The sequence below is a fragment of the Psychrobacter nivimaris genome (assembly GCF_043419765.1).
Lineage (GTDB): Bacteria > Pseudomonadota > Gammaproteobacteria > Pseudomonadales > Moraxellaceae > Psychrobacter.
In genome coordinates this window covers 57,672-115,342 of record NZ_JBHOFX010000005.1, presented here as the reverse complement: position 1 = coordinate 115,342, position 57,671 = coordinate 57,672, and the positions used below count along the sequence as shown (strand labels likewise).

Genomic DNA, 57,671 nt, shown 5'->3' with positions numbered 1-57,671 from the left:
GCTTTAAATTTACCACTTATAAAGTAGAAATTGATAAGTAGTAAAAGCCTATTAAAAAAAGGGCAGTCTTGGATAATTAAAATTATCCAAGACTGCCCTTTTTTTAATCTTCACACAGTCGTATTTATAGACAATGAAAAAGATAAAAACTGCTGCTTGATAATATCTAATTCTTTACTCATGCAATACTTTATAAACCGTTTTTGCGAGTACTGGTCCGATACCTTGTACGCCTGCCAACTCCTGCTGCGAAGCACCAAGCAGCTGCTGCATACCACCAAAATGATTGAGCAAATCACGACGACGTTTCTCACCCAGTCCCGGTATTACCTCTAGTACTGATGACGAGCGACGCTTATCGCGTTTTTTACGGTGAGCAGTAATCGCAAAACGATGCGCCTCATCACGAATATGCATCAGCAAGTGCAATGCTTTGCTATCCATCGGTAGATCTAACGGTTCGTGATCGATAAAGTGCAATACCTCAAGGCCAGCCTTGCGCCCTTCCCCTTTTGCCACACTGATGAGCAAGGTGTCGCCAAGAATACCCAACTCAGTTAATACTTCTTTGGCAATACCAAGCTGACCTTTACCACCATCAACCAATAGCAAATCTGGTAACGGCTGCTTCTTATAACGTCGAGTCAGTACTTGTTTCATCGCTGCATAGTCATCGCCACCTTGGATATCATGGATAGCATACTGACGGTAATCGCGACGGCGCGAGCCACCTTGATCAAATACCACGCAGCTACCAATGGTCGCCTCACCCATCGTATGTGAGATATCGAAGCACTCAATGCGATCAATCGTCCGATCTGTGACAGTCGCCAATACGTCTTTTAGTGCACCAAATCGTGCATGCAGCTCTAGATAATCGCCAAGCTTAGTTTTTAGTGCATTACTGGTATTCAATGTAGCTAAGTCCAGCCACTCTGAACGGTGTTCGCGTACATTGGTCTTGATGACTACTTTATTACCAAAGTGCGTTGCCAATGCTTCACTCACTGCCACCTGATCTGGTATCTGATGGCTTAATATGATTTCGGCAGGCAAATCATCGGTCACTTGGAAATAGAATGACGTAATAAAAGCCGATAAATTGTCTGCTAGCGACTCACTACTATCCACATCTGGGAAATAGTTTTTCCCGCCCAATACACGGCCACCACGTACCGTCAGTACGTTCACACAGGTCATGCCAGCCTGACTGGCAATCGCAATCACATCTGCCTCACCTTGTACGGTATAGACTGCTTGCCTTGCTTGTACTTCACGCAACATGGACAACTGATCACGATAAAATACTGCTTTCTCAAAATCTAACGCTTCAGCTGACGCTTCCATCTTTTCAATCAGCGTACTATGAATATCACTAGAGTCGCCCTTTAAAAAACGGATGGTGTTATTCACATCTTCTGCGTACTCTTCTGGCGAAACCAAACCGACACAAGGCGCACGGCAACGTTTGATCTGATACTCAAGGCAAGGGCGCTGACGCTGCTTAAAAAAGGTATTGGTACATTGACGCATTTGAAACATCTTCTGCATCAATACCAGCGTTTCTTTTGCCGCATGTGCAGAGGGAAACGGGCCAAAGAATCGACCCTTTTGGTGATTGCCTTTGCCGCGGCCGTAAGCCAAACGTGGATAAGGCTTATCGGCTGAGATAAACACATAAAGATAGGATTTATCATCACGCAGCAGCACGTTATAGGGCGGTCGATGTTCTTTGATTAGATTCTGTTCAAGCAACAGCGCTTCGGTTTCACTACGCGTGATAATAGTCTCAATATTATGAATCCGCGCCACTAGCGCCCGCGTCTTTGGATGATCTATCGTCTTGGCAAAATAGCTATTTACTCGGCTTTTTAGCGACTTAGCTTTACCAACGTATAAGATGTCGCCGTTCTTACCCAGCATCTTATACACCCCTGGCAAGTTAGGTAGGCGTTTAATCAAATGCTTAAGACGGGCTTTTTTATCATCGACAGGACTCGATTCTGAGACATTAACCATAGAATTTATTGCTCTTAAAAATCTTAGTAATACTGCTAGTTATGGGGCGGGAGTCATTGTTTTACAAGCCAATTATTATCGCAGCGCTACCCATAAAAAAGCCAGCTTTCGCCGGCTTAGTTTGTTCTATTATCGTGTATGTAACAACATACTACTAATGACGGAAGTTTGCCATCAATGCTGGGATACCCGGCAGCATACCGACGATAGCCATGACGCCTGTCAGTACCACAAACATAATACCTGGTATGATCCAGCGGCTCATCTTAGTCAAATTGGCACTACGCTCTTTAGAGCCAATCAAGCCTAAGTTATCAAGCAACAACGTGAGCGACCAACCAAAGGCTGGGTTAACCAATGCCGACGCGAATACCACGATAGCAGCAGATTGCGTGGTTTTACCTTCACGCGTCATCTCCATACCAGCTTCTAGTAATGGAATAAATACCCCAACGATCAAGGCCACACACATCACTGGCTGCCAAATGGCCAAATCCATCGGATAGCCCCAAACTCCTGCGATAATACAGAATAGAGCCGTCAATAAAGCGCCGGCAGGAATCGGACGTTTAGCAATCGCTGCAGGAACAATATACGTTCCCCACGATGACGCAAAGTTAGCACCGCCCAATACAGAGCCGACTACCTGACGAAATGAAGCGCTAGTCATGGTGTCATCGATATCCATAAGCACTTTTTCAGTACGCTTAGGATAGCTGATTTTTTGGAATACTTGATGGCCCAAGAAATCTGGCGACCACATCGCTACGGCCAAAATAGCAAACGGCAGTACTACAATGAAGCTTTCAATCGTCGGCAGACCTAACATCCAACCTGTGTTTTCGCCCCACCAATACATTGGATTCATGTTTGGTAGACCTGGCGCTGTTTTGAACTCAAAAGGTGCACCCAATGCAAATGCAAGACCACCACCTAACACACAGCTTAGCGGAACCGCGAGCCAGCGTTTTTGCCAATGTTCAAGCAGTGCATATAGCAGGATAGTCGCCAGAATAATAAAGAAAGCGATATGTGACATGCCAATCCCTTCTGCCCAAGCAAAGAGATTTTTGACCTGTGAGGTAGTTCCGATAAAGCCCAAGTAAATCAAGAGGCCACCACACACACCTTTACTGGTTAAGTTGGCTAGTAGACTTCCTCCTTTACTAATTGCGAGGAGCAGACCAAAAGCACCGATAAGCAAACCAAAAGCCATCGGGTGCCCACCAGCTGCTACCACAATAGGAATCAGAGGGATTAATGGGCCGTGAGTACCAGCGAGGTTGGCTGTCGGCAGTAGAAAGCCCGAAAATAAGATAATAAAGAAGGAGACGATTAATAGCTCATAGCGCACGTTTTCTAAGACAAACGCATCACCTAAGCCGAGTGGACCTGCAAAGGTTGCTGCAATGGCACCCACCATAACAACTTTACCGATGGTCGCGGCCATTGCTGGAATAGTATCTTCGTATTCAAAACGGTAATCACGGAATGGTAAATTAGGACGCCAGCGTTTTGGCTGCATGATTTGTAATTCATGGTTTAAATAAGCATCACGACTGTCGAAACTAGAACTGGGCTTATGCAAATCTACATAACTGCCTTGTACTTGACTGTCGTGGTTTATGTTCGAGGTCGGCGTATTAGACCCTGAAGAGGGGGTCTGAGGGTTACTCATCACATTTCCTTGTGTCGATTACGTCTTTGATTGACTACACACGCTCTGCTCTAATGTTATAGACCAAAGCGCCTATTACAAACTGCGAACTATTGTATGCCAAGACTTAATGAAATGCGAACCTAAAACCATTTAAAGATACTATGTATCTCATTATAATATATAAACTAAAGTTTCTATTTAAGACAAAATTAACCTTAATAGAAAACCATAAGGAAAAAATCTCTCTTTTATAGACTTTAACTTAGAATAAGCGACCGTTTTATTGATAATGATTTACATCTATATGATTTTTTATCACATAGATGAATAGCAAAGATAGTTATAATAAATAACGATCGTTACCTGTAAGTGGGCATAAATATGTCATTTTGGTTACGCTTTAGAGCTAGCGAGCTGAGTACTTTTTAATTATGATAAATACTTTTTATCGATTTATTTCTCAGTGACACTGTATAAAATCGCATTATTGATACAATCAAAAAATTGAGAAAAGGCAACAGGACAAGTTTATGAGCGTATTACCTACCAACCTTGAGACTTTGAAACGTCGGGCCAAGCAAAGCATCATGCCATTGCTGACACCGCATTTATTAAAGCTGCGCCTTAATACTTATGCACCATACATTGGCGCAGGTATCAAAATCGATCATATCAGTCTCGATCAGGGTTTGTGCGTGGTAAGCATGGGACTAAACACTCTGAACAAAAACATCGTCGGTACTCAGTTCGGTGGTAGCTTATATTCGATGGTTGATCCTTTTTATATGCTCATGCTGATGCATCAACTGGGTAGCAATTATGTGGTATGGGACAAAAGCTCGCACATTGATTTTGTTGCGCCTGGCAATAGCAAAGTTACTGCGCGCATGAAGATACCTAGCTCTGAAGTCATTACCATTCAAGAGCTGGCAAAAGAAGGCGAAGCGGTATTCCGTGAGTATAAAGTCGACATCGTTGATGAGCAGCAAAAGCTAATCGCAACCGTCACCAAAACTTTATACATTAGACTGCGCAAATACAGTAAGTCCAAAGAGCAAGTCAACCGTATCGATACGTTTGATGCTCAATAAGCTTTAGCTTATAACTGGCACTATTAGAGCTGATAATATCAGAGCTGATAAAACTCAAATTATTAATGCTATACATACAAAAACCCCAATCTAGCTTTCGCATAGATTGGGGTTTCGTCTTTTTTGGTATGGCCCGCTTATTTATAAATAAACCTATGAATAAGGGCTTGTATCTACTATTACCTTGTCCTGAGCCAATCCTAAAATTATAGGATTAACTCAAAACGGCAAACTTGTACTTAGATACCAGGTGCAGTATCAACTGCATCAGGTACGCCAGCGTCAGTTTTTTTCTTAGCAACTGGACGAGCACCAAGTTTTTCGCGGATACGTGCTGATTTACCAGAGCGCTCACGTAAGTAGTATAGTTTCGCACGGCGAACAGCACCGCGACGTTTCACTTCGATGCTCTCGATGATTGGTGAATGCAATTGGAATGCACGCTCAACGCCAACGCCGCTTGAGATTTTACGTACGGTAAACGCTGAGTTTAGACCGCGGTTACGCTTAGCAATTACAACGCCTTCAAAAGCCTGTAAACGCTCACGCTCACCTTCACGTACTTTTACTTGTACCACAACGGTATCGCCGGGTGCAAAGCTTGGGCGCTCAAGCAATTGAGCGTTTTCGATGACCTGAACCAATGGATGCTTGTTGCTCATGAGAGTTATCTCCTCACATTAGATAATAGAGGCTTGACGCATATCACCTGTTTGTAATAATTAATCGCATCTCTTTATAGTGAGACACAACGTAAATGGGTTATAACCAACGGCCACTATGCTATGACTCGTTTTATTATTGCTCAAAATTCTGTTTCTTAACTGTTTATCAAACTTAGTAACGATAAAATTAGATTTTAAAAACCTACTATTTATCTGCTTTGGCCAATGCTTTCAACCACTTCGCTTGCTCTACCGTTGGGGTAAACGCTTGCCATAAGTCTGGACGACGCGTTTGCGTACGACTGACTTGCTGACTAAAACGCCACTTGGCGATATTGGCATGGTGACCTGAAAGTAATACCTCAGGAACCGCCATACCCGCAAACTCATGCGGCTTAGTATAGTGTGGACAGTCAAGCAAGCCATCGACAAAAGAGTCTTGCTCCGCTGACTTGTCATCACCCATGATATCGGGTAGACGACGTATCACACTATCCATCAGCACCATTGCTGGCAACTCGCCACCAGTCAACACGTAATCACCTAACGATACTTCCATATCGACATATTGTGACAATAAACGCTCATCAATACCTTCATAACGACCGCATAATAAAATCATGCCATCGTAATCAGTCATATTGACTACGCTACTCTCACTAAGCGTCTGTCCTTGCGGTGACATATAAATCACCGGACAGTGCTCACTATCGACACGGCAACCATGTTGACTGGCACGCAATCGTGCATCCTCAATGGCTTTCGATAATGGCTCAGCCATCATCACCATTCCAGGACCACCCCCATAAGGGCGCTCATCAATACGGCGATAGTTATCGGTGGTATAATCACGTGGATTAATGCATTCAATCGTAACTTGCTCTTGAGTCACTGCTCGGCCCGTGATTCCAAACTCACGAATCGTGGCAAACATCTCAGGAAAAATACTAATTACGGCAAAATACATCTGATGTCTACTTGCGTTAAGGCTAAAACAATCGGTGTAAGTACTAACAACGTCTGACTAAAAAGCCAGAAACGCTATCAATAATCACTCGGCCATGCCACAAGCACTGTTTTTTCAGTCATATTGACTTTTATTACAGTTTGCTTATGCCATGGAATCAGGCGTTCTTCATTGTCCAAACTGTCTGAATTTGCCGTTACACGCATGATGTCATGGGCACCGGTTTCAAACATTTCAGTGATATTACCTAGATACTCATCCTGCTCGTTTATCACGCGCAGACTGACCAAATCCGACCAATAATATTCGTCTTCAGCTGTTTCAGGTAGGACGTTTTGTTCGACCCAAACGGTAACACCGTTCATAGTCTCAGCAACATTACGATCAGGAATCTGCTCAAATTGAGCCACAATTCCTGTTCCTTGCTCACGCCAAGCCTTCACAGTTAAAGGTTTCATACCAGTGGCAGTTTTCATCCACCACGGTTTCATGTCGAATATCGCTGTACGGTCATCCGTATCACTGAATACCCAAAGCCAGCCTTTAATGCCGTAAGGCTTCTTAAGCTGACCAATTTTCATAAGGGCACTAGCGTTTGGAACAGATGACATAGCAGCTAACCTAACAATGATTAAAACAGCAATTGCAAAAACAATTGCGTCAAAAGCGATAAACAGTTAATGGCGCACCCTGGTCAGACCAGTTACGCTATGTATTCTAAAGTCTACTGAGCCATGTCATAGTTTTGCTACGAACGTCTCAGTAACAACCAAAACTTAAGCAGTTGCTTCAGTTTGAGCTGCAGACTTGTTGTAAGCTTTTGCTAATGAAGCAACGCGATCTGAAGGTTGTGCACCTTTTGCGATCCACGCATTGTACGCTTCCATGTTTAGGCGTACTGCTTCTTCAGACTCTTTAGCGAGTGGGTTAAAAAAGCCGATGTTTTCAATATAGCGACCGTCACGCGCGCGGCGTTGATCAGCAACAACTACTTGATAAAATGGGCGTTTCTTGGCACCGCCCCGTGCTAAACGAATAACAACCATGTGAATTCTCTCTTTCGCAGGTATACCAAAAAGGGCATAATTATATCACAGTCTTTATTTGTTGAAAACATAAACTGTGCATATTTAATTATTTATTAACAATAGCTTAAATGACGACCTAAGTAAAATATAACTGATGATAATGGTTTATTTTAAAGTTTTTCTTTAGATTCTATGGATTACTATCGCTCTCTCTGAAAAACAGATGATGGCTAAATACATTTATCCTTAAGCTTAACTTGATATCTATTCCAATAACTATTTGGCTCGCTCGTCGATTGCATACTGTATCAGTACTATTTATTGGTTATGCTATTCTATGATATACCGCCATAAATTAACGCATATACTCGCCTTAAGACGACTATGTTTAGAAAACTACAGGCTATATCACACTAACCTTTCTTTTACTCTGTTGGACACATATGATCTCTCCAAACCCAAAGCCGCGTCGTAAAGGTTGGCTGCCACGCTCTTATTCCAACACTTGGCTAACGACCTTAATGGTTGCCTTTATCGTGCTTATTAGTGTGAGCTTATCAATTTTGTTCTTTTGGCGCAGTCTGTATCTGCCAGAGCTAAAAAACCATGCGCGTTATTTGACGAGTGAGTTGCAGCTGATCAATAGCGTTAATAAAGACTGGCAAGGTCGTCCCGAAGTACGCCAATGGATTTACCAGCACTCTCATGTCGTCGTGGTGAATAACCCCAGCGACTTTCCAGAAGTCGCTGACAAGCCATTCGTAAGCTTTTTTACTGACGTACTACAGCGTGAAATCGGTGCGCAGCTTGGTCGTCCTGTAGAGGTCTATTTTAAATTTAAGCCAACACCGCAGCTATGGGTACAAGATAGCCGTGATGACAGTTTTTGGGTGCGTGAGCCTGTCGTCTACTATTCGCAGTATAGCCCGACATTATTGGTGCTATTTTTGATCGGACTGCCTATCCTATCGCTATTGACTATTATTCTATTAGCCCGTCAGTTAAATCGCCCACTACGCTACTTACAACGGGCAGCTACTAACTATATTCGTCTTGGCCATGCAACCACACTGCCAACTCAGAAAGGCCCCACAGAGATACGTCAGGTTAATATGGCGTTCAACCGACTGTTTACGACATTGAACCAAGCGCAAAAAGAGCGAACAATCATGCTTGCCGGCATCTCACATGATTTGCGAACGCCGTTGACACGTATGCGCTTGACCGCAGAAATGCTACCAGATGACTTCTTTCGTGAAGGGCTGATTTACGATATTGAGGATATGGATGCCATTTTGGAGCAGTTCATCTCATTTATGAAAGACGGTTCTGATGAGCCAGTCAGTTTGACCAACCTAGACACTATATTTAATGAAATCATGGTGCAGTTTGCGCCAATGAAGTTTGTATATGAGTCAGAATGCGACAAGGTCGTTCCCGTACGTCCATTGTCCATCAAGCGCCTGATTATCAACTTGGTCAATAATGCCAATCGTTATGGAAAACCACCTATTTATTTATCGGCTACGGTTGTACCGACATTTATAGAAACTGTCGAAGACGAAGATACGGATGTGGTCAGCGAAAATGTGGTGAACAAAGAAGCTCAAGAACAACTAGTGATTTGTGTACGAGATTGCGGTGATGGCGTCGCTGACGATCAATTAGAGCGGATTATGCAACCGTTTGAACGTGGAGAGACGGCACGGACTACCCAAGGTAGCGGACTAGGTCTTGCGATTGTTGATCGTATTGCACGATTACATCACGGTACCGTTGAAGCCATTAACCACCCTGAAGGTGGACTACAAGTATGCGTACGTATTCCCCTACTCTCTAAAGTCGCTGGAGATACTACGCTAGCGGCTGAAGTAGAAGAGGTATCTGAGGTAGATAATACGGTGCCAAATTCAAAATAGCGATGAGACTTTAATTTGAATAAGCAAAGAGGTAAACGCTAGTCTTTGCTACCAATAGCCGGCGGGATGTACTCAGCACTGTTAGTAAAAGCTAATGGCTGGGTAATTTCAGCCTGAGCTGTTTGTAGTGTTTGGGTCGTTGACGGCTGTTTTAAGAATAGATAATAGCCTAGCGTAATCGCATTCAACACTACCAAGCCACCAAATAAATATGGCATCCTATGCCTCCTATGACATTGTCCAACTGTCTTAAAAATAGCGACGAGCGCGTCATCTAGCTATAAAGCTGTATCCTGTTATACCACTAAGATGACGCTGATTATCTTTAGTATCATGACTAATACTTACGGCCTAGTCTGATAACTTGCGTTTATAATATAGCTCTATAACTTGGTTTAGTCTGACAACTTAGTATCGAAGTCGCGCTCGCTTTTCTCTTGCGTCAATTCATCAGCAGCAAGAATTTGCGTCAATGGTTTAATAGGCCATGTCATCACAAACCTTGCACCGCCTAACTCACGACTCTCATCTACTTTCATACTACCATTAAACCAAAATGCAATACGCGATACAATAGACAAGCCTAGACCATAGCCACCTGACGCGCGTGTACGACTATCATCTAAGCGTGAGAATGGAATGAATACTTTTTCGCGATCTGCTTCAGGAATACCATGACCATCATCTTCGACACTAACGAAGGCATTGCCTTTTTTGACACCAGCACTAATAATAATGGTTGTTTCTGCATAGCGTAACGCATTACCTGCAAGGTTCTGAATCACACGGTGTAAGTAGCGTCTATCTGCCACTGCTGTGACTTTTGCATTTGGCAAACTGGTTACTATTTTGATAGGTTTACCGAGTGCATTGGTTTCTCGCTCGATCTGCTCTAACAGCTCTCTTAAGTTTACTGGTTCTAAATCTAACTTTGGTGACCCTTCCTCAAGCTTAGCATAGGTCAAAATCTCATCAATCAAACCATTAAGCGACTCAATATCTTCATCAATATAGTCACGCTGCATAAAACGTGAGTCTTCGTCATCCGTATCAGCAAGCATATCTACTGCAAATCGAATACGAGCCACTGGCGTACGAAGCTCATGTGAGACCGCTCGGGTAAGCTCTCGCTGTGATTCAATCAAACGCTTAATATGCGAGGTCATGGCATTAAAAGTCGCTGACAAACGCGCTATTTCATCTTGACCAATAACCTGTACTTGAATATCAAGGTTACCTTGACTGACCTCATTCACACCTACCTGAATCAATTGCAGCTTACGTTCAAGCGGGAAGATGAGCGCATATACACCTAAGCTAATTAGGAACATGCTGATAAGAATCATACTGATAATTAAGTTAAGCGGGAACCAATTAAATAAAGGTATAGGCCCAATTAAAATTGCCATATCATTGATTTCAGAGGGTACTATTACCCTAATCGCAGAGTTACTCGTACTACTGTTAGTATCTTGCAACGATATGACGACTTCGTCACGACGCAGACGAGACATCTGATCTGAATCTAACTCAAGTGTATTGACTGCTTTAAACGCTAAAGGAAAAGAAAACTTCTTCTCTAATTCAGCCAAACGTGCGCGCTTGTCCGATAATGTCATGTGATAAGACAAGTCATCTAATAAAAAGACCGCGATTGCCCGTACTTGCTGCTCAGTAACCTGTGAGATTCTCGCTGTTAATACACTCTTATTATCCGGCAAGCGATAATAAACATCTGCATATACAGGCTGGTTGAAATAACGTACAACGGTATTATCATTTTTAAAACGGCGTAGCTCACTGGCGCTAAAATCTACTTCATCAATAGGCAAGACATTAAAAGTAGTACCAAACAAACTACTCGCATCTGATAACCAATATTCACGCTCTTCCTCGCTATTTTGGTGAGCAATTCCTTCACTCACCAAATGGAACGCCCCCATTGCCATATTTTCACGATAGGACTGCACACGCTCCTTATTAATGGTATCCATCAATAACTGCGCAAAGAGTGCCACACATAAGCAGACTATAAGTAGCCCAGCATAGATACGAACAAAAATACTGTGTTTTAAAGAAGAGACTAATGACATACGTGCCGTGACCAACTTAATAAATGGAGATTGCCAATCTCATCAAACATATAGATAGTGCTATGTGTTTGATGGTATCGAGCATGATCGAATAGAGATAGACTTTAACTTTGACTTTTAATTACCGCATTTTAATTCATATGCAGCGATCATCCAAAGACTTATATGTATGACATATATTTAGTCAGCGTCTATAATAATGAGTTAATTAAACCACATAACACTGCATTTAAGTTTAAAAATTAGAATTTAGCCACAAAAAAACCAGCATCGTTGCTGGTTTTTTCGAATAGTGATTAATAATTAATCAACATATAAAAGCAACAATATTAGTTGCCTTCTTTTACGAATAGATAGCCTTTACTACGTACGGTCTTAATACGCTTTGGATTTTCTGGATCATCACCGATTTTTGGACGAATACGTGAGATACGTACGTCAATTGAACGATCTTGACCATCATACTCAATACCGCGTAGACGCTCAAAGATATCTTCACGAGATAGAATACGACCTGCATTAGAAGCAAGTAACCATAGCAAATCATATTCAGCACTGGTGAAATCAACCAACTCATCACCTAGGTTAACTGAACGACCGCCGTTATCAATTACTAACTCGCCAAACTCCAGACGTTGTGGCACATCTTCTGATGGTGCATTTTCTGAGCGGCGCAGTAGCGCACGAATACGGGCAAGCAATACACGTGGCTGAGCAGGCTTGGCAACATAGTCGTCAGCACCCATCTCAAGACCCAATACCTGATCCATGTCTTCAGTACGTGCAGTCAACATCAAAATTGGATTTTGATAATGTGGGCGTACTTCACGGCATACAGTCAAACCATCGCTACCAGGTAGCATGACATCAAGTACAACCATATCTGGTTGCTCATTGACGATACGGCGAATAGCGCGATTACCATCAGTTTCAATTGCCACTTCTAAACCATTTTTGACCAAGTAATCTTGAGTCAACATGGCTAGACGCTCATCATCTTCAACAATCAAGATTCGGGGGGTGTTGTCTTCTTCATTCGTTGTCATTGTTATATCCTCTAATACATCTAATTTAAAAGCAGTAAAAGTAAGAGCGGTAAAATTAATAGCACCATATAGTGGCACAATTGATGTTCGTATAGCTGTTACAAACTTGGTAGCACAGTATACTATTAAATTATCAGCTTCCTATACTATAGCTGATAGTCGGTAACAAAACCTATAAACTACCCCTATCAAAACTTTAGTTTGCGTCCAAAAATTACGCCTATTACTTCGTTAGTACATCGCAATTTGTATTATCTATTGTTTGCTGATTAGCCAAACCATCGAGCCAACATTATCGCGTACAGTTACTGCTCGTTGCTTATAATACGTTATGTCTAATATAACCATATATTAACGTTGTCGCCAGTGTCTTTTTAAGAAAATTCCAATAGGCGATGATTCATTGATAATAAAAGATTTTTCCTAAGAATGAATTGAACTACCGCAAATACTATCCAAGTAATAACCGTGTGTATTTACCGCAGAACCGTTAATTTCATAATGAATAGGCATAAAAAAACAGCCCATATAATGGACTGTCTTTTTATCATTACTTCTAGCGATAACTATAAATGATTAGCTAGAGCTATCAGTAATAAATTACGCGCGGTTTTTGTACTTACGAATAGTCTGTAATTGTCCTACTGACTCTGCAAGTGAGGCCAAAGCCGCATTGGTTTGTAGCGTATCAGACTGGTTAACTAGCATTTGCTCAGCTTTTTTACGTGCTTCGACGATTTTGCTTTCGTCAAGATTGTGTGCACGCATAGCTGTATCAGCCAATACCGTAACCATCTTAGGCTGTACTTCTAGTACACCGCCTGAGACGTAAATTACTTCTTCTTCACCGTTTGGTGTTTGCACTCGCATTGCACCTGGCTTTAGCAAAGTAATAAGCGGTGTGTGACCTGGCAATACACCAATCTCGCCTTCGGTACCAGTAGCTATTAACATGCTAATTTCGCCTGAATACAACTCTTCACGAGCACTTACGACGCGACATTGTAACGTTGCCATACTTAATTCCTTACCATCAAAGCGCGATCAAAAAACAGTAAAACTGCGATGCGTTACTGAAGAGTAGATACAAGGTTTATATTATATCTACTCGTTTGCTTATGCTCATACAACTTACGCTGACTTAGACTTCATTTTTTCAGCTTTAGCGACTACTTCATCGATGCTACCAGCCATGTAGAACGCCTGCTCTGGTAGGTCATCGTATTCACCAGCGATGATTGCTTTAAAGCTAGCAATGGTATCGCGTAATGGTACGTATTTACCAGGTGCACCAGTGAAGACTTCGGCTACGTGGAATGGCTGAGACAAGAAGCGCTGAATCTTACGAGCACGATAAACAACCAGTTTATCTTCTTCTGATAACTCATCCATACCCAAGATAGCGATGATGTCTTTAAGCTCTTTATAACGCTGTAGAACTTCCTGAACACCACGAGCAACATTGTAATGATCTTCACCGATTACTTGTGGATCTAACTGACGTGATGTTGAATCCAATGGATCAACCGCAGGATAGATACCTTGTGATGCGATATCACGGCTTAGTACAACGGTTGCATCCAAGTGAGCAAACGTTGTAGCAGGTGATGGATCGGTCAAATCATCCGCAGGTACGTATACTGCCTGAACTGAAGTAATAGAGCCTGACTGAGTTGACGTAATACGTTCTTGTAGTAAGCCCATCTCTTCAGCTAGTGTTGGCTGATAACCAACCGCTGACGGCATACGACCAAGTAGTGCTGATACTTCTGTACCCGCTAGTGTATAACGGTAGATGTTATCAACAAACAATAGTACGTCACGACCTTTGCCAGTAACAGGATCTTTGGTATCACGGAAGTACTCAGCCATGGTCAAACCAGACAGTGCAACACGCAAACGGTTACCTGGTGGCTCATTCATCTGGCCATATACCATTGCTACTTTAGACTTACTGAAGTCTTCAGTGTTTACAACGCCAGCTTCCTGCATTTCGTGATAGAAATCGTTACCTTCACGAGTACGCTCACCAACACCAGCAAATACTGACAAACCTTCATGTTTTAGAGCGATGTTGTTGATCAGCTCCATCATGTTAACGGTTTTACCAACACCAGCACCGCCAAACAGACCAACTTTACCACCTTTAGCGAACGGGCAAAGTAGATCGATAACTTTAATACCAGTCTCTAGTAGCTCAGTGCTGTTTGACTGATCTGCGTAGCTTGGCGCTTCACGGTGGATAGACCATTTTTCGTCAGCAACAACAGGACCTTCTTCATCGATAGGACGACCAAGAACATCCATAATGCGACCTAGCGTACCAGTACCTACAGGCACAGAGATAGGTGCGCCAGTATTAGTAACAGGTAGGTTACGCTTTAAACCTTCGGTTGAACCCATTGCAATAGTACGTACAATACCGTCACCCAGCTGTTGCTGTACTTCTAGGGTAGTTTCGGTACCGTCTACTTGCAAGGCATCAAAAATTTGAGGAACTTCATTACGGTTGAACTCAACGTCAAGAACCGCGCCAATAATCTGTACAATACGACCGCTACTCATTGCGTTCTCCTTGAACTTCTATATATAGGTGTAGTCAATTATGAAACAGCAGCAGCACCGCCAACGATTTCCGAGATTTCTCGGGTAATCGCCGCTTGACGCAGCTTGTTATAAACCAACTGTAAATCGTTAATAAGGTCACCAGCATTATCTGTTGCCGCTTTCATCGCAACCATACGTGAAGACTGCTCAGAGGCAATGTTTTCCATTACCGCTTGATAAACAATCGACTCAATGTAGCGACCAAGCAATTCATCAATTAACGTCTTGATGTCAGGCTCGTAGATATAATCCCAGCTAAGTTCTGTCTGTAGACCACTATCTTCATCATCAAATGACTGCTCTGGTAGAGGAACCAACTGATTGACTGTTGGTTTCTGAGTCATCGCATTGATGAATCGGTTATAGACCACATAGATACGGTCAATATTGCCGTTGCTATAGTCTTCAAGCATCGCTTGAACCGGTGCATTCAATTGTTCAAACGTTGGTTTATCGCCATAATCGGTCACAGCCGATGTAACTTTACCACCAAAGTTTTTGAAGAAACTCACACCTTTGGCACCGATGACTGCAAACTCAGCTTGTACAGACTGATCTTGATAATCTTGGATACTTTTAGTTAGGGCTTTGAATAAGTTAATATTCAAACCACCCGCTAGGCCACGGTCAGAGGTAATGACAATATAGCCAACCTTATTGACTGGACGCGATACCATATACGGATGTTTGTAGTCTGATGAGGCATGCACCAAATGTGAAATAACCCGGCGCATACTATCAGCATACGGGCGACCCACTTCCATGCGCTCTTGTGCACGGCGCATTTTACTTGCCGCTACCATTTGCATAGCACGAGTAATTTTCTGGGTGCTTTTAATACTGGTGACTTTGGCACGTATCTCTTTTAAGCTTGCCATAATGATTCCAATATAAGAGGGTTAAAAAGCATTGGCGCATGCGACAATCGTTTGATATACAACATCAATCCTACAGAATAACATTTTATATCTTGTGGCATTACGCGATCTAATACCGGTAATGGTTAAAACAGTGGCGCAAATATCTGGTCAGACAACGCGCCACTTTATGAGCTCTAAGCTACAGTTATAACCAATTCGGCTTAACCCGTTAAATTAATAACTGTGATTTTGTTTAAAGGTCTCTAAAGATGACTTTAAACGACCTGCGATATCATCATTGTAGTTCGCAGTGTCATCAATCTCACGCATCAATTCACTTTGCTCATCATGCATATAACGTAGGTACGCTTCTTCGAAAGAACCAATCTTTTCGACAGGTACGTCAGCTAAGAAGCCTTCGTTTGAAGCATAGATAACGGCTGCTTGCTCAGAGATTGACATCGGCTGATACTGCTTCTGCTTCATCAATTCAGTCACACGCTCACCATGATCAAGCTGTTCGCGAGTTGCGTCATCAAGATCTGAGGCGAACTGAGCGAATGCTGCTAGTTCACGATACTGAGCTAGAGCGGTACGAATACCACCAGATAGCTTTTTGATGATCTTAGTCTGAGCGGCACCACCAACACGAGATACCGAGATACCAGCGTTTACTGCTGGACGGATACCTGAGGCGAACAAGCTAGACTCTAGGAAGATCTGACCATCAGTGATCGAAATCACGTTGGTTGGTACGAATGCAGATACGTCACCAGCTTGTGTTTCAATGATTGGTAGAGCGGTTAAAGAACCAGTTTTACCTTTCACTTCACCGTTAGTGAACTTTTCTACATAATCAGCATTTACACGTGATGCACGCTCAAGTAGGCGTGAGTGTAAATAGAATACGTCACCAGGATAAGCTTCACGACCTGGCGGACGACGTAATAGTAGTGAAATCTGACGATAAGCAACTGCTTGCTTTGATAAGTCATCAAATACAATCAGTGCATCTTCGCCGCGGTCACGGAAGTATTCGCCCATCGTACAACCTGAGTACGGTGCGATATACTGAAGTGCTGCAGGCTCTGATGCTGAAGCAACCACAACAGTGGTGTATTCTAGTGCGCCAGTTTGCTCAAGCTTACGTACTACGTTAGCGATAGTCGAACGTTTCTGTCCGATAGCCACGTATACACATTTAATGCCTGACGCTTTCTGTGCGATGATCGCATCGATAGCCATCGCTGTTTTACCAGTCTGACGGTCACCAATGATAAGCTCACGCTGACCGCGACCGATTGGAATCATGGTATCAACGGCTTTATAACCAGTCATTACTGGTTGATCTACTGATTGACGGTCGATAACGCCTGGAGCGATCTTTTCGACTTTATCAGTCATCTTGGCATCGATAGGACCTTTGCCATCAATAGGATTACCCAAAGCATCAACAACACGGCCTAACAGCTCAGGACCTACTGGTACTTCAAGAATACGACCAGTACAATAGGCTTTTTGACCTTCTTGCAGCTTTAGGTAATCACCAAGTACTACCGCGCCAACAGAATCACGCTCTAAGTTTAGAGCCATTCCGTAGATTTCGCCTTCAAACTCAATCATTTCGCCGTACATGGCATCTTCAAGACCATGAATCTGCACGATACCGTCAGATACTTTGACAATCGTGCCTTCATTCTTTGCAGTTGCACCCGCATCAAGGTCTTGAATACGCTGCTTAATCAGGTTACTGATTTCCGCTGGATTCAATTGTTGCATTGCCTTGTTTCCTTTAATTTATGATAACCCGCCCACTGACTTAATTGCTCTTATAATCATACAGTCAATATTTGACTGTATTGATGATTGGCATTAGGCAGTTAGCTGTGTTTTTAACTGTTGTAACTTGCCGCGCATCGAATCATCAATGACTTTGTCACCGACTTTGATTGTAGCGCCTGCCAATAGACTTGGATCAACTGATTCGTGAATCACTACACTAGCATTTAGCGAGGCAGCAAGACGCGTTTGTAGCGTTTGACGCTGTTCATCAGTCAATGGGTAGGCAGAGGTCACATATGCGTCAAGCTGCTTTAAGCTTATTGCCTTGTGACGGCGATAATGCTCATAAACTTCAGGAAGCAGCGCCAGACGCTCTTGTTCTGATAACTGTTTAACGAAGTTACTAAGTGCTACTGATACTTTTGGATAGCTTACGTTACTGTCAAGGCTAGTCCCTTGAGCTTCGCTTAATAACTGCTTAAAAGCAGAATCATTAGCGCTAGCTACTTGCGTATCATAAAGATCGACCAAAGCAGCTGACTTATGCTCAGCAGAAACAGCTGGATTGTCTAGCCAAGTACTGAACGACTTGTCATTGACAACAGTGCTAGCAACAAGTAAGAAGTTTTCCCACTCGTTGACTGCGCCGTTTTCGTTGGCATAGTCAAACGCGGCTTTAGCGTACGGTCGTGCTAAGGTTGATAAGTCAGCCATTATATCCTCACAATTACAGCTTCGCCGCCAGTTGGTCTAACATACTGGCATGTTTTTGCACATCGACTTTGTCTTGCAAAATCTTCTCTGCACCAAGTACAGCCAGTTCAGCAACTTGGGCACGTAATGATTCACGCGCTTGATTGATTTCTTGATCGATAGATGCTTGCGCTTGTTGACGAATGCGCTCGCCTTCCGCTTGGGCTTGCGATTTTGCATCTTCGACGAGCTGATTGGCACTCTTGTTCGCTTGCTCGATTAGAGCGGCAGCCTTGGTCTTTGCAAGATCAAGTTCCTGCTGGACATTTTGCTCCGCGGTCGCCAAATCTGCTTTTGCTTTTTCTGCGGCATTCAGACCTTCAGCAATTTTACGCTGACGCTCATTGATGGCACCGATAAGTGGTGGCCACACGAATTTCATGCAAAAAATCACAAATATTGCAAAAGCAATGGCTTGACCGACGAGGGTAAAATTGATATTCACGTGATCACCTCTTTGTTAATGAAAAATCAGTTTCATTGATCATGTTTGGTAGTCAAATCTTGACTATATTTGATAGAAAGTCTCCGAATACCAAACATTTACAACTGAGCTTTCGGATTAACCTGCTAGAGGGTTAGCGAACAACAATAGCATAGCAATACCAACACCGATCATCGGAATAGCATCAAGAAGACCTGCTACGATGAACATACGAGTTTGCAATTGTGAGCCAAGCTCTGGTTGACGCGCAACGCCTTCTAAGAATTTTCCACCTAGAATAGCAAAACCAATACCTGTGCCAAGTGCGCCAAGACCGATAAGTAGTGCTACTGCGATAACTGTGTAACCACCTAATACTGGATCCATTGATGTATCCTCATTTACCTATTGAATGTCTAATTAATGTTCAGTTGATGATGCAAGCGACATGTAAACTATCGTTAGCATCATGAATACGAACGCTTGAAGTGTAATAACTAAGATGTGGAAGATAGCCCACGGTACCGATAACGCCCATTGAATCCAAAACGGCATTAGAGCAATCAGTATGAAAATCAATTCCCCAGCATACATGTTGCCGAATAGACGCAAACCAAGTGATACAGGTTTGGCTATTAGAGTAACTGCTTCTAGGATGAAGTTGATGGGAATCAAAATCGCTTGTACGATTGGGTTTTTGGCACCAAACGGATGCAGTGTTAGCTCACCGATAAAGCCGCCCAAACCTTTTTCTTTAATGCTATAAAAGATAATCAGTGCAAAGACAGAGAACGACATGCCAAGCGTGATGTTAGGATCAGTCGTTGGAACAATCTTAAAGAAAACATGATGTGGATCATGGCCCATAGCGGCACCGATTTGCCCAGCAATACCTGGAATGAAATCAACAGGTATCAAATCCATCAAGTTCATCAAAAAGATCCAGACAAAAATGGTCAACGCCAATGGCGCAATCAGTTTTGATGTACCACTGTATGAATCACGAACGTTGTTATCAACAAACTCAACGATCATCTCAACTGCTGCCTGAGTTTTTCCTGGCACGCCTGAAGTGACTTTTTTGGCAACCATCCAAAAGACGGCGCAAAATAAGATACCTAGACCAATCGACCATAGCATAGAATCAAGATGGATAGCGTTAAAGCCCATTGCCCCTGCTTCTTCAGCAGTATGAGCAACTTTCCAACCTTCGCCCGGCAGATAGCCATACGTCCAATTCGTTAAGTGGTGAGAGATATATTCTGATGATGTTTGCTCGGATGCCATAATGTAAGCTTCTTATTAATCAACGATTTAATCAACTACCAAAAATATGGTTGTCATCTGATGAGGTGTAGTATTTATATCTATCTTGCTATTAAGCAGACAAATAAACCGTACTAAATCACTCATGTAACCAACAACATCCAACCCATAGTTCTATTACTAATATGCAATATTTGATAGCGTGAGATAAATTTTAGCTATCAAAAAAGGGCTTATGATAACTCAGTAATAGCCCTTGCATTTTTATACGCAAAATTATTATATATGTGCTTGCCCACTGACCGTTTCTCACGATCGGCGCTTAATGTAGCGCTTATAAGCAAAATATTTAGCCGCCTATATTAATGCAGCGTTGTATTCGTGTAAAGTCAATTGTGATTTTTTTATCCACTGTATGAATAAGTTAGCCACCAGTTTTACTTGCTAATATAGCCACTAACCATAATTAGATATCAGTACTCTAATTATCAGCGATACAGATAGTTGAATAACCCCTACCCTCTCACTGCATACTACGTCTAACATTGAGACTCATAGTGCGGTCTTTACAATCACTGGTGCTATCCTAAGACAACGTTGTGCTTCGACTTTTCGAACTAGTCATAGAGAAGCTGGACGGCAGGGTGACTTGCCAGTACTATTAATAAACCATCTGTTTAGCGATCATTTATTAGCGCTAGCGTATATGCCACAACATCCAACTGTGACTAATTTGCATTACCATAAAACCGATAAACAGCGCTGGCGCAGATAGGGGTTGTACGGTAATAAAAATTAGTGCAAAACCAAACACGGTCAATAACCATTTTGACATTTGACCCCGATATAGCTGGCTAACGATGTGTTGGCGCGCGCGATATCCGGTGTACCAAAAAATAAAAAACGCAAATACTGCTTGAGTGATAAAACTTAGTAGCGCACCAATTGCAGCGCTTTTTGCTATCGTAAGCTCACTATGTAGCCAAATAGTATCTACTAACCAAGCAATGATAATAAGGATAAATAGTATCCATGCTTGTCGTTTAATATAGATGCCAATCTTGTCTTTTTGCGTGCGTTTGGCAGGCTTGGTCATCGGTATTCCTATAGCCCTTACAGCATTGGGACAATATATCATACTTATGATAATTTTATCCGTGAATGACTTACTCTACAGGCATTACCTTTCGGCCAAAATAAAACGCTACTTATTATAGGTAGAGCGTAACTATTAAGCAAGTAAAATATGACTTTTATCAGTCACCTAACGCATTTTGCTAAGATTATTATATTATTTAGTCTGTAATAAATGCTTGAAGCAAAGCTATACAACCAACTCAAACAATCCTAGCAAATTGCTGTCTTTGGCTACATTACGAGATACACTGATATATCTGTTTGGCCATATTCTGCCAACCGCTGATAAAGTCATCGCTACTACTCATATCTTCTGGCTGTACCGTACTCTTCACTGGTTGTAGCTTCGCAAGTAAGCCTTTTGCTGGCTCACTTGGACTGACCAAACACATTTGCTTGGCTGGGCGTTGCTCATTCAACCAACGGAGTTGGCTTGCTTTAGGTGATAGATGATGATCCACGCTAAGGCTACCAACGAGCGTTAAGTTTAAGCTGTCTTCGATATATTGATAGGCATCATGATAAGCCCAATAAGGTCGTGTTTTTGAGTCACTCTGAGTAGAGCTTTGCTCAAATGTAGCAACTTCTTCGTCTAGCTGCTGTGCAAATTTTTTCGCGTTGGTTTGGTATAGATCTTTATATTGTGGATTGGCATGACTATGAATCACAGCCAATGCACGGGTAATGGCTTTGGCATTTTCAGGGTCTAGCCAAATATGTGGATCTAGTGTACCCGCGATGGTATCGCCCTTTATATCACGTAATGGATGTCGATTGAATGCATCGAACTCAAATAAAGCAATGGCATTTGGGGCTGCTTTCAGGCTCGCTGCTAGATTATTTTCTAGCGGCTCACCGAACCATACCACAAACTTGCTGTCTTTGATTGCCTTGATATCACCTGGGCTGATACTACCATGATGCCCCACCTCCCCCGCTTGCAATAGTCGATTGGCTGATGGCGCGCCTTCTGTTACTGCTTCACTTAACAAGAATAGCGGATAATTGCTAACACTGACCGTTGCAGCTTGTGCATTCAGTGTGAAAGACCCTATGACTATCAGTCCTGTCATTAGCAAGCGCTGTAATGTGATAAGCGAACGTACGGAGTAAGTAAAAACAGCGTTCATAGTAAGCTCTTTTATTGTTAGATGGCATTGTTGGATAACGAACATATAAGTAATAGTATCCTGCCCCACTCCTGTAAAAAGGGTAGATATACAAGACTACTATAAGACAATTCACTCGGTTCTTGTTTTAGTATGTTATACTATAACAATAAAAAACGCTATCATAAAAAACGTCATGCGATTACCATGCTATTTTTAGGAGCTTGTACCATGTCTATTACTTCATCGATCTGCGAACATTTGCATGATGTGCAAGATCTGACTCCGCATGATGTTCATGAACGCTTAGCAGCAGCTAAAGAGCATTGCCGTCTAAATGGCGCGCGCTTTACGCCTTTGCGTCAGCAGATATACCAATTGGTATTAGAGGCGGATCAGCCCGTTGGCGCTTATGACCTAATCACTCAGTTGCAGCAAATGCGACTATCTATACCTGATGGCAACGATATTCAAAAAGCAACGAGCTCACCAACACTTTCGGTAGACACTAAGACAACTAAAAAACGCGCGCCGAAAAATGTCGCGCCGCCAACGGTTTATCGCAGTTTAGAATTCTTACTAAGTGAAGGGTTGATTCATCAATTAACCTCTATTAATGCTTATGTTCCTTGCTGTCATCCTCGTGCCCAGCATACAGCCGCCTTCTTAATCTGCGATCAGTGTCAACGCGTTCAAGAATGCAGCAGCCTGCCCGTTCAAGAAATGATGAGCTTTGCCGAGCAAGATGTGGGGTTTGTGGTTGAGCGTAGCGTCATTGAGCTTAGCGGTCGTTGCCAAGCTTGCCAGTAATGCTACTATCGTTTGTGTAAACGTTTTAAGCATGATTCGTCGATTGTCTATTTACCTATGCGTTGTCATATTATGAATACCTCTACCCTACCTTCTAATCAGTCAAATACTGCTGTTGCGAATAGCAGTACTATGAGTAATGCTGACAAATTACTGAGCTTAAACAATATCAGTTACCATATTGGGCCTCAACGCCTGCTCTCTCACATCGATATTGACATTGCTGTGAATGAGACGGTCAGCCTTATCGGTCCAAATGGTGCTGGTAAGTCAACGCTAGTCAAACTTATTTTAGGTTTAATTGAGTCAACTGATGGCTCTATGACAGCACATCAGCCGCTACAGCTTGGCTACGTACCGCAGCGATTTGCTGTGCCACCAATATTGCCACTACGTGTCTGCGACTTGTTGGCGCAAGCAGATAAGAAACGTTTAACCCCTGAACAGCGACAGTTTATCTTTGATAACTTATCATTAACTCATCTACTGTCACGGCAAATGCTGCATTTATCAGGTGGTGAGACGCAGCGCGTACTATTGGCCAGAGCGCTATTAGACAAACCCAATTTGCTTATTTTAGACGAGCCGATGCAGGGTCTCGATCCCGATACCGAAATTTGGCTATATCAGTTCATTGATGGGCTACCGGATTTCTTACGTTGCGCCATGCTAGTGGTGTCTCATGATTTACACTGGGTCATGAAAGGCAGCCGCCGCGTCATTTGTTTGAACAAGCATATTTGCTGTGAAGGACAACCAAGCGAGCTGGCCATTAGTACTGAATTTCAAAAGCTATTTGGTCATCATTACGAGCAGCCATACGTGCATCAGCCCCATGCCTGTGAACACCATGCTCCAAGCGAGTTATAGCGTTAGTAATTAAGGCTCGAAATCGCCAAAATCCAGCTCATTAAAGCCAAAAGTATCAAACATATAAATGATACGGCTCTACTCTTTTATAAAAAATTTTACGGACATTCATTATGACTGCTTGGTTAGCCATCATTGCGCCTGCTTGGATCGCTGGCAGTATATTAGCGTTATTATCAGCGCCGTTAGGTTGCTTAGTATTGTGGCGGCGTATGGCGTTTTTCGCTGATGCTTTAGCCCATGGCACGTTGTTAGGTGTGGCTTTGGCTGTATGGTGGCAACTGCCAATGGGTATCGGCATTGCATTGGTCAGTGTCATGGTCGTATTAGGGCTAGTCTTGATTGATGATGAGCGTTTGCCAGTGGATGCTGTATTGGCAGTCGTATCAGTGTCGCTATTATGCTTAGGCCTGCTGGCTTTGACCCAATTGACTGACCAACAAGCCAATGTGCTCGGATTTTTATTCGGCAACTTGCTAGACCTTGATTGGGCTGATTTGCCTTTGCTTGCTGGTAGCGTACTAGCTGGCTTGGGACTACTTATCTACATTTGGCCTGCGCAAATCAAGCTGGCAACACATGAAGCATTGGCACGTATTCAAGGTATCAATCCAACACGGCAACGACTGTTTTTTATGGGTGTACTGGCAGGGTTTTGTGCGATTGCTCTACAGGCGGTTGGCAGTCTATTAATCAGCGGATTATTAGTGCTACCTGCACTGACCGCACGCCTATGGTCAGCATCACCAAAACAAATGGTGATTATAGCGTTGATAATCGCTCAACTGGGTGTGACACTTGGTGTGTGGGGCAGTATTTGGCTAGATATTCAAACAGGTCTTTCTATCGTCTTGATATTAGCTGCTTTATTTTTTGCTGCACTCATTTTTTCGAAGTTAATAAAGATAAAACTTTAGTTAGCGTCGCTGTAAATACGTTATAATAAATAAAGCATGACTGTTTTTCGCTATCTTTTTGTTCGACTTTATTTTATTAATATAATTAATACTTTAGCTCGATAATACTATAAGATGGCTTTAACTTTGATATTACTAGTTGATAGTATAAACATCGTTGATTAGAGTCAAAGTAAGCTCCAGGCAAACGCTCTGCTCTTTTATAGTAGATTAATAATAATTATAAATACCCAGTGAAAAATAGTAGCTCATTTATCCATACTCGCGCTAACAATACTTATTGTTGTGATTCGATAAGGGACTGAACCAATGCCAAACTATCCTGCCAATAAGTTAAGCACCTCCGACCAAACAATAAATATTTTACAGATTACTGATTTGCATTTATCGACGCCTGTCCTTATTGATGAGAGTAATACCTATAGTGATGATATGGCTTGTCAGCGTAGCTTTGAAGCCGTGCTCCAACAGGCGCTTAGCGAAGATATTCGCTGTGATCTGATTATTGTGACAGGTGACTTGGTCAATCGAGTAAAGTCCTCAATTTATGATCATATCTTTACTGTATTACAGGCGACTCAGATTCCTTTTGCTTGTATTGCTGGCAATCATGATGTAACGGATGAAAATGGTAAAGACTTGCCATTTTTTCAGCGAGAGCTTGTCGCTCAGCCTGCTGACTCACGCTTGTTAAGTCGTCATGTCATTGAGACTGAATACTGGCAGCTGTTGTTATTAGACTCCTCCATTTCTGGTAAGGTCGCAGGCGAGATTACGCCTACTGATATTAATTGGTTATGTGAGAGACTCAGCAGCTGTGATAAGCCCGCATTAATTGCCCTACACCATCATATTGTTCCAGTTGATTCTGACTGGATTGATACCCATATGGCAGAAAACACTGAGAGTTTTTGGCAGCATATGGCACCATTTGAACAGCTACAAGTGGTGATCAGTGGGCATACTCACCAAGAGCAAGTTCGACTACGCCAAGGCGTCACGGTGTATAGCACGCCATCTACCTGCTATCAGTTCAAACCTTATGAAGACGATTTCTCTTATGATGAGCATGCATTACCCGGATATCGCTGGTTGCAATTAGCCAACAATGGAACAGTTGCAAGCTGGGTTGAAAGACTAGATACTTGATGCCCAGAATTATTGGTACTAGTAAAAGCTATATCCCTTTATACTTATAGCTTTCGTCAATATTTTTTGATAAAAAATACAGTAATAAACAAATAAAATATGCATTCAATATAAAAAATCACTTCATTATTATTACAAACAATGATACAACTTATGAAATAAAGCAAGGGTGGCCAAATATCTAATATGAAGCCACTGCACGATAGCTAGGATGGCCCATTAACCACAAGCTCAGTTTTCACAATCAATGACCTACGGCATGCTTTAGACAGTATTATTAAAACCGAAGTTTGTATAACAACCTATCTAACAATCGGTATATAACTGTCAAGATATAAAGTCTACGATATTATTTGATCAGCTGTGTTACTTGTATTACCAAGTGGTGAAACGTTTGATAAAAGGACAAATTGTAGCGTTTGTAGCATTAATAACGTCTTGTCTTTTGATACGTCGTTTTATTGAATTAATTTGAAAAAGTAGGATACCCATATGAGCACCCTGACCACGAATCCGAGTGAAGTTAAATTTACTCCTTATGTGCCGGCCAAAGACGAAGAGTATATGTCTGATGCGCAGTTGGAGCACTTTAAGGCTATTTTATTGGATTGGAAAAACCAACTGATTGGCGAAGCGGATCGTACCAAAAACTACATCCAAGATGAGTCAAGCGCCATGCCAGATATCAATGACCGTGCCACTCAAGAAGAAGAGTTTGCATTGGCATTACGTACTCGCGACCGTGAGCGCAAACTTATCCGCAAAATCGACAAATCTATGTTAGAAATCGAAAATGACGACTATGGATTTTGTGAGACTTGTGGTGTAGAGATTGGATTACGTCGCCTTGAAGCACGCCCAACCGCTACTCAATGTATCGACTGCAAAACCTTATCTGAAATCAAAGAACGTCAAAACCAAGGCGCTTAGATCAGATATTACAGATATGAATGTAAGCAGAAGCGACCTTATAATAGGTCGCTTTTTGTATTTTAGACTGTCACTATTTTGCTGCGTTACTGACTTTATTCTGAATAAATATAATCGCTTGAATAATGACATGACTAACAAAACAATCTCATTTAATGAATATCTTTTGTTACTCATATTTATTATTCTATCTTTATTACCTTTTATAGACAGCCATTTATTTTGAAAACAATGCCTACCGCCATGCCGACTCAAACGCCACCATCACAGCCCATTGGCCGCTTTGCGCCTTCACCAACGGGTGAGTTACATCTTGGCTCTCTAACCACCGCGCTTGCCAGCTTTTGCCATATCAAATCAATCGGTGGTAAGTGGCTGTTACGTATGGAAGATACCGATACTGAACGCTGTGATCGGCAGTTCACTGAGCAAATTTTGATGGATCTTGAGGCACTGGGATTACATTGGGATGGTGATGTCATTTATCAGTCTGAGCGCATTGATATCTACAACGATTATCTATCATCATATCTAGAGCCGTTGACCTATGGCTGCCAATGCTCTCGTAAAGACTTAGAACAGTACTGGGCGCAAGAAGAGATAAGTAGAAACCATAGTCTTGCTAGCTTAGCTGCGCTGACCGACCAGACATCGTTAGACGAACAAGTTTCATCAATTGACCAAGTACAGCCAAATCGACAGCGCTATCCACGTCGCTGTGTGGCAGCTGACCTTGATAGACAGCAGCATAAGCTACGTATTCAGCTACCAGACTATCGGATTGGATTCAATGATGGTATTCAAGGACTACAATGGGATAATCCGCAGCAGACATTAGGCGATATGGTTGCTCGCCGCCAAGATGGTATGATTAATTACATACTGGCAGCCAGTCTCGATGATGGTTTACAGCAGGTTACTCATATCATGCGTGGTCTCGATATTCTACCTATGACGACTGCACAGATCGGCATTATGCAAGCCGCGCGCTTACCTACTATTGACCAATGGTATCATCTGCCATTGATTAATAATGCTGACGGTCAAAAGCTTTCTAAACAAAACCTTGCTCAACCCATCGACACATCAGACCCGAGTCAACTTATTGCTGAAGCTCTATCGCTACTGCAGCAAGCAAAAGTCGATATTGATACCCCAGTAAACATGCTTAAACAAGCCATTGTGCAATGGGACAATACCCCACTACAAGGCAAGCAGCAATTAAACTTGTCCTATTAATAAGAGTTCAAAAGCTATAAATAGACGATAAAAAGCGCCACTATGAGTGACGCTTTTTATTGCAATAGTACTGCACAATATTTATCGAAACTCTGAAGCTACATTATGCCAAGCCCATTGTATACAAAACCTATTAATAGTAACGGCATTGGCTTTTTTCTATTTCAGGGCTTTCTTTATATATCTTCAATAATAGCGCGACCATAACCAAGCTAATCAACATAGACGAACCGCCATAACTAAAGAACGGCATAGTGAGACCTTTGGTTGGAATGGCACCCATGTTCATCGCAGCGTTAATAATCGTCTGGGCAATAAATACCACGCCGATTCCGAAAGCGGTATAGCTCATACGCATTTGACGACGTTTTAGCGCATTGTAACTGATACGCATCGCACTACCGATGATCAACGCTTCAAGTATCAGTACCATGCTGACACCGACAAACCCTAACTCTTCACCTGTAATGGCTAATAAAAAATCCGTATGTGCCTCAGGCAAATGCGACAGTTTCTGTACACTTTCGCCATAGCCGACACCCGTGAACTGGCCACGGCCAAAGGCGATCAAACTACGTGCGAGCTGATAATCGGTATCCTGCACGTCATCGAATGGATCCATAAACGACATCACACGCACCAATCGGTACTCTGCCGTAGTCACCATCAACACTGCACCGCCAACAGCAGCAGCACCCAATGCTAAGAAATGCTTGTAAGGCGCCCCAGCGATATAAAAAATCGCGAACAGCGTACCAATAATGACGACAAAAGAACCAAAATCTGGCTGCGACAATAGAAGTATCGTTATCAGCGCCACTACCAGCATAATTCGCAAGAAGCCATCTAAGCCATTACGAACTTCAAAAGATCGCCGCACCACAAAGTCAGATACAAACACAATCATGACCAATTTGGCTAACTCGGCTACCTGAAAGTTAAAACCGCCTACCGTAAGCCAGCGTTTAGAGCCATTAATTGGTGTACTAAACAACGTGGCAACAAGTAATAGCCCTGTGATACCTAACAAAGCAAACTGGGTCTCGGTCTTATATAGGGTGCGTAAAGACACGCCATAATAAGGAATAACCGCAACGATTAAACCAATTGTCATATACAACAGCTGATTTTTGAAAAAATACAGCTCTGTCATACCGCGGCTAAGCGCAAAAGGAATAGAAGCAGAAGCAACCATCAGCAGACTAAGCACCATCATACAGCCGACGCTTGATAATAAAATTGCGCGCGCTGACGGCATAGACAGAACACCGTCTGAGCCAGAGGTTTGCTTGGTTTGGGGCGAGGAACGAAAAAAAGAAGAGAGCGCCATAATTTTATATACACTAACAAACGAAAAAACACGGCGTCTATGAAACGCCACCGTTTAAAAAATCATAAAATAAATCGTACTAAATAGATGGTGATAGAAAACCTGTAACCATCGGCAAACGCCTTAGCTAGCACCTATTTTAGCAATCAGGATTATATGCTTGACAGTAGCAGTAATCTATAAGCAAAACAATCATTTATCCAGAAAATACTGGCTGTTGCTAGAGAAGAGACATCTGCCATGCCAACCTATATAGCTGCTTAATATATTCGACTACCTATCAAGCTTCTGATTGTGCGGTATCTAATTGATTGACCAGTTGGCTAAAGTGGTCACCGCGAGCCGCATAACCACTATATTGGTCAAAGCTGGCACAGGCAGGTGACAACAATACAGCCTGCACTTGCGATAAACTACTGGTAGTGACTTGTTGAATAGTCGCAAACGCATTCTCTAATGTCTGACACTGATGCAGTGCGATATCATCACTCAATTTCGCAGCTCTTAAGTGCTCTTCGATCTGCTGACCATCTTCACCAATAAACAAGACTTGGCTCACATATTGATTGATAAAAGGCGTTAATTCCCCAAACTGTTGCCCTTTGCCTTGCCCACCTAAGATCAATAATAGCTTACCGTCTTTCGGCGCATAGACTGCGCCCAAGCCTTCGATAGCGGCCATGGTCGAACCAATATTGGTGCCTTTAGAATCATTGAAATAATCAATGCCAGCAACATTAGCCACATATTGGCAGCGATGTTCAAGACCTGTGAACTGCTGTAAAGTGGTCAGCATACTCTCTAGCGGTAATCCTGCAAGCTCGCCAAGTGCCAGAGCCGCTTGCGCATTTAGTAGATTATGACGGCCTTTAATCAACAGTTTGTCTGCCGACAGTAATCGTTCTGTACCACGAGCAAGATAAGTTTGGCCTTCTGTGTCGGTAATAAGACCATATTGACCTTTATCAGGGGCATGAATACCCGTACTAATTCTCGGTAGGTTGTCTGCGACCAATGGACGAGTAAGCGCATCTTCGCGGTTAATCATTACCGACTTGGCACCTTGGAAGATACGGTGTTTGGCTTGATGGTAGCCAAGCATATCTCCATGACGATCTAAATGATCAGGCGACATATTGAGCACAGTCGCTACTTTTGCGCCCAAGTTGGTGACGGTTTCTAACTGAAAGCTAGACAGCTCAAGTACCGCAAGCTCCATATCAGGATTCGCTAGCAATGTTAAAGCTGGTACACCGATATTGCCGCCGACACCCACGTTAACGCCAGCATCTGCTGCCATTTGGCCAACTAACGTAGTGACCGTACTTTTAGCATTAGAACCTGTAATCGCTACGATTGGTACGGTACACGCTTCACAGAACAGTTGAATATCACTAACTACAGGAATATTGGCTTGGCGAGCAGCAGCTACAGCGGCAGTCTCAAGAGAAATACCTGGGCTAATAATAATACGTGCCGCTTGCTGCAATAAATCGGCATCTATCTCACCGAATTGACGAATCTCAATCTCGGCTGGCAACTGATCGGCCAATTTAGGGGTAACTTGAGCATCAGTTACTGCGACTTGATAGCCTTGCTTGGCCAGATAATGCGCGACTGACAATCCAGACTGCCCCAAACCCACTACGACTTGTAGACCACTACCCTTATGAAGTAAGGCTTCTGTTGCTGTATTAGTGGTCATATCTATTCCTTCTATTAAACGAGAAAAGTTGTATCAAATAAATCTGCTGTATAGCGACTCTAAACGACGCCGCTAAGATATGCAGCATCTTAACGCCATCGTTCAGATTTCGGTAATGATTTTTTATGAGTTTATGCTATTATTCGCCTGTTTTTATATTAAGTGGCTAATGCTATAATAGTCAGCTTGACTAATATTTATCAGTATTTTGCTGAGCACATTGCTCAAGCATTTTAGTTTAGCATGTTGTCACATTTATCGCGCTATTGTCACGCCTCTTCATCAACGATTCTTGTTGTGATAAAGGTGTATCAGACAATTTTGATAATTTGACGAGTGATATATCACCTTCTACTACAGCAAGTGATTGCTGACTCTATATATTATTGTAGGTACATCTATCTAGTTGCCTATTTTAAGCAATCTTTTAAAAAATATTTTTAGGTAATTTACTGCCCTTATCATCGTATTGATTATTGATGAGCGTATTTTTGATACCAAAAAAATCAGTAGATACTTTGGTTATTAGTTAGATACCTCGGTTATTAGTTTCTCACAATCCAACACAGCAACATGACCTAGTGCATGTTGAAGTAAAAGAAAAATGAATAGCTATTATTAGCGACGCGATCATTTTATAAATGAGTAATGATTACTTTTTTTGCCTCTAACCCTATGTAGTTTACTTATGACATCTTTTATTGATAACTTGCGTGACGAGTGGTTTTCCAATGTTCGCGGTGACGTTTTATCGGGTTTGGTTGTAGCCCTAGCCCTTATTCCAGAAGCCATTGCCTTTTCTATTATCGCTGGTGTTGATCCAAAGGTTGGCTTATATGCCTCATTTTGTATCGCGGTAGTGATCAGTTTTGTCGGTGGTCGTCCAGGTATGATTTCGGCAGCGACTGGCGCTATGGCACTGGTTATGGTCGATTTGGTTGCTGACCACGGTTTACAATATTTGCTTGCCGCAACTTTGCTTTGTGGTGCCATTCAGGTCGTGATGGGCATTCTAAAGCTTGGTAACCTGATGCGCTTTGTCTCCCGCTCAGTGGTTATCGGTTTCGTCAACGCTTTAGCAATATTGATTTTTGCTGCGCAATTACCAGAATTAAACCCAATGACTGAGCGTGTTGGCATGACCGTTTATATCATGACGGCAGCTGGTTTGGCGATTATTTATCTGTTTCCACTTATTCCTAAAATCGGTCGCATCGTTCCTTCACCGCTTATTTGTATTGTTGGTTTGACCGCTGTTGCAATGTATATGAATCTCGATATTCGCAACGTTGGTAGCATGGGTGATTTGCCAGATTCATTGCCAGTATTTTTGTTGCCTGATATTCCATTAAACCTAAATACCTTGCTGATTATTGCACCCTATTCTATCGCGCTTGCCATTGTCGGTCTTTTAGAGTCTATGATGACAGCAACGATCGTCGATGAATTGACCGATACACCAAGTGATAAAAACAAAGAGTGTCGTGGACAAGGTATGGCCAACGTCGTGTCAGGTTTCTTTGGTGGTATGGCAGGCTGTGCGATGATTGGCCAATCAATGATCAACGTCAAATCGGGTGGTCGTACGCGTCTGTCTACTTTGATGGCCGGTGTCGTCCTTCTGATTATGGTCGTGTTCTTAAGTGAATGGGTCAGTCAAATTCCAATGGCAGCCCTAGTTGCAGTCATGATTATGGTATCGATTGGTACATTTAATTGGCAATCTATTCGCGAGTTTAAGACGCATCCCATGTCGTTTAATATTGTCATGCTGGCGACTGTATTGACTACCGTCTTTACTCACAACTTAGCTTACGGTGTCGGCGTAGGTGTCTTACTATCTGCCTTAGCATTTGCTAATAAAATTGGTCAGTTCTTAACCATTTTTAGTGAATATGATGACAGCAGCAATACCCGCTACTATTATGTTCAAGGGCAGGTATTTTTTGCCTCTACCACCCAGTTCTTGCATAGTTTCGATACCAAAGAGGCTGTAGATAGTATTCAGATTGATGTAAGCCAAGCACATTTCTGGGATGTCAGCGCTGTTGATACCTTGGACAAACTAGTGATGCGCTTGCAACGTGAAGGCATTGATGTCAAAGTGGTAGGACTCAACAATGCGAGTCGAACACTGATTGATCGCTTCTCTGTTCATGACCGCCGAGACATTGGCTTGTTAGACTAAGCGAAACTACTAAGCGAATCTACGCGGTTGCCATGTGGCTATATTCTTAGTCTATGGCTGATGTATCGGATATTAATAGACAGTTATATTGGTAAAAGGGTTGGATGTATTTTTCATACGCCAACCATAAACTGAGATAGCAGATTTTTATTACTAAAATGATGTGGTCGTTTTATGAGTAATTTAAAACCAGATAGTGTGATTGCTTGCTTGGACTGTCCTGATCATGTTCAAGCGGTACTAGAGGCCAGTATGTGGGCTTCTATTCGCCTGCGCGCGCCTGTTGGCTTATTACACTCGATGCCAAGTTTGCAGCAAAAAGCTGCTATTAATTATTCTGGTTGCCTCAATATTGATGACGAAAACGCTTTGCTCGAACAGTTCACATCTAAAGAACATCTGAGCAACTGTGAACTAAAAGCGCAGGGGCGACTGCTATTATCTCAAGCGACCTCGTATTGTGAGCAGCAACGTCATAAGCTAAAGACATATACACTGCATCGTCATGAGAACCTCAATCAGAGCATTGATTACGTCGATGACCAAGCACAATTGATCGTTATAGGTCATCATGTCACCTGCAAATCAACACTGAGCCAACTCATTCGAGTCAGTCACTGCCCCATTTTGGTGACACATGCACCATTTTTGCCCCCTACTACTGCTTTATTTGCGTTTGATAACAGTCCAACGTGCCATAAACTACTAAATTGGCTGTGTAAAACGCCACTGGTGCGTGCACTAACGGTTCATATTGTGATGGTTGGCAAGGAAACTTCTGATAACTGTGATGCGTTGCGTGAAGCCTACGCCAAACTCAAACAGGCAGGTATCAAATCCAAAAAGACATTGCTCGACTGCCGAGATGTAGCTGCGGCTTTGAACTACTATCAAAACCAACATGATATCGGTTTACTTATGACTGGGGCTTTTGGCCAATCTCGTCTACGCGAATTACTACAAGGTAGCGATACAAAAAAGCTATTGGTCAGTACAAAAACCCCTTATCTACTATTTCCTAAAGCATAACGACGTATATATAAACACGCCCAAACCCTTTATCTACCTAAGCGCAGGGGTCTGACTACTATGTTAGGCTCTGACGCTTATCTCTATTTTCTCTCTACCTTCCCGCCATTCATCTTTGATACGCTTGCATGAAAAGGCCAAGCTAACGACCAAACGCAAGTTAGCAAATCGTCACATGAAATAAAGGGATAGCCTCCCCAAGCACTCAAAAAGTTGGTTATAATAAAGTTTTCGTTAACCAAACGCTAAAGATTGATTCACCTTTATTATGCTTGTAGCGATGGCTCTAATCGTTGCATCGTAGCCCATACTCTATGTTACTACTGTCATTACTTTTTAATGAACAACGCCAATTCTACCTCCCCCCTTGAGTAGGTTGGCACAGTTCTTGAATAACTTACAGTAAGCAAGGCAGAGATATGATGATGCACCATAGTACTTCTATCAATCTGCGGCATCACACAAATAAGGAATTTTTTATGAAGCTAATCACTGCGATCTTAAAACCGTTTAAGCTCGACGACGTGCGTGAAGCGCTTTCCGACATCGGTGTTAAAGGTGTCACTGTCACTGAAGTCAAAGGTTTCGGTCGTCAAAAAGGTCATACAGAGCTCTATCGCGGCGCAGAATACGTGGTGGACTTTTTACCTAAAGTAAAAGTCGAAGTCGCTGTGATCGACGAGATGGTTGAGCCTGCTATCGAGGCAATCACTCGTATCGCTAGCACTGGTAAGATTGGTGATGGCAAGATTTTCGTCACTGCACTTGAGCAAGTTATCCGCATCCGTACGGGTGAAACGGGACCTGACGCTATCTAAATTTGAAGACCTACCTACGGGCATAAACTTATAGGTACAGACTCTTACAGCATTTTTATCTATCGGTAATGCCGATATCTATATTATAAATTCAAGGGGGAATTTAAATGGAAAGTCAAATCTTTGAGCTCCAATATGCGCTCGATACGTTTTACTTTTTGATATGTGGTGCGTTGGTCATGTGGATGGCAGCAGGCTTCACTATGTTAGAGGCCGGACTGGTCCGATCAAAAAATACAGTCGAAATCTTAACCAAAAACGTCGCACTATTTGCAACTGCTAGCATCATGTATATGGTATGCGGCTATGCGATTATGTATGGTGGCGACCTATTCTTAAGCGGAATTGCAGGCGGTGATACGTTAGTAGAAGACGCCTTAGCAGCCTCTGCTGAAAACGGCTTCGGTGGCGACTCTGTCTACTCTGCCGCATCAGACTTTTTCTTCCAAGTGGTCTTTGTAGCGACCTGTATGTCAATCGTATCAGGTGCTGTTGCTGAGCGCATGAAGCTGTGGTCATTCTTGTTATTCGCTGTGGTCATGACCGGTGTTATCTACCCATTAGAAGGTAGCTGGACATGGGGCGGCAACGATGTCTTTGGTTTATTCAACCTAGGCGACATGGGCTTCTCTGACTTTGCGGGCTCTGGTATTGTGCATATGGCAGGTGCAGCAGCAGCTCTAGCAGGTGTACTACTATTAGGCTCACGTAAAGGTAAATATGGCCCTAATGGCGAGATACGCGCTATTCCTGGTGCTAACCTACCATTGGCAGCACTCGGTACACTAATCTTGTGGATGGGTTGGTTCGGTTTCAACGGTGGTTCAGTGCTTAAATTAGGCGACATCGCTAGTGCTAATGCTGTTGCAATGGTATTTTTGAACACTAATGCTGCTGCTGCCGGCGGTGCTGTCGGTGCCTTAATCTTAGCCCGCATCATCTTTGGTAAAGCGGATCTAACCATGCTCCTAAACGGTGCATTAGCAGGTCTAGTTGCCATTACTGCTGAGCCTTCAACGCCTTCTGCATTACAAGCCACTATCTTTGGTGTTATCGCCGGTATCATCGTAGTGCTATCAATCTTAGCCTTAGACAAAATCAAAATCGATGATCCAGTTGGTGCAATCTCAGTTCACGGTGTGGTCGGTCTATTCGGTCTACTAATTGTACCTATCACTAACCCAGCATCTACCTTTATTGGTCAGATTGTGGGTGCTGCAACCATCTTTGCTTGGGTATTCATTGCCAGCCTAGTGGTTTGGTCTATCATCAAGCTGGTTATCGGTCTACGTATCTCTGAAGAAGACGAGTATGAAGGTGCTGATATTGCAGAATGTGGTATGGAAGCTTACCCAGAATTTATAAGATAAGCTCCTTTCAAGTAAGCTAAAGATTGATATCAAATGCGCTGATACTACCCACTGTAGTATCGGCGTTTATAGTTTTATCGTTTAAAGCTCTTCCCTGTTGAAGCCATAAGCTTAAATCTAAAACGTAAAAAATCCCGCGAGACCTTTCGGTAACGCGGGTTTTATGTATTACGCTGAAACTAGTTTTTTAGTTTATTTCTTTTTCCACTCTTGGCTACGAGAGAATGGCCCGATATAGCCTTTTAGCTTTAATGTGTTGCCGCTTAAGCTTGCAGTCATACGATAGTCTTTACCTTTTGCTGGATCAGTAATCGTACCACCACTATATTTACCACCACCGTCAGCTTTTAGACCTCTAATAACGGTCGTACCAACGTGCTTTTTGCCTTTCGCAGTATTAGCAGCAATAAGAGTACCGGTCAGAACACCATTTGACTCAGTGATTTTTACCGTACCTTTTGGTTCACCATCATCATATGTCTGCCAAGTAGTGTTGGCTAATGGGTCAGCGGCGAATGCCATGCTAGCAATACCAATACCAGCAACTGCTAAAGTGGTCTTTGTAAATAATTTCATAGATTGACTCCCTTCATACAATGATTACTCGAAACGTTATGTTTCTGTTGTCCTATGCTTATCCTTTGCTAGAACCTTTCATTACGAGCTTTACGGTTTCGACCTTTTTAAATGATAGTTACCATGACAACTTATAAGCTTTTGGTTAAAGATTCGAGCGACACAAGCGATGTCTTAACTCATTATAAGCAATTTTTAGGTTTTGCCTAGTAATTTTTTTATAGTTTCTTATTTCTACAAAAATAAAGCCATATCAAAGACTTATAGGAAAGGATTGTCGACATCTTTATCTAATTGGTCATCATTTTCCTTTGACTTAGCATCATTCTTGCTATATAGATTTTTATCTAAAAATGCTTGTACGATTTTCCCCGACAGCTCATGCAGCTGTTGGGCTTGCGCGTATCCTAACTCATCAAAAGTGAGATCAATATCACCATATATAATAATCTTGTCTTTTTGATTTTCAATGACAAGATCACCAATCTGCATGCTTTGATGGTCGTTGGCGAATGGCTCAATCATTTGATTATCCTTATTATCAATAACATTTATTTTTTTCGAATGAGGTTATTTTTGGGTCTTACTGCCAAATTAAGCCTGCAACTGTGCAATTAACCATTCTAAAATAGCCCACACAAACAGCATCCACTCAGGCTCTTCTACTGGTGCCTCAGGGGTATCTGAGCTCTCACCTGCTTTCAATGGTAAATCAAATGCTTGAGATTTGGACTGACTATCTAGCATAGGCAATACATCGATACCAATCTCAGTGGTTAGCTCATCGATACTAATCACATCGATGCGTTCCGACTCATCATTTGGTGCGTAATACACGCCTGCTTGATTGGTTGCTGGGATATATACAGCTTTGAAGAAATGGCTAGGCACAAGGACACGATTAGCGAGCTGCTTGGTTTTTTTATCAGTAAATGCCACACCTGTGATGGTATACACCTCACCGTATTGCTGTGTTAAATACCGAGTAGCAGATTCAATATTACGCCAAATGTAGCGATTGTTACGTGGTGACTGCGGGGCAATATTGGCTAAACTAAAGCTATCATACTGTTGGCTGCGATTGGCCATATTGGCATTGGGTGCCAAATGTCCTCGATCATAGCCAGAACCTGAATAATCAGACAATGAGGCTCGTGCTGACTTTGGCAGTTTACTCTCTTCGTGAAAGCTGTCTTCACGATCAATCTGCTTAGCTTGTTGTAGACGCGTGCGATCGAGATATTCTGCTGACCAAAGTGGTGTACGCGATACCGCCGAGTACATAACCGCAAAGCCATCCATGCATAGCGCTTGTGTATCTGTTTTTAACTTGGTATTGGTAAATTCAGGATAAACACCACCATAAAAAGACTGGCTACACTGGGTTAGATCATCAGCGTGCGCTTGGGTAATACCCGTCGCGACAAGCAATACTGCCATCAGCGCACTATTCTTACATCCGTACTTAAGCCTACTAAAACTTATCATTCAACTTTCAACCATTTATACTTGCCGTTACATACTTGCTATCCTAGCAGGCGCTTGCCAATAAAGAAAGATAGCGCGCAAGTCGTGACATTCTAAATGGTATCCGCTATACTTAGGCGTTCAAAAAACGGTGAAGTGGGTGAGTGGCTGAAACCGCACGCCTGGAAAGTGTGTATACGTTCATAGCGTATCGAGGGTTCGAATCCCTCCTTCACCGCCAATCTTATAAAAACCTAGTTTTTCTATCCTGTCCTAAACGCTCCTATATATCTCTGTAAACCTTTATAAATAACGCGTCTAGCGTTTTTTTTATGTCTGCTATTTTCCCAATCTATCCGAACGCAACCCACCTATTCCGTGGCTTGTGTTGGTCTATTCGTTGGTCTATCATCTATATAAACCTCAATTAGACCAGCATTCGATCTATTTTTATATACCTTAGACCAACATAATCGTCTTAACGCTTTAAACATATAGCTCGTAGGTATAGGAAATAGACCAACATGTTAAGTGATGCCAAAATTCGTAAGCTTAAGCCAACCGATAAATGCACCCCTGCTCGTCCAGACAAATATAGCGACCAACAAGGTTTGCAGTTACTGGTACGTAGCTCAGGAACGCGAACATGGGTAAGCGCATATCGCATTGATGGTAAGCAGCAGAAAACTACTTTAGGTACATACCCACAGATGGGTCTAGCAGAAGCTAGAGTAGCTAACTCTGATATTAAGGCTTTAGTAGCTAATGGAGTTAATCCAAAGAATAAAAAACGTCAAGATAAGCTTGCGAACGAGCAAGCTAAAATGTTCAATGACTATGCGCTTGAGTGGTTAGAAGAACGTGAACGCAATGTAAAGCCTCGTACCTATCAGCAAGACTATAATCGTATGCATAAAGACGTTATACCTAGCTTTGAGAGCATCGCTTTAAGAGATGTGACATTTGAAGATTGCAAATTTATGGCTGATCAGATTGAAAGCAGGACTACCATTGAAGGAACACCACCGCGAGAAGTAACCAGACGCACTATTGATCTCGTTGGCAATATCCTTAGAAGAGCAAAGAGAGAGCGCCTAATCGAGGTAAACCATACAGAAGGGTTGAAAGAGCTATATCCAAAAGCGAAAACTAAGCACATGAAACACGTTGAGCTTAGTGAGTTACCTAAGCTATTACAGGATATCGAAGGCTACCATGGTCATGACCAAACTCGATTGGGCATGAAGTTTTTAGCCTATTCATTCTGTCGTACTATCGAGCTACGTATGATGAAATGGGAACATATCGACTTCCCCAACCGTCTATGGCGCGTCGATATTGATAACCTTAAGATTGCGCGTAAGCATGTCGTTCCTCTGTCAGACCAAATGCTAGCAGTGTTAGAAGAGATGAAACCCATTACAGGCCATTACGACTACGTGTTCTATCATACTGGCATGCACCAGCCTTATAGCGAAGAGTTTATTAATAATGCGCTAGATATACTAGGGTATGCCGGCAAGCAAACTGGTCACGGATTCCGACACATCGCATCCACCAATCTAAACGAGCTTGGCTATATGGGCGACGCCATCGAAAAGCAAATGGCGCATGATAAAAAAAGCAGCATCCGCGCGGTTTATAACCACGCGCAACACTTAGAAGAGCGTCGTAAGATTATGCAAGTCTGGGCAGACTTTTTAGACCTGCTCAGAGACACAGGCGAGGTCGTTGACTTCCAGACAGCACGGCAGCAGATTGAGCAGTCTATGAATCAGCATAAACAAATCTCACTATCGGATATAGATAGTGAGGCTTTGATACAGGCTTTAAAAGATAAAGGTCTAAACACTGAAGAATTAAAATTCTTACTGTCCAATAATCAAGCTAACAATGAGTCTTATTAAATTTAAACTAGACTTAACAACTACTTGTCTATCTTTTCTAAAATGAGCTTATCGTACGTTTGCTCTATCGACTTATTGATCATTTTGTTTGCAGTTAAACCGCTAAATTTCATGAGTTCTTTTAGTTTAGGTAAGTTCTTATCATATATTTTCACACTATCATTATCGCTCGAAGGTTTTTGACTGGAGTAGTATTTTCGACCACGCCATGCTTTTTCCATAATATAAAGTGTGTACCCTCTTGGAGAAAAACCTTTCTTATTCTTGGTGCCTATATTAGGGTCTTCAACATTGGATAGCACATCCAAACTTGCAAGAATAAGCTCATATTTTTCCTTCGTATTTTGAGGGAAAAATATTCCCTTCAAAATAATATGTTGTCTGTCTTTGTCATTAAGGTATTTATAAATAGAATTAACCTGTTGGTCGTTAGTAGGGTCTATCCAGTTAATATCTTCTTCACAATCTAAACGATTTTTCAAATAGACAGACTTCACATAGAGTATATCGACTACCTTACGCTCTCCTATCCTGTAATGCTGGACTTCATAATTAGGAAGATTTTGAAAGTATAGATCGATAAACATATGGATCTCATAGCGTAGATAATCGGTTACTGCATTAATAAGTTCATTTCTTCCCTTATAAGCCTCATACTCTATTGAGTCTCTAATTAAATATGTTAGAAATAGCGAGCAGCGTAAGTCATTTTTGAACCAACCCAGATACTCTTCGGGTAATACATTACTTATTTTTTGATAGATTAATTCATTGAATGCTAAAAGAGGATCTTGTTGATTTTTCAGATATTCAATCAGTTGATTTTTATAATCATCACTATCAAAACTTATATTTTCCCAACTTTTATTCTCTAAAAAGTTACTAACATATAGAAGTGATTTAGCATCATGATCATCTAATTTACTTAAAGCTGTATAAAAGCTTTCTATTGACTTCCTACGGAGTCTAACATCCCTAATATATTCATCAGCTACATATCTCAATAATTTGGAATGCGCATAGCTTACTGATGCTTCATCAAAAATGATATTTTCACTACTATCAAAGTTCGTTAGTCGTCGGCTTACATTATCTACTCGAGTCGAAAGCTCTCTATGCATGACTATTTTTCACTTGGAAATGATTAGTAGTTATTAATGCAGCGCTGTACCTAACACGCCCTGAAAAGTACGAACAGCGTCTTAAAGCTTTGACGCCAAATATGCGTACCTTTGGTCACGGTACTTACCGCAATACAAATCGTCGGGGACTACCACCCATACCAGAATAATCTCAGATATATACTATTTTAATGAGATAGCGCATTAATAGTTAGTAAAGCGCCTAATCCAATCAACATTCAATCAATAAAGGTCTGCCTCGTGCAGGCCTTTTTTATGCCCAAAATAAAAGGAGTGTTTATGAAAACCATCTGTCCATGTTGTCAGTCAACTGCGGTCTATGAGATGACTGATGGCATCAGTATCAACTTAATCGACCAGCTGTTATCTCCTGCGGTTCTCGTTAGCCTTGGCGTTAGTCTGTGCAAGACGCTTAAGGTTCACCCTGCTATAGGCGTGGTTGCAGGTACAACAGTCGCAGCACTTATTGAGATGACTCAGTCTCATCAGGCGCTACCGATGCTAGTCAATCAGCAATATCGCTGTGATGACTGCTCCCATGTGTTCAACTCACTTCATTAACTTTCAACTCAACCCTCTAACTTATTCAGTTATAAATTATCAATAAAAAGGAAAATTATCATGGCACATTTAATCGAAAGTATGGCGTACGTCGGCGAAACCCCTTGGCATGGTCTTGGCAATGAGCTATCACCTAAGCAGCCGTTAGAGATTTGGGCACGCGAGGCAGGGCTTGATTGGCGTATTGAGTCATCGGACGTTAGCTACATGTCAAGCAATGACAAAGGACACAACCTCATCATGCCCTTTGCTGAGAACAAGGTGCTCTATCGCAGTGACAACCTAGAGCCGTTATCAGTCGTCAGCCAACGCTATCAAGAAGTACAACCGCGTGAGATTTTAGAGTTCTATCGCGATCTCACAGAACAGTCTGACTTTGAGCTGGAAACGGCTAGTGTACTAAAGGGCGGTCGTAAGCTATGGGCGTTGGCTCGTACAGGCCAGTCAGTAACGCTTCGCGGTGGTGATGTTAGTAACGGCTATCTACTACTGGCAACGGCCTGTGATGGGACGCTTGCGACCACAGCACAGTTCACTAATATTCGTGTGGTCTGTAATAACACGCTTGCTGTTAGCTTAGCCAACGGACGTCCGCATAGTACCTCCTTTGATGCTGATAGCGTCAAGCAGCAATTAGGCGTATCAGTCAAGCAGTGGGAAGAACACGCTTATGAGATGAAGCAGTTATCGGAGCGCCGTGTCACTCAAGCGGATGCTGCTAATTACCTCAGCCGTGTGTTCAATGACCAAGACAATGACCTTATCTTGTTTAATAGCGCTAAAAAGCAGAAGGATGCCGTTCCTAATGCCAAAGCGATGAATAAGGTGATGCAGATGTTTAACGGTCAAGGGCGCGGTGCTGATTTAGATGCCGCCCGTGACACGGCTTATGGACTGCTATGCTCTATCACAGAATACGTTGACCATGAACGCCGGGCCATGAGTACCGATAATCGTCTCAATTCAGCATGGTTTGGTGCTGGAGCTAAGCTTAAGCAAAAGGGCTTAGAAGAATCGCTACTGATGCTTGCTTAATCAGAGATGTTTAACGTCTGACAACACAATCAACCACGTCTTAGCGCGTGGTTTTTTTATGCCCGTTATTTAACGAATTACATTAATTCATGACGCCATTTATAAGGAATGTATTATGGAAACTATTGCATTAAACACGACCACTCAGCCAAGACGCGAAAAGCGTTCAGCTGTCAAAACCAAAACAACGCGCATCCCTTCAAAAACGAAAGCCAACATTGAGCACTCAACGCCTTTGGTGCCAAAGGCTCAATCAACCAACGCTAAACGTCTTGTCAGTACCAAAGACTTGAGCCGTGAAGACTGGTTAGCTGTTCGCAAGCAAGGCATTGGCAGCTCTGATGCGGCCGCTGCCTGCGGTATCCATCCTTATCTTTCCATGCTTGAGCTATGGATGATTAAGACGGGACGCATGACCTCAAACATTGATGCCAGTAGTAATAACGGCATTGAGGGTTACTCTCTACTGTACTGGGGTAATACGCTTGAGCCGATGGTCGCTAAATACTATCAAGAGCATACAGGCAATAAAGTACGCCGTGTGAATGCCGTCTTGCAACATGCTGAGCCTGATAATCACTTTATGCTAGCGAATCTAGACTATGCCGTAACAGGAAGCGACGACGTACAAATACTCGAGTGCAAAACAGCAGGAGAACATGGTGCGAAGCTGTGGAAGCATGGTGTGCCTCTGTATGTGACGTGCCAAGTTCAGCACCAACTGGCAGTTACAGGTAAACAGGCAGTGCATATCTGTGTGTTGCTATGCGGACACGAAACTAAAATATACAAGGTTGAGCGCGATGAGCACTTGATTGAATCTATTATCCGTCATGAGCGTTTGTTCTGGCACTACGTAGAGACGGACACACCACCAACCCCTGACCATAGCGAGTCAGCAGCCAAAGCATTAAAACTGCTTTACCCAAAGCCCAAGCCCTCAAGCAAGATTGATTTAAGTGCAGATGACGGTGCCAACAGCTTATTTGAGCAATTGCTTAGTTACCGTAACTACATGCAGGAGCTAGAAGAACGTCATGATAAGGTGAAGCACCAACTGCAAACATTGATAGCTGATAGCGAAGTAGCTGTGTTTGATAAAGGCGCTATCTCATGGAAGCGCTCTAAAGACAGTATTGGTTTAGACAGTAAAGCCATTATCGAAGCGCATCCTGAGCTATTAGCCAAATTCAGTAAAACAAAGCAAGGCAGTCGTCGCTTTGTTGTACTTAATGACTAAGCTAAATATCACTCAATCATCAACACAATAAATAATCAGTCAAAGCTAATTAATCAAAGCAAGCACATAACCGCCCACCTATCACAGGTGGGCTTTTTTATGGCTAAACACATCTTATTAAACACACAAGGAATATAACCATGATTAAAGGTCTCACGATAACCCCGCCAGTACTCGGTCGCATTAGCATCGGTAAAGTTGTGCAAAAAGACGGCAAGCGCCTCCCTGCTAAGGATGACCAATTCACTATCACTAGCCAAATCCAAAACAAGGATGGCTGGATTAATCATCCCCTTGATGAAAAACTTCGTGCGAATAATGACGGTAAGCTTAGAAAAATACCAGTGCGCATGCTGTTCAACGACCCTGAACTGAATTTGCGAGCTGAATACACGCTATTTGATAGGCAGACTGGACGCCCCCTTTGTGTAGGTGATGGTGAACATTGCCAGCGTCGAACGAGCAATGGTGTTGAGCAGCTGCCATGCCCATCACCCGATCGCTGCCCACTAGCGCAAGGCGGTGCTTGTAAGCCCTATGGAAGGCTTTACGTTAATCTGAGTGAAGACGATGAGCTTGGCACGTTTATCTTTCGTACCACGGGTTTCAATAGCATTCGTACACTGGCAGCACGCCTGAGCTACTTCGCAGCGGTATCAGGCAATAAGCTGTCCTGTCTACCATTACAACTCACGCTCCGAGGTAAGAGCACCACGCAAAGCTATCGCACACCAATCTACTTTGTGGATTTGACGCTACGTGATGACGTGACTTTAAAGCAAGCGGTACAAGATGCTGGGGCCATTGATGCAGAGTTAAGTGAACACGGTTTTGACCAAGCAGCGCTAGAAATAGCTGCTAAGCAAGGCTACATCAACTCTTGCTTTGAGGTTGATAGCGATAATCTATTGGATGTGGCTGAAGAGTTTTATCCCGTAGAGACAGATGAGGCTGATAGTAATCATCAAGGAGGGTCGCAAAATGGTATTGCTCCCTACAATGTCGGTAGTATTGAAAGAAGTCTAAGAGAGAGTGTGACAGCTATAAGTTAAAGCAGTGGTAAGAATATACGGCATAAAAAAGGAGCTGACTATTCAGCTCCTTTTTTTATTCGATTGATAAGAAGGACGCGCGGTCAGTATAGGACGCCGTAAAAAAATATGGGACTCCCTAACTGTATGAGAGGAAATGCTCTCATTAACTTATAAGGAGCTAGTCATGGAAAACTTAAACGCAAACACTCAATAAAACCTATCAGCCTCTAACACGCTACATATACCTCGAATGCTACCACTCAAGCAGGTAATACATTATACGGGACTAAGTAGCACAACGATTTACGACATGCTAGATAAAAAATCAAACCGCTATGATGCCACCTTCCCTGTTCAAGTAAAGCTATCAAAGGGTCGAGTGGCTTGGGTAGAGAGTGAGATTGCAGAATGGTTAGAGTGCAGGATGGCAGCTAGGATTCACTAGATAAGTGATACAAGAAAGGCGAATCACTCTAAATGATTCGCCTTTCTTGTATCTAAAAGTCGAGGCGACCGTAGATGTCGCTTAAATTTTATCTAGCCTAGTAATCAAGCGCATACTCAGTATAATACTCTGAATAGATACTATCTTTTCAAACCTCTAGCTCCTCTACTCAACCCTGCTTATATAGATGTACATTATGAATAGTAAAAAATATATGATCGACCTGTTTTCTGGTTGTGGTGGCCTATCTCATGGATTCGAACAAGCCGGATTCGAGTGCATACTAGGTATTGATTACGATCAACCTGCTTTAGATACATTTGCACATAACCATCCTCATGCACAAGCGATAAAACTAGATTTATCATCTGAAGAAAGCATTCAACGTATTGTTAAAGAAGTTGGCAAAAAAAATATTGACCTAATTGTTGCCGGACCACCGTGTCAAGGATTTTCGCTAACAGGTACTAGAAACGAAAATGATAAAAGGAACACGCTGTTCTATTCTGTTTTCAAGCTTGCAGCAATCGTTAAACCTAAATACATTATTATCGAAAATGTACCTGGCATAGCTACCCTATATCAAGGTAAAGCTAGAAAAGCGATCTTAGAAGAATTTGATAAGTTAGGCTATACGTGTTCTGAGAAACTGCTCTATGCACCTGACTATGGTATCCCTCAAATAAGGAAGAGAATGTTCTTTGTAGGAGTACTAGGAGAAGATGTATTTGAGTTCCCGTCAGCCACACATGATAAAAGTAACTATGTGACTTGTGAGCAGGCTATATCAGACTTACCAAGTCTTAAAGATGACCTAGGTAGAGAGATAACAGATTATTCTTGTGAACCTTCAAGTGAATACCAAAAAATAATGCGTGATGGCGCTGATCGGCTATATAACCATGTAGGTACAAGCCACACAGATTTGGTAGTGTCTGTGATTAAGCAAGTTCCTGAAGGTGGTAATCATAAAGACTTACCTGAAGGTGTAGGAACATCTAGAAAATTCAATGAAGCCTGGACTAGGTACCATAGTCAAAAGCCTTCTAAAACAATAGATACTGGTCATAGAAACCACTTCCATTATCGTTGGCATAGAGTTCCTACTGCTAGAGAAAATGCAAGATTACAGTCTTTTCCTGATAGATTCCATTTCGTAGGGCCTAAAACGCAACAATATAAGCAAATTGGTAATGCCGTCCCTCCTATGTTGGGATATGTATTAGGCAAAAAAATATTAGAACTAGATGCGAGTAATTCTTAAAAATGTTAAATACAATTGACCTGTTCGCTGGGTGTGGTGGTCTTACCGAGGGCTTTAAGAAATCAGGAAAGTTTAATCTTCTTGCAGCTGTTGAATGGGAGTCTAAACCTGTTTTGACTCTTAGAAATAGGCTTGAGAGTGAATGGAAATATAATGATGCCAAACATAAAGTCATACATTTTGACATCCAGAGAACTGAAGAGTTATTAACAGGTTTTAACGATGAACGTTATGGTAGTTCAGTAGGTTTAGATGCTTTAGTTGATAATAAACGAGTAGATGTAGTCATAGGTGGGCCACCTTGCCAAGCCTATTCTGTAGCCGGAAGAATACGTGATACCAATAAGATGCAAGATGATTATAGGAACTTCTTATTTGAGTCTTATTTGAAAGTTGTCAGCCATTTCAAGCCTATGGCTTGTATATTTGAAAATGTGCCAGGCATTTTAAGCTCTGCTCCTGGTGGTAAATTGATTATTGAAAGGATTACTGAAGCATTTGATGAAGCAGGTTACTATATTTCTTCTAATTTAAAAGCTGATGCTTTATTTGATTTATCAGAATTTGGCGTTCCACAAAAAAGAAAACGAGTTATTATCGTTGCTATTAGCAAGCTACATTTTGAGAACCCAGAAAAAGTAGTAGAGCAATGCTATTTAAACTTAAACGATTTAAAAGTTAAGAGAGTAGCGACAGTAGAGGATGCTCTAAGCAACTTACCTAAACTCTATCCTTTAAAATCGCTTGAAAAAAGAAGGTCACATCAACTAGGTAAAAACGATATAAATACGGATATTACTGATCACAATCCAAGGTATCACAACCCTAGAGATGTTAGTATTTTCAGACTATTAGCTGAAGATATTGAAACTGGTACGAATAAATATACTTCATCAGAAGCATTACAAGATTTATATACTGAAAAAACTGGGAAAAAATCCTCTGTACATAAATATCATGTTCTAAGACGAGGGTTACCTAGCAATACTATACCAGCTCACTTGTACAAAGATGGATTGCGCCATATACATCCAGACTCACATCAAGCGAGAAGTATAACTATACGTGAAGCAGCTAGATTACAATCCTTTCCAGATGATTTTGAGTTTTTAGGATCAATGGGTGATAAATACAAAATGATAGGCAATGCTGTTCCTCCAGAATTTGCTAAGAGGATTGCTAATGCACTTTATGAGACATTAGAAAACCAGGGGTAAACGATGTTTTATTACGAGAACTTAGATAAGTTAGTTTTAAAAAAGGAGATCGATTATAACGGAACAACTATTGAAGCAGATGAAATCATTATCGTTTCTGGATACATTAGTGCCTATCCAATTTCGGAACTTACAACTTTAGGTTTCAAAAAAATTACTGTATTCGGAGGAATGTATAAAAGCGGTATTAATGAAGATGAATACAATAAACTAGTTAAGACTAATGATGCGTGTCAAGAATTAAGTATCTATATTACGAATAGAGAAGTACATTCTAAGTTATACGTATGGAAAAATAATGGAAAAACTATATCAGCCTTAATAGGTTCTGCCAATTTAACTAATAAAGGTTTAAAGACAGATTCTAGGGAATGTATGTCAGAACTATCCCCAAAAATCTATTGTCATTTAGATAGTTATTTAAATATTATTACAAAAGACAAAATAGGAATTAGAGAAAAAGATAAAATAACAGTATCAAAAGCAATACACTTTAATTCTGATAAAGAAGTAAATTCTGATAGTTTAAATATTGCTAACCATATTACATACCCTAGTGTTGAGCTATTTCTGTACAATAAAGAAAATAGAAAGGTTGAATCTAGTAGCGGTTTGAATTGGGGTTTTGGGACTGGTAATGTTAATATAAACGATTCCTGTATAAAAATCCCTACTGATTTAATAAAAAAACACTACGATTTTTTTATACCCCATATATTTAAAGATACTTCAGAAAATAGGCGGGTTACCATAATATGGGATGATAAGTTCGTTATGCCCGTTTTATTTGAAGGTAGTATGAAGAAGCTAATCAATGGAAATAAGTTTCCTAAACAAATCTCTTCTACTAAAGACAAGGATATTCAGATAGATCCTGAGTATCAAGACGTAACGGTAAAAAGTATTATGGGCATATATTTAAGAAAAAGAATGGGTATTGAGCTATCTAAACCTATTACTTATGAAATGTTAGAGGAATATGGGAGAACAAGCATTCAATTGACTCGTATTAATGAAAAGTTATACTTAGCTAACTTTTCAGTACAAGAAAAAGGTGAGGGTTAGTAATGTCTGAACTTGTCTGGATACATAGATTCAACACCAATGAACTTGGATTAGGTGATAGAGGTTCTTTTTGTTTAGTTCCAAAAGATGCTCGCGTCATATTTTTTCCAGATAATAATTTTTATTTGTTAGAGCAAGGTAATGGTCCAGATTTTGAAATTTATCTCTCGAATATAGATCAAAGCTATAAAGTAGGATACACAAAACCTCTATCAAAAACTGAACACAGGCTTTCATTAGCTGGGGAGATTAGGAATTATATTGGTAAAGAATCTACTGGAAAACTAATTACACCAGGAAAGATTGGATGCTTTTATCGTAAAGATGGAGCAATTTTTTTAACAATTGCTGAAGAAGGAAGTGCTTATGATCGTTTATTACATGACTTTCCATCTCGGGGTAAAGCCAACAATCTCATTACTGAAACAGTTTTAACTTCGGTAGCAGATTCTAACAATTCTGTTTCAGAACCAAAAAATAGCTACACAGTTAGTCAGAATGAACACAAAATGCTTAGCTTTAAAAAATCAATGCCTAATACTATTTACTATGGTGCTCCGGGAACAGGTAAATCTTATACAATAAAAGAAAAGCTTAAATCTATACCTAAAGAGCGTATTGAGACAGTGACCTTTCATCCTGATTATGATTACACGTCTTTTGTCGGTGGATACAGGCCTATTAGTGTAACTAGTGAGAATGGTGAGGACAGTATTAAGTACAAGTTCGTTCCTCAAATTTTTACTAATATGTATGTAAAAGCGTGGCAGAATCCTGAAAAAGACTTTTATCTAGCAATAGAAGAAATTAATCGAGGCAATTGTGCTGAGATATTCGGTGATGTCTTTCAGCTATTAGATCAAAACCAAGAGTACTCCGTGACACCATCAAGTGAGATGAAGGATCACTTACTAGATGTTTTTGAAAGCGGCCACGAAGGTGTTGTTAATGGTTTAAAAATGCCAAGAAATTTATCGATTCTAGCAACTATGAATACCTCTGACCAATCTTTATTTCCAATGGACAGTGCTTTTAAGCGTCGCTGGGATTGGGAGTATATACCTATAGATTATGAAAAGAGTGATACTAATCCTTCATCAAATTTTAAGGTGTATTTTGCTAACGGCGATTACTTTTGTTGGATAGACTTTATCAAAGCAGTAAATACTAAGATTAAAAGCAATCCTAATTTAGGCATGGATAAGTGTATCGGTAATTATTTTATCAAGCCTAGTGAAGACAGCATAAGTTTAAAAACCTTCATCAATAAAGCAGTGTTCTACCTGTGGAACGATGTCTTCAAAGACGAGTTTGGAAGTGAGTCAATATTTTTGGAAGATATAACTTATGAAGAATTTTTTCCTATTGAAATAAATGGTGAATTACAGGTCAGAAATATTATCAGTAATTTAGAGATTGAAGTAGTAAAAGTAGTAGATGACGCATGAAGGTTTTGATTGAAGGTGAAACTTATCCTGTAGAATGCTTAGAATCCCTATTAGACGATAGTAGTTTTTATACTCAGAATGGCTCTGAAGGAACTATAAAATCTGTAGGCTACTACTATTCTGAAGAAAAAAAAGCTTTAGTATATATGTTGCCTAAAGTTTTTATGCGTGAAGCCAGCAGTACCGTTTTTGGTATTAGTGAGCAAGAGCTAGTTGATTTTGCTTCCGGGGATACATGGAAGCATGATGCTCGGCATCAGTGGATTAGACAACTGATTATATATTTTTATAATAGCCTCAAAGAGTTCCAACGAAGACATGAAGATAGCATCTTACTTGAAAAAAACGATCAGATTTTATTGAACTCCAATATAGCCAAACAAGAGTATACTTATTTAGACCTATTACTTACTTTTGTTAACTTTTATAAAAAAAATACTAGCCTTATTTTACATAGGCATATCCAGTCATCTTCAAAAACAGCTAAGCGTACCAATTGGTCAAAGACAATCCGTACGCAATTACCATTAATGAATAGCACTGGTCAGCCTATTTATCATAAATTTCTAAATAAGAAAAAAACAGCCAATACACAAGAAGAACTCCTTGTCTACTTTTTCTCTATCTTGGAGCACTTCAATAAAGAGCACGATCTAAATATTACTATAGATAAAAGCTATAACCTTCTACAAGGTGAAGCTTTTGAAAACCTTAAAATCAATGGTTTGAGGAAGCTTAAGAAAATAAAATACCGTTATTTTTCTGATGTTTACAAGAAAATGTTTCGCTTATGCGAACTATATTTTACCAAGAATGATTTAGGGTCAACATCAAGGAAAAGCAAAGAATTCATAACAATTGACAACTATAATATAATATTTGAAGATATGGTTGATAAGTTATTTTCCGATATTATTGCAGATGACTCATCCATACATAACAAAGAAGGGCTATCGCTTAAAGACCTAAAAAACCACCCAGATGGAAAAATTATAGACCACATATACGCTGATAAATCGTTAATAGATGACTCCAATATCTTTTATATTGGTGACTCAAAGTATTATAAATCCACAACTAATGTTGGAAAAAGCTCAAAATTCAAGCAGTTTACCTATGCTAAAAACGTTATCCAATTTCATATAGATGTCTTAAATCAAACATCTAAGCTACCTGATGGCTTGAGATACCGAGATGAGATTACAGAAGGTTATAATATCAGTCCGAATTTTTTCATCTATGGCTATGTTGACGATTATCGTATCTTTGAAGAACCATTGTTAGCAGCTAAAAACGATAGCCCAATAATTTCAGCACACTTTCCTGAGCGTCTGTTCGATAGAGACACACTATTTATTCATGAATATAAACTGAACTTTTTATATGTTCTTAAGGCTTATACTTCAAGCAACGAACTATCCATACTGAGGTTTAGAAATAAAACTAAGGCGCAATTCCGAGATAAGTTTGTAAGATTTTTCAATTGCCCCGAAAAGTCAGGGTTTTTCGTATTTGAGGAGAAGTTTACTACCCAATCAGAGCTTAAAAATTATGTTGATAGTAACTTTAAAAGCTTGAATGGCAAGTGCATTAGTGTTGATAATAGTTTATTGGTTGCCGAGCCTTTAGCTTCTATTGAAGATAAAGATAAAAGCAAACGATACTTCTTTAAGTAAAACTTGACCTTATTATAACTATAATATATTTTCAGAGGCTTAAAGAATTAACCTCTTGAGATTAGGAAAAAGTTTAGTAGTTTAAAGCGTACAAAAGAGTTAATAAAATCCTTAGCTTAAGATTAATTTAAACTCAAAACTTTAAGTAATTGATGTCTTTTAAGCAAAAAAAAGCCTCACTATTAAGTGAGGTTTTTTAAGTATTTGGAGCGGGAAAAGAGATTCGAACTCTCGACCCCAACCTTGGCAAGGTTATGCTCTACCACTGAGCTATTCCCGCAATAAGCAAGCTATTCTAACAACTTATCAGCACATGTCAATACCTTTTAACTGCTATCAAATTTTATTAGCACTCTAGGGCAAATTTACATGGGTTCTTGAGGTCAAATATCATCCAATGGATGCTGAATAAAATATGCTTAACCAAAAATTCTTTTTTAGTGATAATATATGCTTGAAATCAAATAGAACTATAGAAACATTTCGTTACACTTAATCAGAGTATAAACCTAACTGCTTCTTTTAGGTCCAATACTTGAGATATGTTGGTCTAATAGTTGGTCTATAAATTAAAATACATTAAAAATCAAATACTTGAAAATTAAGTTTGACTTCCTCCTTCACCGCCAATCTTATTTTGCGTAAGCAAAGCCTTTGTTTTTCATCTTGTTCTACCCTTTCCTAAACATTCTTTATATATTTTAACAGTAAGACTTTTAGTCTATACTCACCCTATACTGCTGTCTGAAACATTTCTGTTTAGCCTTAATTTCATATGTCGTATGAGATCTAATCACTATATATCTAATTGAATAACACATTAATTGACCAATCTAAAAAACTCGTATCATGGACTGAGAGTGACTCATATAAGAGTTATAACACAAGATAACTATCTGCTCTTCTATAAGATCAAACAATAAAAACCCCAGTTGGTCAACTGGGGTTTTTTATTATCCTCAAATACCAATCTAACTTTTAGAGCATGGCTTGCGCAATCATCGCTGATCCGATGAAAGTACCTGTAAAGGTTAATACCGCAACAATGGCAATTTTAAAGCCCGATTTCTTAAACAAATCGACTTCCATTTGCGAGATGGCAAAACCAGCGTAAGCAAGTACTGGTGTTAATAATTGCAGAACGCCCAGTTTAGCGGTTTCTTCCAAAACATAAGCATTAAATGGAAACTGTGGTAGAGAGATTAAAATAGCCACAATAGATATCCAAGCAATTGCCGGTACATTGACTGGAATAAATCGCTTTAACAGCATACCAATCACACAACAGACAAACAAAATGAGCATGGCAGGTAATGCCGTTAATGGATTTACACCTTGCCCTACCCAATTGCTTAGTAGCAAGACCACGCAAATCACAGCCAATAAAATAAAAGACTGCATGATTGAAAGACTGGCAGGCTCTTCCATGACTGCATCAAGATTGGTTTCTGTCGTAGCGACTGTCTGCTTGTTATTCTTAAATTTACTGACTACTTTATACAAAAACTCTGTAAAAGGCAGTGCTACAAACAAACTAACAAATAAACCAGTGGCATACGTTAGCAAGTTAGAAGTAGCGGCAAAGGCAGTAATGGTTTCTGCTTGGGCAGGCACCGTCTCTGCTAATGCTGCTGAACAAGCACCCATCATACTACCGCTACCAATACCGCATGCCATAGCAAGTGCGCGTACATCCATAATGTCCATCGAGGCAATGATACCGGCCATTAATGAGAAGTAAATCGCGCCAAACAAGGTGCCCATGACATAGACACCCATCACACCAATGCCTTCTGGACTTTGTAAGCCGTACTTATCAGCAATCAAAGCAACGTTAGGTTCACGAGCAACAGAGTGCGTGGCACCGATGGCTTCTCGGCCCATGCCAAAGACAAGCACTGCAACAGGTAGCGCAATCAGAACGGTCGCTACATTACCTAACTCTTGTAACAGTAGTGCTGGACCAGCAGCGATGATTTCTTCGATATTGGGACCAACACCAACACCGAATTTGGCGATAAAAGGCATAATACTTAACAGAATGGCATAACTGGCAAACTTGGCGCGTTTTTTGGTTATAACTGCTTTCATCGAAGGCACGACATTAGGATTTAATAAAATCGCAAAGATAAAAGCATAAAGTAATGGCAGCAACACCAAAATGCCAATACCGATAGGGATTTTTATAATACCTATCCATTCTGCTAATAACGACACAGCAACCACTAATAAATGCAGTTTCCAATCAAGCAGATGCTTTGTCATAGTAGGCGACAGCACGCTATTGTTGTTCATATAAATTCCCTTTGAGTATGATGATGACTCTATTGATTGAACTTGGTCTGTTGAGCTTTATCTATTGATAATAAAATTTTATTCAGCGCTCTTCGGTAACTCTGACTCAACCAAAGAAACCCATACTTTGATACCTGTCTCGATAGCATCATCATTGAAGTCATAAGAGGCATTGTGCAGCGGCTTAGAAGGTATGCTGCCATCAACGCCCAACCAAAAATAGGCGCCTTTAACTACCTGACTCATAAATGAGAAGTCTTCAGAAGCCATAGAAGGTTCTACATCGGTATTGACTTTATCAACGCCCAACGCCTTAGTAGCCGCTTCTTTAATCTCAAGGTAAGCCTGACTGTCGTTGGTGGTTACTGGATAACGAATGTGGTAATCCATCTCGCCTTTGACACCATATAAAGGCGGCAGAGTGGCGACCATTTCTGTTAGCATCTCTTGCATAGATTGGCGTACATCCATATCAAAACTACGAACCGTACCTTTTAAGATGGCGACATCTGGAATCACGTTGGTGGTATCGCCGCTGTTCATTTGCGTCACGCTAATAACGCCAGACTGCAATGGCGAGACGCGGCGAGAGATAATAGATTGGATATTAGTGATTAGTGCAGCACCTGCGGCTATAGGGTCAGCGCCCAAATGCGGCATGGCAGCATGTGTGCCTTTGCCAGTTAATGTAATTTCAAAAGTATCAAAAGAGGCCATCATGGGCCCATTATTTACAGCGATTTCCCCCACTGGCAGCCCAGGCCAATTATGCAAGCCATACACAGCATCCATCGGAAATTTATCAAATAAGCCATCATCAATCATGGCTTTGGCACCGCCTAACACCTCTTCAGCAGGCTGAAAAATAAAGTGAATGGTGCCGCTAAACTCTTTATGTTGACTTAAGTGTTTTGCCGCTCCTAGCAGAACAGAGGTATGACCATCGTGACCACAAGCGTGCATACAGTTTACGTGGGTAGATTTATGCTCAACATCGTTTTGTTCTGCGATTGGCAACGCGTCAATATCGGCTCTTATACCGATAGTAGGGCCTGCACCGTTTTTCAAAGTACCAACCACACCAGTGCCACCCAAGCCTTGATGAACTTCAATACCAAAAGATTGTAACTTATCTACGATGAATGAAGAGGTCTTAAATTCTTTGAATCCAAGCTCAGGCTGGCTATGAATCTGTTTGCGCCATTGTTTGACTTCATCTAATAATGCTTCATTAACTGACATTTATTTTTCCCTTTGAAAGTATGTATTGATATACCGACGTTGGCATTGATACGCGCTATCAACTTTTGGACAGCGAAAACCATCTAATCTTTTTGCACTCTTTTATTTTTACCAAATAAATAAGCCACTTAAAGTGGCTTGTTTATGACGTAATAGAGATATATGTTCTTGAACAGCTATTGTAACCTATTTTCACGCATTCGAATAAAGCCGAGTCGTATTAGCAAGCTTCGTCTTCATCTCTTTTTGAATAGATTTTTTACAGTAGTGCAGATTATAAGCATTTTTTCAGTCGTGTTTGACCGTATAAAATTGCCGTTAAATGAGTCGATATTCTATTACGATTCGTTTTATTATCAGCTTAATTTTATTCCTAGACCCTTATACGAAAAGGCTTTGAGTTTTTCTGTGGCGCTCAATCTAGCTTTATATCTATATTTACCATCATTGCTATACCGTACAAAAATGTAATAACAATAGGGTCTCTGATACTCGGCAGATGCCATTGTCCAAAAATTGGATTATAGTAGATATCGGTAGTATTTATTTAAATAAACTAAAGGATACAATAATGAAAACACTAGGAATGTGTATCGTAACAGGACTCGGATTGAGTGCTTGCGCTACTGGTATGGGTGGCATGGCAACAGGTAATACCAATCAAAATAACAGCTCTGATAACGTCGTCACTCAATACCCAGTTGAGACTGCCCTACTCAATATCTATACCAAACAACGTAGTGAAAAACTGGTCGCTACTGTCGGCGGACAAAACGTAGCCGCAGATATTCAAATCACCCCTAAAGGCAGCATGCGCTTTAATAATAAAATGGTACAAGGCGCAGAAGTCAGCACAATCAACACAGTGAATCAGCAGATCACGGATCAGTCAGTCGCTATCAATTACTTTACGCCAAATCCATTGGTGTTCCATGGTTTTACGGATAGTACGGGTGAATATTCAATCGCTAACCAAACGACAAATATCCCTAAGATAGCTACGGTGGGCGACTCAAATCAGCTCATCACTGAAAACGTATATGCTGACAGCAGTATGCGTCAGAAAACCGCCACTTATAAGCAGGACTGGTCGCTCACACAAGATACAAATAACACGGCGTGGCTCTGTATAGAAACCTCAGGTAATCTACTTTTAACTTCTGATGCTGCAGGTACTTCGTCAGAATGCTATAAAATCAATGCCAAAGGCGATGTTTTGAGTAGTAAAGTCACACTCACTCAGCCTAATAAAAATGGCGTGTCCAAATCAATGACA

General features: G+C 41.2%; 52 protein-coding genes and 2 tRNA genes (2 of these 54 cut by a window edge). 26 read left to right on the top strand and 28 right to left on the bottom strand.

The features are described from left to right. Positions 1–41 carry the final stretch of a dihydrofolate reductase gene (locus tag ACHEVO_RS11885; RefSeq protein WP_394125060.1) on the top strand. It extends 532 nt beyond the left edge of the window, so 41 of the gene's 573 nt are visible here — the last part of the coding sequence; its start codon lies beyond the left edge, outside the window; its stop codon occupies positions 39–41. 133 nt (positions 42–174) lie between these two features. On the opposite strand, the gene uvrC is transcribed toward ACHEVO_RS11885, so the two are convergent. Together uvrC and ACHEVO_RS11875 are read right to left on the bottom strand one after the other, a co-directional pair. Then, entirely contained in the window at positions 175–2,019 is a 1,845-nt protein-coding gene (gene uvrC, locus ACHEVO_RS11880; protein WP_160022103.1) for an excinuclease ABC subunit UvrC, read from the bottom strand. Between the two features lie 154 nt (positions 2,020–2,173). Continuing rightward, positions 2,174–3,697, bottom strand: coding sequence for a DUF3360 family protein (locus ACHEVO_RS11875; protein ID WP_394125059.1), 1,524 nt, complete (start codon positions 3,695–3,697; stop codon positions 2,174–2,176). A 512-nt stretch (positions 3,698–4,209) separates the two neighbouring features. Here ACHEVO_RS11875 and ACHEVO_RS11870 point away from each other — a divergent pair. Next, positions 4,210–4,770, top strand: coding sequence for a DUF4442 domain-containing protein (locus ACHEVO_RS11870; protein ID WP_394125058.1), 561 nt, complete (start codon positions 4,210–4,212; stop codon positions 4,768–4,770). Between the two features lie 239 nt (positions 4,771–5,009). Here the strand turns inward: ACHEVO_RS11870 and rplS are convergent, their stop codons facing one another. The 4 genes from rplS to rpsP all read right to left on the bottom strand — a co-directional run bounded on the left by rplS (position 5,010) and on the right by rpsP (position 7,448). After that, positions 5,010–5,432 carry a 50S ribosomal protein L19 gene (gene rplS / locus ACHEVO_RS11865; protein ID WP_057761981.1) on the bottom strand — a complete coding sequence of 141 codons (423 nt, stop codon included), beginning with the start codon at positions 5,430–5,432 and terminating at the stop codon, positions 5,010–5,012. A gap of 208 nt (positions 5,433–5,640) precedes the next feature. Beyond that, the gene (trmD, locus tag ACHEVO_RS11860) at positions 5,641–6,402 is read right to left on the bottom strand and encodes a tRNA (guanosine(37)-N1)-methyltransferase TrmD (protein ID WP_394125057.1); all 762 of its coding nucleotides are present in this window, start codon (positions 6,400–6,402) and stop codon (positions 5,641–5,643) included. A 77-nt stretch (positions 6,403–6,479) separates the two neighbouring features. After that, entirely contained in the window at positions 6,480–7,013 is a 534-nt protein-coding gene (gene rimM / locus ACHEVO_RS11855) for a ribosome maturation factor RimM (RefSeq protein ID WP_394125056.1), read from the bottom strand. A gap of 165 nt (positions 7,014–7,178) precedes the next feature. Beyond that, positions 7,179–7,448: a 30S ribosomal protein S16 gene (gene rpsP / locus ACHEVO_RS11850; protein WP_021812802.1), complete on the bottom strand. Its 270-nt coding sequence runs from the start codon at positions 7,446–7,448 to the stop codon at positions 7,179–7,181. 425 nt (positions 7,449–7,873) lie between these two features. Between rpsP and ACHEVO_RS11845 the strand changes: the two genes are divergently transcribed. Beyond that, positions 7,874–9,349 (top strand): ATP-binding protein, encoded by a 1,476-nt coding sequence (locus ACHEVO_RS11845; RefSeq protein ID WP_201572243.1) that lies wholly within the window; start codon positions 7,874–7,876, stop codon positions 9,347–9,349. Positions 9,350–9,387: 38 nt separating this feature from the next. Here ACHEVO_RS11845 and ACHEVO_RS11840 read toward each other — a convergent pair whose 3' ends face one another. From ACHEVO_RS11840 to ACHEVO_RS11780, 13 genes are all read right to left on the bottom strand, one after another. Further along, positions 9,388–9,567 carry a hypothetical protein gene (locus ACHEVO_RS11840; RefSeq protein ID WP_057761990.1) on the bottom strand — a complete coding sequence of 60 codons (180 nt, stop codon included), beginning with the start codon at positions 9,565–9,567 and terminating at the stop codon, positions 9,388–9,390. A 177-nt stretch (positions 9,568–9,744) separates the two neighbouring features. Continuing rightward, positions 9,745–11,442, bottom strand: coding sequence for an ATP-binding protein (locus ACHEVO_RS11835; protein WP_394125055.1), 1,698 nt, complete (start codon positions 11,440–11,442; stop codon positions 9,745–9,747). Between the two features lie 329 nt (positions 11,443–11,771). After that, complete coding sequence (locus tag ACHEVO_RS11830) at positions 11,772–12,488, bottom strand: response regulator (RefSeq protein ID WP_057761994.1); 717 nt, start codon at positions 12,486–12,488, stop codon at positions 11,772–11,774. A 600-nt stretch (positions 12,489–13,088) separates the two neighbouring features. Continuing rightward, positions 13,089–13,505: a F0F1 ATP synthase subunit epsilon gene (locus ACHEVO_RS11825; protein ID WP_057761996.1), complete on the bottom strand. Its 417-nt coding sequence runs from the start codon at positions 13,503–13,505 to the stop codon at positions 13,089–13,091. A 114-nt stretch (positions 13,506–13,619) separates the two neighbouring features. After that, a complete protein-coding gene (gene atpD / locus ACHEVO_RS11820) occupies positions 13,620–15,053 on the bottom strand; it encodes a F0F1 ATP synthase subunit beta (RefSeq protein WP_057761998.1) in 1,434 nt (477 codons plus the stop codon). Positions 15,054–15,091: 38 nt separating this feature from the next. Next, entirely contained in the window at positions 15,092–15,973 is an 882-nt protein-coding gene (atpG, locus tag ACHEVO_RS11815) for a F0F1 ATP synthase subunit gamma (RefSeq protein ID WP_057762000.1), read from the bottom strand. A 216-nt stretch (positions 15,974–16,189) separates the two neighbouring features. Further along, positions 16,190–17,734, bottom strand: coding sequence for a F0F1 ATP synthase subunit alpha (gene atpA, locus ACHEVO_RS11810; RefSeq protein ID WP_057762002.1), 1,545 nt, complete (start codon positions 17,732–17,734; stop codon positions 16,190–16,192). 93 nt (positions 17,735–17,827) lie between these two features. Next, the gene (locus ACHEVO_RS11805) at positions 17,828–18,451 is read right to left on the bottom strand and encodes a F0F1 ATP synthase subunit delta (protein ID WP_057762004.1); all 624 of its coding nucleotides are present in this window, start codon (positions 18,449–18,451) and stop codon (positions 17,828–17,830) included. A gap of 13 nt (positions 18,452–18,464) precedes the next feature. Then, a complete protein-coding gene (locus ACHEVO_RS11800; protein ID WP_101205956.1) occupies positions 18,465–18,935 on the bottom strand; it encodes a F0F1 ATP synthase subunit B in 471 nt (156 codons plus the stop codon). Between the two features lie 117 nt (positions 18,936–19,052). Further along, a complete protein-coding gene (gene atpE, locus ACHEVO_RS11795) occupies positions 19,053–19,301 on the bottom strand; it encodes a F0F1 ATP synthase subunit C (RefSeq protein WP_010197960.1) in 249 nt (82 codons plus the stop codon). A gap of 33 nt (positions 19,302–19,334) precedes the next feature. Further along, positions 19,335–20,201 (bottom strand): F0F1 ATP synthase subunit A, encoded by an 867-nt coding sequence (gene atpB, locus ACHEVO_RS11790; protein ID WP_101205957.1) that lies wholly within the window; start codon positions 20,199–20,201, stop codon positions 19,335–19,337. Between the two features lie 676 nt (positions 20,202–20,877). Continuing rightward, positions 20,878–21,276, bottom strand: a complete 399-nt coding sequence (locus tag ACHEVO_RS11785; RefSeq protein ID WP_057762011.1) for an ATP synthase subunit I — start codon at positions 21,274–21,276, stop codon at positions 20,878–20,880. A 277-nt stretch (positions 21,277–21,553) separates the two neighbouring features. Next, positions 21,554–22,447: a metal ABC transporter solute-binding protein, Zn/Mn family gene (locus ACHEVO_RS11780; protein ID WP_394125054.1), complete on the bottom strand. Its 894-nt coding sequence runs from the start codon at positions 22,445–22,447 to the stop codon at positions 21,554–21,556. Between the two features lie 210 nt (positions 22,448–22,657). Between ACHEVO_RS11780 and ACHEVO_RS11775 the strand changes: the two genes are divergently transcribed. The 6 genes from ACHEVO_RS11775 (at position 22,658) to gluQRS (ending at position 28,341) form a co-directional block, all read left to right on the top strand. Continuing rightward, complete coding sequence (locus tag ACHEVO_RS11775; protein ID WP_394125053.1) at positions 22,658–23,236, top strand: Fur family transcriptional regulator; 579 nt, start codon at positions 22,658–22,660, stop codon at positions 23,234–23,236. 132 nt (positions 23,237–23,368) lie between these two features. Then, positions 23,369–24,106: a metal ABC transporter ATP-binding protein gene (locus ACHEVO_RS11770; protein WP_394125095.1), complete on the top strand. Its 738-nt coding sequence runs from the start codon at positions 23,369–23,371 to the stop codon at positions 24,104–24,106. 113 nt (positions 24,107–24,219) lie between these two features. Then, positions 24,220–25,023 (top strand): metal ABC transporter permease, encoded by an 804-nt coding sequence (locus ACHEVO_RS11765; RefSeq protein ID WP_290178523.1) that lies wholly within the window; start codon positions 24,220–24,222, stop codon positions 25,021–25,023. A 309-nt stretch (positions 25,024–25,332) separates the two neighbouring features. Continuing rightward, positions 25,333–26,172 (top strand): metallophosphoesterase, encoded by an 840-nt coding sequence (locus tag ACHEVO_RS11760; RefSeq protein ID WP_394125052.1) that lies wholly within the window; start codon positions 25,333–25,335, stop codon positions 26,170–26,172. A gap of 492 nt (positions 26,173–26,664) precedes the next feature. Beyond that, positions 26,665–27,102: an RNA polymerase-binding protein DksA gene (dksA, locus tag ACHEVO_RS11755; protein ID WP_057762021.1), complete on the top strand. Its 438-nt coding sequence runs from the start codon at positions 26,665–26,667 to the stop codon at positions 27,100–27,102. Between the two features lie 231 nt (positions 27,103–27,333). Beyond that, positions 27,334–28,341: a tRNA glutamyl-Q(34) synthetase GluQRS gene (gene gluQRS, locus ACHEVO_RS11750; protein WP_394125094.1), complete on the top strand. Its 1,008-nt coding sequence runs from the start codon at positions 27,334–27,336 to the stop codon at positions 28,339–28,341. A gap of 133 nt (positions 28,342–28,474) precedes the next feature. On the opposite strand, the gene ACHEVO_RS11745 is transcribed toward gluQRS, so the two are convergent. Together ACHEVO_RS11745 and murD are read right to left on the bottom strand one after the other, a co-directional pair. Then, on the bottom strand, positions 28,475–29,671 hold the full coding sequence (locus tag ACHEVO_RS11745) for an FtsW/RodA/SpoVE family cell cycle protein (RefSeq protein ID WP_182176715.1): 1,197 nt from the start codon (positions 29,669–29,671) through the stop codon (positions 28,475–28,477). Positions 29,672–29,951: 280 nt separating this feature from the next. Further along, complete coding sequence (gene murD / locus ACHEVO_RS11740) at positions 29,952–31,376, bottom strand: UDP-N-acetylmuramoyl-L-alanine--D-glutamate ligase (RefSeq protein WP_394125051.1); 1,425 nt, start codon at positions 31,374–31,376, stop codon at positions 29,952–29,954. 688 nt (positions 31,377–32,064) lie between these two features. On the opposite strand from murD, the gene ACHEVO_RS11735 reads away from it, so the two are divergent. From ACHEVO_RS11735 to ACHEVO_RS11720, 4 genes are all read left to right on the top strand, one after another. Then, positions 32,065–33,564 (top strand): SulP family inorganic anion transporter, encoded by a 1,500-nt coding sequence (locus ACHEVO_RS11735; RefSeq protein ID WP_057762027.1) that lies wholly within the window; start codon positions 32,065–32,067, stop codon positions 33,562–33,564. 174 nt (positions 33,565–33,738) lie between these two features. Further along, on the top strand, positions 33,739–34,593 hold the full coding sequence (locus tag ACHEVO_RS11730; RefSeq protein WP_102092102.1) for a universal stress protein: 855 nt from the start codon (positions 33,739–33,741) through the stop codon (positions 34,591–34,593). Between the two features lie 479 nt (positions 34,594–35,072). Further along, positions 35,073–35,411: a P-II family nitrogen regulator gene (locus ACHEVO_RS11725; protein ID WP_010197981.1), complete on the top strand. Its 339-nt coding sequence runs from the start codon at positions 35,073–35,075 to the stop codon at positions 35,409–35,411. 107 nt (positions 35,412–35,518) lie between these two features. After that, positions 35,519–36,781 (top strand): ammonium transporter, encoded by a 1,263-nt coding sequence (locus ACHEVO_RS11720; protein ID WP_057762031.1) that lies wholly within the window; start codon positions 35,519–35,521, stop codon positions 36,779–36,781. A 192-nt stretch (positions 36,782–36,973) separates the two neighbouring features. On the opposite strand, the gene ACHEVO_RS11715 is transcribed toward ACHEVO_RS11720, so the two are convergent. The 3 genes from ACHEVO_RS11715 to ACHEVO_RS11705 form a co-directional block, all read right to left on the bottom strand. Then, positions 36,974–37,357, bottom strand: coding sequence for a DUF2147 domain-containing protein (locus tag ACHEVO_RS11715; RefSeq protein ID WP_191114376.1), 384 nt, complete (start codon positions 37,355–37,357; stop codon positions 36,974–36,976). A 261-nt stretch (positions 37,358–37,618) separates the two neighbouring features. Beyond that, positions 37,619–37,882, bottom strand: a complete 264-nt coding sequence (locus ACHEVO_RS11710) for a hypothetical protein (RefSeq protein WP_394125050.1) — start codon at positions 37,880–37,882, stop codon at positions 37,619–37,621. Between the two features lie 69 nt (positions 37,883–37,951). Beyond that, the gene (locus ACHEVO_RS11705) at positions 37,952–38,797 is read right to left on the bottom strand and encodes a DNA/RNA non-specific endonuclease (protein WP_394125049.1); all 846 of its coding nucleotides are present in this window, start codon (positions 38,795–38,797) and stop codon (positions 37,952–37,954) included. A 177-nt stretch (positions 38,798–38,974) separates the two neighbouring features. Here ACHEVO_RS11705 and ACHEVO_RS11700 point away from each other — a divergent pair. Then, positions 38,975–39,065, top strand: a tRNA-Ser gene (locus ACHEVO_RS11700). A gap of 283 nt (positions 39,066–39,348) precedes the next feature. Continuing rightward, complete coding sequence (locus ACHEVO_RS11695; protein WP_394125048.1) at positions 39,349–40,731, top strand: tyrosine-type recombinase/integrase; 1,383 nt, start codon at positions 39,349–39,351, stop codon at positions 40,729–40,731. Positions 40,732–40,751: 20 nt separating this feature from the next. On the opposite strand, the gene ACHEVO_RS11690 is transcribed toward ACHEVO_RS11695, so the two are convergent. Beyond that, the gene (locus tag ACHEVO_RS11690) at positions 40,752–41,852 is read right to left on the bottom strand and encodes a hypothetical protein (RefSeq protein ID WP_394125047.1); all 1,101 of its coding nucleotides are present in this window, start codon (positions 41,850–41,852) and stop codon (positions 40,752–40,754) included. Positions 41,853–42,152: 300 nt separating this feature from the next. On the opposite strand from ACHEVO_RS11690, the gene ACHEVO_RS11685 reads away from it, so the two are divergent. The 10 genes from ACHEVO_RS11685 to ACHEVO_RS11640 all read left to right on the top strand — a co-directional run bounded on the left by ACHEVO_RS11685 (position 42,153) and on the right by ACHEVO_RS11640 (position 52,858). Continuing rightward, positions 42,153–42,434: a hypothetical protein gene (locus ACHEVO_RS11685; RefSeq protein ID WP_394125046.1), complete on the top strand. Its 282-nt coding sequence runs from the start codon at positions 42,153–42,155 to the stop codon at positions 42,432–42,434. 60 nt (positions 42,435–42,494) lie between these two features. Continuing rightward, positions 42,495–43,469, top strand: coding sequence for a DUF932 domain-containing protein (locus ACHEVO_RS11680; RefSeq protein WP_394125045.1), 975 nt, complete (start codon positions 42,495–42,497; stop codon positions 43,467–43,469). Positions 43,470–43,584: 115 nt separating this feature from the next. Further along, positions 43,585–44,709, top strand: coding sequence for a YqaJ viral recombinase family nuclease (locus ACHEVO_RS11675; protein WP_394125044.1), 1,125 nt, complete (start codon positions 43,585–43,587; stop codon positions 44,707–44,709). Positions 44,710–44,849: 140 nt separating this feature from the next. Beyond that, positions 44,850–45,761, top strand: a complete 912-nt coding sequence (locus ACHEVO_RS11670; RefSeq protein WP_394125043.1) for a recombination directionality factor — start codon at positions 44,850–44,852, stop codon at positions 45,759–45,761. A 232-nt stretch (positions 45,762–45,993) separates the two neighbouring features. Beyond that, positions 45,994–46,188 carry a helix-turn-helix transcriptional regulator gene (locus ACHEVO_RS11665; RefSeq protein ID WP_394125042.1) on the top strand — a complete coding sequence of 65 codons (195 nt, stop codon included), beginning with the start codon at positions 45,994–45,996 and terminating at the stop codon, positions 46,186–46,188. 196 nt (positions 46,189–46,384) lie between these two features. Next, on the top strand, positions 46,385–47,452 hold the full coding sequence (locus tag ACHEVO_RS11660; protein WP_394125041.1) for a DNA cytosine methyltransferase: 1,068 nt from the start codon (positions 46,385–46,387) through the stop codon (positions 47,450–47,452). A gap of 2 nt (positions 47,453–47,454) precedes the next feature. Then, the gene (locus ACHEVO_RS11655; RefSeq protein ID WP_394125040.1) at positions 47,455–48,669 is read left to right on the top strand and encodes a DNA cytosine methyltransferase; all 1,215 of its coding nucleotides are present in this window, start codon (positions 47,455–47,457) and stop codon (positions 48,667–48,669) included. A 3-nt stretch (positions 48,670–48,672) separates the two neighbouring features. Continuing rightward, positions 48,673–49,734, top strand: a complete 1,062-nt coding sequence (locus ACHEVO_RS11650; RefSeq protein ID WP_394125039.1) for a restriction endonuclease PLD domain-containing protein — start codon at positions 48,673–48,675, stop codon at positions 49,732–49,734. Between the two features lie 2 nt (positions 49,735–49,736). After that, complete coding sequence (locus ACHEVO_RS11645; RefSeq protein WP_394125038.1) at positions 49,737–51,182, top strand: McrB family protein; 1,446 nt, start codon at positions 49,737–49,739, stop codon at positions 51,180–51,182. Then, positions 51,179–52,858 (top strand): hypothetical protein, encoded by a 1,680-nt coding sequence (locus tag ACHEVO_RS11640; RefSeq protein WP_394125037.1) that lies wholly within the window; start codon positions 51,179–51,181, stop codon positions 52,856–52,858. The genes ACHEVO_RS11645 and ACHEVO_RS11640 overlap by 4 nt, the downstream gene beginning before the upstream one ends. A 205-nt stretch (positions 52,859–53,063) precedes the next feature. Here ACHEVO_RS11640 and ACHEVO_RS11635 read toward each other — a convergent pair. From ACHEVO_RS11635 to ACHEVO_RS11625, 3 genes are all read right to left on the bottom strand, one after another. Continuing rightward, a tRNA-Gly gene (locus tag ACHEVO_RS11635) sits at positions 53,064–53,138 on the bottom strand. Positions 53,139–53,836: 698 nt separating this feature from the next. Beyond that, complete coding sequence (locus ACHEVO_RS11630) at positions 53,837–55,153, bottom strand: DUF3100 domain-containing protein (RefSeq protein WP_394125036.1); 1,317 nt, start codon at positions 55,151–55,153, stop codon at positions 53,837–53,839. Positions 55,154–55,231: 78 nt separating this feature from the next. Next, complete coding sequence (locus ACHEVO_RS11625) at positions 55,232–56,395, bottom strand: M20 aminoacylase family protein (protein ID WP_394125035.1); 1,164 nt, start codon at positions 56,393–56,395, stop codon at positions 55,232–55,234. 571 nt (positions 56,396–56,966) lie between these two features. Here ACHEVO_RS11625 and ACHEVO_RS11620 point away from each other — a divergent pair. Then, positions 56,967–57,671, top strand: the 5' portion of a protein-coding gene (locus tag ACHEVO_RS11620; protein WP_394125034.1) for a hypothetical protein. 15 nt of this gene lie beyond the right edge of the window; the window shows 705 of its 720 coding nt (coding positions 1–705); it begins with the start codon at positions 56,967–56,969; its stop codon lies off the right edge, out of view.

Excerpts from the sequence above, each read along its gene's own strand:
- atpB (WP_101205957.1), bottom strand. The coding sequence starts at position 20,201 with ATGGCATCCGAGCAAACATCATCAGAATATATCTCTCACCACTTAACG.
- ACHEVO_RS11785 (WP_057762011.1), bottom strand. The coding sequence starts at position 21,276 with ATGACCAAGCCTGCCAAACGCACGCAAAAAGACAAGATTGGCATCTAT.
- ACHEVO_RS11630 (WP_394125036.1), bottom strand. The coding sequence starts at position 55,153 with ATGAACAACAATAGCGTGCTGTCGCCTACTATGACAAAGCATCTGCTT.
- ACHEVO_RS11870 (WP_394125058.1), top strand. The coding sequence starts at position 4,210 with ATGAGCGTATTACCTACCAACCTTGAGACTTTGAAACGTCGGGCCAAG.
- atpE (WP_010197960.1), bottom strand. The coding sequence starts at position 19,301 with ATGGATCCAGTATTAGGTGGTTACACAGTTATCGCAGTAGCACTACTT.
- ACHEVO_RS11655 (WP_394125040.1), top strand. The coding sequence starts at position 47,455 with ATGTTAAATACAATTGACCTGTTCGCTGGGTGTGGTGGTCTTACCGAG.
- murD (WP_394125051.1), bottom strand. The coding sequence starts at position 31,376 with ATGACCACTAATACAGCAACAGAAGCCTTACTTCATAAGGGTAGTGGT.
- ACHEVO_RS11745 (WP_182176715.1), bottom strand. The coding sequence starts at position 29,671 with ATGGCGCTCTCTTCTTTTTTTCGTTCCTCGCCCCAAACCAAGCAAACC.
- ACHEVO_RS11705 (WP_394125049.1), bottom strand. The coding sequence starts at position 38,797 with ATGGCAGTATTGCTTGTCGCGACGGGTATTACCCAAGCGCACGCTGAT.
- ACHEVO_RS11825 (WP_057761996.1), bottom strand. The coding sequence starts at position 13,505 with ATGGCAACGTTACAATGTCGCGTCGTAAGTGCTCGTGAAGAGTTGTAT.
- atpA (WP_057762002.1), bottom strand. The coding sequence starts at position 17,734 with ATGCAACAATTGAATCCAGCGGAAATCAGTAACCTGATTAAGCAGCGT.
- ACHEVO_RS11775 (WP_394125053.1), top strand. The coding sequence starts at position 22,658 with ATGTCTATTACTTCATCGATCTGCGAACATTTGCATGATGTGCAAGAT.
- rplS (WP_057761981.1), bottom strand. The coding sequence starts at position 5,432 with ATGAGCAACAAGCATCCATTGGTTCAGGTCATCGAAAACGCTCAATTG.
- ACHEVO_RS11770 (WP_394125095.1), top strand. The coding sequence starts at position 23,369 with ATGAGTAATGCTGACAAATTACTGAGCTTAAACAATATCAGTTACCAT.
- ACHEVO_RS11695 (WP_394125048.1), top strand. The coding sequence starts at position 39,349 with ATGTTAAGTGATGCCAAAATTCGTAAGCTTAAGCCAACCGATAAATGC.
- ACHEVO_RS11680 (WP_394125045.1), top strand. The coding sequence starts at position 42,495 with ATGGCACATTTAATCGAAAGTATGGCGTACGTCGGCGAAACCCCTTGG.
- ACHEVO_RS11840 (WP_057761990.1), bottom strand. The coding sequence starts at position 9,567 with ATGCCATATTTATTTGGTGGCTTGGTAGTGTTGAATGCGATTACGCTA.
- trmD (WP_394125057.1), bottom strand. The coding sequence starts at position 6,402 with ATGTATTTTGCCGTAATTAGTATTTTTCCTGAGATGTTTGCCACGATT.
- ACHEVO_RS11660 (WP_394125041.1), top strand. The coding sequence starts at position 46,385 with ATGAATAGTAAAAAATATATGATCGACCTGTTTTCTGGTTGTGGTGGC.
- ACHEVO_RS11715 (WP_191114376.1), bottom strand. The coding sequence starts at position 37,357 with ATGAAATTATTTACAAAGACCACTTTAGCAGTTGCTGGTATTGGTATT.
- atpG (WP_057762000.1), bottom strand. The coding sequence starts at position 15,973 with ATGGCAAGCTTAAAAGAGATACGTGCCAAAGTCACCAGTATTAAAAGC.
- ACHEVO_RS11835 (WP_394125055.1), bottom strand. The coding sequence starts at position 11,442 with ATGTCATTAGTCTCTTCTTTAAAACACAGTATTTTTGTTCGTATCTAT.
- ACHEVO_RS11650 (WP_394125039.1), top strand. The coding sequence starts at position 48,673 with ATGTTTTATTACGAGAACTTAGATAAGTTAGTTTTAAAAAAGGAGATC.
- rpsP (WP_021812802.1), bottom strand. The coding sequence starts at position 7,448 with ATGGTTGTTATTCGTTTAGCACGGGGCGGTGCCAAGAAACGCCCATTT.
- ACHEVO_RS11720 (WP_057762031.1), top strand. The coding sequence starts at position 35,519 with ATGGAAAGTCAAATCTTTGAGCTCCAATATGCGCTCGATACGTTTTAC.
- atpD (WP_057761998.1), bottom strand. The coding sequence starts at position 15,053 with ATGAGTAGCGGTCGTATTGTACAGATTATTGGCGCGGTTCTTGACGTT.
- ACHEVO_RS11665 (WP_394125042.1), top strand. The coding sequence starts at position 45,994 with ATGCTACCACTCAAGCAGGTAATACATTATACGGGACTAAGTAGCACA.
- ACHEVO_RS11670 (WP_394125043.1), top strand. The coding sequence starts at position 44,850 with ATGATTAAAGGTCTCACGATAACCCCGCCAGTACTCGGTCGCATTAGC.
- uvrC (WP_160022103.1), bottom strand. The coding sequence starts at position 2,019 with ATGGTTAATGTCTCAGAATCGAGTCCTGTCGATGATAAAAAAGCCCGT.
- ACHEVO_RS11875 (WP_394125059.1), bottom strand. The coding sequence starts at position 3,697 with ATGAGTAACCCTCAGACCCCCTCTTCAGGGTCTAATACGCCGACCTCG.
- gluQRS (WP_394125094.1), top strand. The coding sequence starts at position 27,334 with ATGCCTACCGCCATGCCGACTCAAACGCCACCATCACAGCCCATTGGC.
- ACHEVO_RS11765 (WP_290178523.1), top strand. The coding sequence starts at position 24,220 with ATGACTGCTTGGTTAGCCATCATTGCGCCTGCTTGGATCGCTGGCAGT.
- ACHEVO_RS11830 (WP_057761994.1), bottom strand. The coding sequence starts at position 12,488 with ATGACAACGAATGAAGAAGACAACACCCCCCGAATCTTGATTGTTGAA.
- ACHEVO_RS11805 (WP_057762004.1), bottom strand. The coding sequence starts at position 18,451 with ATGGCTGACTTATCAACCTTAGCACGACCGTACGCTAAAGCCGCGTTT.
- ACHEVO_RS11725 (WP_010197981.1), top strand. The coding sequence starts at position 35,073 with ATGAAGCTAATCACTGCGATCTTAAAACCGTTTAAGCTCGACGACGTG.
- ACHEVO_RS11845 (WP_201572243.1), top strand. The coding sequence starts at position 7,874 with ATGATCTCTCCAAACCCAAAGCCGCGTCGTAAAGGTTGGCTGCCACGC.
- ACHEVO_RS11685 (WP_394125046.1), top strand. The coding sequence starts at position 42,153 with ATGAAAACCATCTGTCCATGTTGTCAGTCAACTGCGGTCTATGAGATG.
- ACHEVO_RS11625 (WP_394125035.1), bottom strand. The coding sequence starts at position 56,395 with ATGTCAGTTAATGAAGCATTATTAGATGAAGTCAAACAATGGCGCAAA.
- ACHEVO_RS11760 (WP_394125052.1), top strand. The coding sequence starts at position 25,333 with ATGCCAAACTATCCTGCCAATAAGTTAAGCACCTCCGACCAAACAATA.
- dksA (WP_057762021.1), top strand. The coding sequence starts at position 26,665 with ATGAGCACCCTGACCACGAATCCGAGTGAAGTTAAATTTACTCCTTAT.
- ACHEVO_RS11675 (WP_394125044.1), top strand. The coding sequence starts at position 43,585 with ATGGAAACTATTGCATTAAACACGACCACTCAGCCAAGACGCGAAAAG.
- ACHEVO_RS11690 (WP_394125047.1), bottom strand. The coding sequence starts at position 41,852 with ATGCATAGAGAGCTTTCGACTCGAGTAGATAATGTAAGCCGACGACTA.
- ACHEVO_RS11735 (WP_057762027.1), top strand. The coding sequence starts at position 32,065 with ATGACATCTTTTATTGATAACTTGCGTGACGAGTGGTTTTCCAATGTT.
- ACHEVO_RS11730 (WP_102092102.1), top strand. The coding sequence starts at position 33,739 with ATGAGTAATTTAAAACCAGATAGTGTGATTGCTTGCTTGGACTGTCCT.
- ACHEVO_RS11645 (WP_394125038.1), top strand. The coding sequence starts at position 49,737 with ATGTCTGAACTTGTCTGGATACATAGATTCAACACCAATGAACTTGGA.
- ACHEVO_RS11640 (WP_394125037.1), top strand. The coding sequence starts at position 51,179 with ATGAAGGTTTTGATTGAAGGTGAAACTTATCCTGTAGAATGCTTAGAA.
- ACHEVO_RS11710 (WP_394125050.1), bottom strand. The coding sequence starts at position 37,882 with ATGATTGAGCCATTCGCCAACGACCATCAAAGCATGCAGATTGGTGAT.
- ACHEVO_RS11780 (WP_394125054.1), bottom strand. The coding sequence starts at position 22,447 with ATGAACGCTGTTTTTACTTACTCCGTACGTTCGCTTATCACATTACAG.
- rimM (WP_394125056.1), bottom strand. The coding sequence starts at position 7,013 with ATGTCATCTGTTCCAAACGCTAGTGCCCTTATGAAAATTGGTCAGCTT.